Raw genomic sequence first — 53,944 nt, 5'->3', positions numbered from 1 at the left:
ACCCGGCCCTTCAGCTTCGCGCTGTACGTCGCCTCGTCCACGGAGAGGTCGCCGTTGCGGATCTCCATGGGGGAGTCGTCCGCGGTGATCTGCTGCCGGCCCATCGCGAGCCGCAGACGTGCCTCGACCTCGGCGGGGCCCGCCGTGTCGAGGAGTACGTCGTCGATGCCCCAGTCCGCGGTGACGGCCGCGAGGCCGCCCTCCGTCACGACCAGGACCAGCGGACAGCCGGGCCCCGTGGAGCGGAGCAGCTGGCAGAGGCTGCGCACCTGCGGGAGATCGCGGCGTCCGTCGATGAGGATGACGTCGGCACCGGGGGTGTCGACGAGAGCGGGGCCCTCCGCGGGGGCGACGCGCACGTTGTGAAGGAGCAGGCCGAGAGCGGGGAGCACCTCCGTCGACGGCTGGAGGGCATTGGTGAGGAGCAGCAGAGAGCTCATCGCACCCCACCTGCCCGGGTCGTCCGACTGTCGTGCACGTTTCGCTCGCCCATAACGTCTGGTTCCTCCTCGGTCCCTGCGGAGGGGGTCCCCCCTGCTCATTTAGAGCTTGGGGGCGTTTACGGCACTGCTTCGTACGGTGCTTTCGGGACCCGCGCCCGGAGCCCTGAAAGCACAAAAGGACCCGGGGGCTGCGCTGCCCGGATCCTCTGCCGAGCAGAATAGCCCACATGAGTTCCGGTCCGGCAGGTCAAGCGGCGCGATCTTCTGTGCCTCCGATCACTCGGCGTCAGGGTCGCGTTAAGCAGCGCGCCACGCTTCGTACACATGACGGAGTGGCCATCGAGGCCGCCTACGACCCCGGGCCCGACCCCGCGGGAGAGCTCGCGATCGTCGTCGCGCACGGCTTCTCCGGGGAGCTTTCGCGGCCCCACGTGCGCCGCGTCGCGGGGGTCTTCGCCCAGCGTGCGGCCGTGATCACGTTCTCCTTCCGCGGGCACGGCGGCTCCGGAGGGCGCACCACCGTCGGTGACCGCGAGGTGCTCGACCTGGCCGCGGCGGTGGAGTGGGCGCGCGCGCTCGGGCACGCGCGCGTGGCGACCGTCGGCTTCTCGATGGGCGGCTCCGTCGCCCTCCGTCACGCCGCGTTGCACAGGGGGCGCACGGAAGCGCGGACCGATGCCGTGGTGTCGGTCAGCGCCCCGGCGCGCTGGTTCTACCGGGGGACCGCGCCGATGCGGCGGCTGCACTGGGTGGTCACGCGTCCCGCGGGCCGCGCGGTCGGCCGTTTCGGCCTGAAGACGAGAATCCACCCGCACGAGTGGGACCCCGTGCCCCTTTCGCCGGTCGAGTCCGTTCCGCTCATCGCACCGACGCCCCTGCTGGTCGTGCACGGCGACCGGGATCCGTACTTCCCCGTCGACCATCCGCGGATGCTGGCGGCCGCCGCCGACGGCGGGGCCGAGCTGTGGCTGGAAGAAGGCATGGGGCACGCGGAGCACGCGGCCTCCGACGAACTCGTCGGACGGATCGCCTCCTGGGTCACGGCATCATGGACGTCGGCAACCGCCGAGGAGACATCGGCGAACGCCGACTGAAAGGGGAGTCGCATGGTGAACGGCACCATTCGTTACTGGGCCGCTGCCAAGGCGGCCGCGGGCGTCGCGGAGGAGCCGTACGCCGCGGTGACGCTCGCCGACGCGCTGGAGGCCGCCCGCGAGCGGCACCCCGGTGAGCTCGTCCGGGTCCTGCAGCGCTGCTCCTTCCTCGTCGACGGCGACCCCGTCGGCACCCGAGGGCATGAGACCGTACGGCTGGCCGAGGGCGGCACGGTCGAGGTGCTCCCGCCGTTCGCAGGAGGATGAGCGCCATGTCCAACCAGCCGTACGAGGGGTACGACCCGTATCAGCAGCCGTACCAGCAGCCCTACGCGGAGCCGCAGTACCCCGAGCAACAGCAACAGCAGCAGTACGCGCAGTCCTACCCGGAGCAGCAGTCCTACCCGGAGCAGCAGCCCTACCCCGAGCAGCAGCAGTACGCCCAGCAGCCGTACCCGCAGCAGCAACAGCCTTACTACGCCGAGCCGCAGCAGTACGGCTCGGAGCAGTACACGCAGCAGTGGCAGGGGCAGACCTGGGAGACGTCGGTGCAGCCGCCCGCTGCCGCGGTGGACGTGACGGAGACGGCGTACCTGCCGCCGCAGAGCTCGTACCAGCCGGAGCCTTCCCCCCAGCCGGAGCCGTCCCTTGAGCCCGCAGGCTCCGACGCGCCCTCCTACGGCCCAGCCACCACCACCGGCAACGCCCGCATCACCGACGCCCAGCGCGCCCGTGCCGAGGGCAGGTCGCCGATCATCGAGCCGGGGATGCAGCCCGCCGCGCTGACCGCCCTGCTCGGTCTGCTGCTCGCCGGGGGCGCCGCCGCCGGACAGTACGCGCTGCTCGTACCGCTGGTGATCCTGCAGGCCGTGACCGCCGCGGGATGGTTCAGGCTCAACGGGATGTGGCCCGCGCGCCAGGGCATCGCCCTCGCCTTCCTCGGCGGTGTCGTCGCGGACGCGGCGCTGCTCACCGTGGGCAAGGAGCACGCGCCCGCCGCCATCCTCGGCACCCTCGGCGTCTGGGTCCTGCTCGTCCTCGTCCTGCAGCTGCGCAGTCACGCCGGTGCCGACGAGCGGATGTACGGGCTCATGGCCACCGTCGCCTCCGCCGCGCTCGCGATCATCGCGGCCGGGCACCTCGCGGCCGCGTCCGACGCCGTGACCGTGGGCTGCGCCGCCGTCGCCGCCGCGATCCTCGCCCGCGCGCTGCCGCTGCCCACGCCCGCCTCCGTGGTCGTCGCGCTGCTCGCGGCCGCCGGTGCGGGCGTCGCCGTCGGCGGCATGACGGACTACGGCAGCGAGGGCGCGCTGCTCGCCCTCGGCGCCGGTGTCTGCGCGCTGATCGGGCACCGCGCCGCCTCCTACGACTACCCGTCCCGCTTCGTGCACATGACGGCGGGCGTCGCGCTGCCGCTCGCGGCCGCCGCCCCCGCGGTCTACGTCCTGGGCCGCGCCATCGGCTGACCGCCCGCGCGAGCGAACGCCACGGGCGATCGTCACAGGTGATCGACAGGTCCCCGGCCGAGCTCTTCGGCCGGGGACCTGTTCCTTTAGGCTCGCGGAACGACAGTCGAATCGGGGGACCAAGGTGGGGGAACACCGGACATGAGCAAGCGCGCCGTACGAATACTTCTGATCGTCGTCGTGATCCTCGGGGGACTCTTCGTGGCGGCCGACCGGCTCGCCGTGAGCTTCGCCGAGGGCGAGGCGGCGGACAAGCTGAAGTCCAGCGAGGGGCTGAGCGAGGCGCCCGACGTCTCCATCAAGGGCTTCCCCTTCCTGACCCAGGTCGCGGGCGGCGAGCTCGACGACGTGGAGGTCGGCATCAAGGACTACGACGCCAGGTCGGGCTCGGACTCGATCCGCATCGCCGACCTCACCGCCCACATGAAGGGCGTGAAGTTCTCCGGCGACTACAGCTCCGCGACCGCCGCCACCGCCACGGGCACGGCGCGCGTCTCGTACGACGAGCTCCTGAAGGCCAGCAAGTCCGAGCCCGTCGAGCTGCCGCTCGGCGCCACCGGCAAGGTCGTCGGCCTCTCCGACGGCGGCAACGGCAAGATCAAGGTCGAGGTCGAGGTCAGCAAGGGCGGCGTGAAGCTGCCGAAGCCGGTCCACGTGCTGAGCTCGGTGCGCGTCGAGGGCGACACCATCAAGGTCCACGCCGACCGCATCCCGAAGAAGCTGGAGGTCCTCGGCGTCGCCATCCCGCTCCCCGAGGGCATGGCCCGTGACGTGACGGACTTCGAGCAGAAGATCGACGACCTGCCGGCCGGCATCGAGCTGGAGAAGGTCGAGGCGGCCCCCGACGGCGTGGACATGTCGGTGACGGGCTCGAACGTGAGCCTGACCGGCTGATCCGGGGTTCCCACCCCCGCCTACGTCCGCAGTACGAGACGCAGGCGTCCGGCGGTCGGATGTGACGGGGACGACACCGGGCCCGGGGCCCCGCCGGGGCGGCCCCGGGCTTCAACAATTCTCGGCATGTGGATGATTGCGTCTCACTATGCGGAGCACCGGTGACACGGCCGCCCCTCCGTCCCTACGATCGGACGCATGCAACGACAGGCGGATCTCACGAAGCGGCGGGCAGTGGACCTGTGCCGCGTCGCCGCCATGCTCTGTCGCACCTTCTGACGGGGACCTCACCTCCCCGTTTCCCTCAGGCCTGTTGACGCCTTTCCGGCAGGCCGCCCCGCGCCGTACGTACGCCCGCAGTGCCTCCCCGCACCACCGGCCCGTACCGGCCGCCCCCTCGTGCACCGCAGCACAGCCGCACCGCCGCAACTGCCCCGGAGGAGAGAAGCATGAGCCGCAGCGACGTCCTGGTAGACGCCGACTGGGTCGAGGCCCACATCGAGGACCCGAAGGTCGCCATCGTCGAGGTCGACGAGGACACCTCCGCGTACGACAAGAACCACATCAAGAACGCGATCCGCATCGACTGGACCAAGGACCTGCAGGACCCGGTCCGCCGTGACTTCGTCGACCAGGAGGGCTTCGAGAAGCTCCTGTCGGCCAAGGGCATCGCGAACGACACCACCGTCGTCCTCTACGGCGGCAACAACAACTGGTTCGCCTCGTACGCCTTCTGGTACTTCAAGCTCTACGGCCACCAGGACGTGAAGCTCCTCGACGGCGGCCGCAAGAAGTGGGAGCTCGACTCCCGCGACCTGGTCGACGGCGCCGAGGTGCCGAAGCGTCCCGCCACCGAGTACAAGGCCAAGGCCCAGGACACCTCGATCCGCGCCTTCCGCGACGACGTCGTGGCCGCCATCGGCTCCAAGAACCTGGTCGACGTGCGCTCGCCCGACGAGTTCAGCGGCAAGCTGCTCGCCCCGGCCCACCTCCCGCAGGAGCAGTCGCAGCGTCCGGGCCACGTGCCCAGCGCCCGCAACATCCCGTGGTCGAAGAACGCCAACGACGACGGCACCTTCAAGTCGGACGACGAGCTCAAGGCCCTCTACGAGGACGAGCAGGTCGACCTGGCCAAGGACACCATCGCGTACTGCCGCATCGGTGAGCGTTCGGCCCTGACCTGGTTCGTCCTGCACGAGCTGCTCGGCCAGACCAACGTCAAGAACTACGACGGCTCCTGGACCGAGTACGGCTCGCTCGTCGGCGTGCCGATCGAGCTCGGCGCCAACAAGTAAGCCCCGACCTTCCTTCCCCCTAGGAGTACACATGTGTGGAGCAAAGGCCGGCGGCCCCGACGCTTCGACGATCAAGCCCGGTGAGACCACGATCCAGGGCCAGGTGACCCGCGACGGCGAGCCCGTCACCGGTTACGTGCGCCTGCTCGACTCGACCGGCGAGTTCACCGCCGAGGTCCCGACCTCGGCGACCGGCCAGTTCCGCTTCTACGCCGCCGAGGGCACGTGGACCGTCCGGGCGCTGATCCCCGGCGGCACCGCGGACCGCACGGTCGTCGCCCGGACGGGCGGCCTCGCGGAGGTCGCGATCGCGGTCTGATCCACCGCCGCACCGAGAACGGCTGAAGGGCCGCACCCCAGGGGGTTGGACGCCACTGGACGGGGTGCGGCCCTTCGGCTGTCGCCGCTACCGCTGCCTGCGCTTGCCGCTACTGCTGCCGCCTGCGCTTGCCGTCCAGCTCGTCCCACCACTCGTCGGACTTCGGGTCCCCGCTGGGGTCGTCCCACCAGCGGTCCTCGGGCCCTCGCCGGTTCGCCACCATCGCGGCCAGCGGCGGGATCACCATCGCCACGACGCACATCCCGACGGCGACGGGGACCGACCAGAGCCGTACGACCCCCCAGGCCAGGACGAAGAGACCGACGCAGGTCCCCATCATGGCGAAGTACACATGGCGCCTGCGCGCGTACATACATCCAGCGTACGTCCGGAGGGCCCTCACAGAGAGGGACGGGCGCCGCCCGACTACAGTGGGACCGGCTCTGATACCTGCCCCAACAGCTCACCGAGGAGCACCCCGTGCTTGAGGCCTTCTTCTCCGCCCTGCTGGTTCTTGTCTGCGTCGGCGTTCTCGCCTTCGCCGGGCTCACCGTGAAGAAGCTGTACCAGGGCCAGCGCTGACCACCGTCACCTCCACCACAGATCGCCTGAGCTTCCCATGATCGAGATTCCGTCCGACCTGAACCCCGACCTCGTGCCCCTCGCCTTCCTCCTCGGCAACTGGGCCGGCGCGGGCGTCACCGACTTCCCCGGCGCCGAGAAGGCGAATTTCGGCCAGGAGGTCTCCTTCACGCACGACGGGCGGGACTTCATCGAGTACCGCTCGTACACCTGGGTGCTCGACTCCGAGGGCAACAAGGTGAAGCCCCTGGAGAGCGAGTCCGGCTTCTGGCGCATCGACAAGGACCGCAAGGTCGAGGTCGTGATGGTCCGCGACGACGGCGTCGTCGAGGTCTGGTACGGCGAGCTGGCCGACCAGAAGCCGCAGATCGACCTGGTCACGGACGCCGTCGCGCGCACCGCGGCCTCCGGCCCCTACACCGGTGGCAAGCGCCTCTACGGCTATGTGAAGGGCGACCTGATGTGGGTCGGCGAGAAGCAGACCCCCGAGGTGCCGCTGCGGCCGTACATGTCGGCGCAGCTGAAGAAGGTCGTCACGCCCGAGGAGGTCGCCGACATGGCGCGGAACCTCGGTGATCTGCCGGACGACGGCATCGCCTTCTTCAAGTAGACCTAGACTCTGAGGTGTGGTGAGCACCGACTGGAAGAGCGACCTGCGGCAGCGCGGATACCGCCTGACCCCGCAGCGCCAGCTTGTCCTCGAAGCCGTCGACACCCTTGAGCACGCGACCCCCGACGACATCCTCTGCGAAGTGCGGAAGACGGCGTCGGGGGTCAACATTTCCACGGTCTACCGCACCCTGGAGCTCCTGGAGGAGCTGGGCCTGGTCTCGCACGCCCACCTCGGGCACGGCGCCCCGACGTACCACCTGGCGGACCGGCACCACCACATCCACCTCGTCTGCCGCGACTGCACGGACGTCATCGAGGCCGACACGGAGATCGCGGCGGACTTCACCGCCAAGCTGCGGAAGACCTTCGGCTTCGACACCGACCTGAAGCACTTCGCGATCTTCGGGCAGTGCGAGAAGTGCGGCGGGGAAGCCGGCGGCGGGGCGGACAAGGGCTCCCAGAAATAAAAGCGGCGCCCCGCTGGTCGTAGTCTTTGTGAACATGAAGAGCCCCCTGCTGTCCCTGCCCGGCGCCGTCCCCGCCGAGGGCGTGGACGAAGGCGTCGCCGCCCACTACGGCGAACTGTTCCGCGAGCAGCGCGCCCTCGCCGACGGCACCGGTTTCGTCGACCTCTCGCACCGCGGTGTGGTCACCGTCACCGGCTCCGACCGGCTGAGCTGGCTGCACCTGCTGCTCACCCAGCACGTCAGCGAGCTGCCCGCGAACCAGGCGACCGAAGCGCTGATCCTCTCCGCCAACGGCCACATCGAGCACCACCTCGCCCTCGTCGACGACGGCGAGACCGTCTGGGCACACGTCGAGCCCGGCACCCAGGACGCCCTCATCGCGTACCTGGAGAGCATGAAGTTCTTCTACCGCGTCGAAGTCGCCGACCGCACGGACGAGTTCGCCGTCGTCCATCTGCCCGCGGGATCCATCGCCCCGGCCCCCGAGGGCGTCGCGGTGCGCGAGACGGCCCACGGCCGCGACCTCTTCCTGCCGCGCGCCGACCTGGAGGCGTACGCCGCGGACAACGGCCCCGCGGCAGGACTCCTCGCGTACGAGGCGCTGCGGGTGGAGGCCCACAGGCCGCGGCTCGGCTTCGAGACCGACCACCGCACCATCCCGCACGAGCTGGGCTGGATCGGCACCGCGGTGCACCTGCAGAAGGGCTGCTACCGCGGGCAGGAGACCGTCGCCCGCGTCCAGAACCTGGGCAAGCCGCCGCGCCGCCTGGTCTTCCTGCACCTGGACGGCAGCGAGGTGCACCTGCCGGTCGCGGGCACCCCGGTCCACCTCGCGAGCGAGGGCACCGAGGGCCGCAAGCTGGGGTTCATCACGACCTCCGTACGCCACCACGAGCTGGGCCCGATCGCCCTCGCGCTGGTCAAGCGGAACGTGCCGGTGGACGCGGAGCTGATCGCGGGGGACACCGCGGCGGCCCAGGAGGTCGTGGTCGAGCCGTAGTACGGCGCCGCGTCACTGTTCCAGGAGCGCTGTCACCGCTCCTGGAGCGCTGTCACCGCTCCTGGAGCGCTGTCACCGCTCCTGGAGCGCTGTCACCGCTCCAGGAGCACCGTCACATCTCCAGGAGCACCGTGAACGGGCCGTCGTTGGTCAGCCCCACCCGCATCTGCGCCCCGAAGCGGCCCGTCGCCACCGTCGCGCCCAGGGAGCGCAGTTGGGCGACCACCTCGTCGACCAGGGGTTCGGCGACATCGCCGGGGGCCGCCGCGTTCCAGGTGGGGCGGCGGCCCTTACGGGCGTCTCCGTAGAGCGTGAACTGGCTGATGACCAGGAGCGGCGCGTCGATGTCGCTGCACGACCTCTCGTCGGCCAGCATCCGCAACGACCAGAGCTTGCGGGCCAGTTGGGCCGCCTTCTCCTTGGTGTCGTCGTGCGTGACGCCCACCAGGACGCACAGGCCCTCGCCGTCGATCTCGCCCACCGTCTCGCCGTCGACGGCCACGCTCGCGCCGTCCACCCTCTGCACCACTGCTCGCATACGGTCATCATGCCGTGCCGCGCGGGACGCCCGAATCGGGTCCCCCCACCCCCTCCGGATCCCCCCATCTGGGGCCGATTCCGGGCACTCATTCACATAGCGGCCACTCGGGGTGGCACGATGCTCACACGCGGTGCTCCGCGTCGGCCGGTCGAGGGGACGGGTAGAGCCACATGAGTACACCAAGTACCGGGCAGTCGCCCGGCCGTATCTCGCTGCGCCGCACGCCGGTTCCGCGTCCGCCCGCGCAGCGCACGGGCGAGCAGCGCGCCGCCGAGCGGCTGCTGCCGGACGTGCCCCGGCACGACCTGGCCGCGCTGCGCCTGCCCGAGCTGCGGGAGGTGCGCAGGGCCGCGCAGCAGGACGAGGCCGACCTCAGCTATGTACGGCGCCTTCTGCAGGGGCGCATCGACATCCTGCGGGCCGAGATCGCGCGCCGCAGTCAGCCGCATCCGCCGGCGCCCGAGCCGGAGGCGCCGCTGGTGGCCCGGCTCCCGGAGATCCTCACGGACGCCCCGGCCCGGCACCGCTCATCGGCCCGGCACGTCACGCTCGGCACCCCGCACGGCGAGGAGTACCGCCTGCTCGCCACGGAGATGCTCGCCGAGGTCGAGCTCTCCGACCTGGCGGCGCGCACGGACGATGAGTTGCACACGGCCATGGGCCGCCTCGTGCGGTACGAACAGCAGGTGTCCCGCCGCCGCCAGCTCCTTCAGCGGACCACGGACGACTGCAGCGCGGAGATCGCGCGGCGGTACCGCGAGGGCGAGGCGCAGGTCGACGACCTGCTGACGTGACGTGACGTGACGTGACGTGACGTGACGTGACCTGGCCTGTGGCGGGTGCGGGTGCGGGTGCGGAGGCGGGGCGGAAACCCATGTGCGGGACCGTGCCGCCTCTGCCTAGCGTTCGGGCATGAGCGATGTCGACGTAAGAGCCGTGTCCGACGCCGAGTTGCCCGCCTGGCAGCGGGCCGTCAACACCGGATTCCTCAGGCCCCTCGCCGCCATGTCGGACGAGGCCGTGGCCCACTTCCGGGAGCACGTCGATCTCACCCGCGTCCAGGGCGCCTTCGACCGCGGGCGCTGCGTGGGCACCTTCCGGTCCTTCCCGCAGGAGGTCACCGCGGTGGGCGGCGCCTTCGTCCCCGCGGACGCGATCTCCGGGGTCACCGTCGCCCCCACCCACCGCCGCCGCGGCATCCTGACCCGCATGATGGCCGCCGACCTCGCCGCGGCCAAGGAGCGCGGCGACGTCGTGGCCACGCTCATCTCCGCCGAGTACGCGATCTACGGCCGGTACGGCTTCGGGCCCGCGACCCGGGTCACCGAGTGGGAGGTCGACGTCGCGCGCTCGGGGCTCGACCCGCGCTGGTCGGGGCCCGAGGAGACCGGCGCCCGCATCGACCTCGTGGACGGCGCCGAGGTGCGCAAGCTGGGGCCCGAGCTGCACGAGCGGTTCCGGGCCGCGCGGCACGGCGCGATCGACCGCCCCGAGGAGTGGTGGCTGCGCAACACCGGCGAGCGGGCCAGCCCCGAATATCCGTGGCAGGAGCCCTTCTACGCCTTCTACCGCGACGCCTCGGGCCGCGTCGAAGGGCTGGTCGCGTACAGCACCACGGAGGACCGGTGGGGCGGATCGCGGCTGCCGCAGAACACCCTGACCGTGCTGGGGATGACGGCCGCGACGCCCGCCGCCGAGCGTGCTCTGTGGCACTACCTCTGCGCGATCGACAAGGTCGTCGCGGTCAGGACCGGGTGGCTCGCCCCGGACGACCTGCTCCCCGACCTCCTGCCGGACCCGCGCGCCGCCAAGGTCGTCCGGCACGCGGACTGGCTCTGGGTGCGGATCCTGGATGTCGTACGGGCCCTTGAGTCGCGTACGTACGACGGGGCGGGGTCGCTCGTCCTGGAGGTCCTCGACGGTGCGGGGCTCGCCGGCGGGCGCTATCGCCTCGACGCGTCGTCGCAGGGGGCGTCCTGCGCGCCGACCTCCGAAGCCGCCGATCTCGTCCTGGACGTAAGGGAGTTGGGCGAGCTGTGGCTGGGGGACGCGTCCGTGGCGCGGCTCGTGGCGCTGGGGAGGGTGACGGAGAGGGGTCCGGGCACCGCCGCGGCGGCCGACGCGCTGTTCCGTACGGCGCGGCGGCCGTGGTGCCCGGACCTGTTCTGAGGTGCGCGTGGCGGGCCCCGGCTCCCCCGTAGCCGGGAGCCGGGGCCCGGTTGGTGACGGCTGGCCGGACTCCCGGCTCCCCTCCGGATGGGAGCCCGGTCAGCCCGACCTGTCAGCCCGACTGGGCGAGAAGAAGGACGAGGAGGCCGGCCCCGAGGCCGCTGAGCTTGGTGTTCTTGGCCTTGATTCCGACGGTCAGCAGGACGAAGGCGACGATGCCGAGCGGTCCGTACTTCCACTGGACGAGTTGCTCGAAACCGATGGCGAGGGCGGCGACGGCAAGGGCGATGAGCGGCATGACGTTCCCTCCTTCGGGATCGGGGCGGCGGACCCCGTTGGTCGGTGGCCAACCGGTGGCGGCCAACCCCGGGAGGGTCTGACCATGTCGCCAAAGTTGGCTACCAACTTCAACTGACTTATCTCCGCTGGGAGTCGACTCATAACCACCTTTCCTGCAACTCCCCTAAGATGGCGCGAAGTTGTACTGTTTGGTTGTGAGCACCGAACATGCTGCCGTCAACGGGCGCAAGAGGTCGCAGCGGTCCCACCGCGAAGTCGCCGACGTGCTGCGCGACCGGATCAGGTCCGGTGCGCTGCGTGCGGGTCAGCGCATGCCCACGCAGGCCGAGCTGGCCGACGAGTTCGGTGTGGAGCGCGGGGCGGTGCGCGAGGCGCTGCGCATCCTGCATCGCGAGCATCTGCTGTCCAATGTGTCCAAGGGCAGCCCGGCCACGGTCGCGGAGGCCTCGGAGCGTGCCCTCGCGGGTCCCGGCGCGGTGCGTCCGCAGCCCACGATGGTCGGGCTTGCCCCGCGCATCGCGGCGGCCTTCGACTCGCCGCACGTGGAGATAGACGCGCTCTGCCTCACGTCCATCTCCCTCACCATGGCCATCGGCGAACCGCTGCGGCAGATCCACGCCGGGCAGCGGAAACCGGCCAAGGTCGACGTCCGGGTGCTGCTGCCGAGCCGCGACATAGACCTCGCCTTCCCCGCGCCGGTCGACGGCGGGGACGACGAGGGCAACCAGGTCCACCGGCGCTGGCTCGACCAGCGCAACGCACAGGGGCAGGTGCTGCGCCACAACCTCCTTGCCCTGCGGGCCTCGCACGGCATCGACGTGTCGGTGCAGTTCCGCGCGCTGCCGTTCACGCCGCCGGTGAAGCTGTACCTGATCAACGGCTCGGAGGCGCTCTTCGCGTACTACACGCTCAGCAAGCGGAACGAGGAGATCGGGCAGGCGTCCCTGGAGATGTACGACGCGCAGGGGGCGCAGTCGATGCTCTTCCCGTTCCAGCAGGGGGACGGGCTGCGGGACGCGACGTTCGTGGAGCAGTCCCACCTGTGGTTCAACGCCCTTTGGAACACGATCAGTCAGGACCTGCAGCTGGCGGCGGGCTGAGGCCCGGCCGCCGACTCGGTCAGATGGCCGGGCCCGTCACCATCAGGGCGAGGACGGCGGCGCCGACGGAACTGCACGCGGGGTTCTTCGCCTTGACGCCGATGGTCAGCAGGAGGAGGCCGATGATGCCCATAGGGCCGTACTTCCACTGCACGAGCTGTTCGACGGTGACGGCGACCACGGCGGCGAGGAGGGCTAGGGCGGGCATGGTGGTTCCTCCTTCTGCCATCTTGAGTCAGTTGGCAACCAACTCTGTTTAAGTTGTCCCCACTTGGCGTGAAGGCATAAACAACTCCGCTTCAACTTCCCTGCAACTCCCGCAAGATGGCGGTCAGTTGTATCGTCTGGTCGTGACCCAGGAGAACGTTGCAGTGAACGGCAGCAGAAAGCTCTCACCTCAGGACATCGCCGACACCCTCCGCGACCGCATCCGGGCGGGCGAACTCAAAGCGGGAGACCGTCTGCCGACCCAGGCCGAACTGGCGGAGGAGTTCGGCGTCGAACGCGGCGCCGTACGCCAGGCGATGAAGAAACTCCAGAGCGAAGGCCTCCTGACCAACGTCAGCAAGGGGAGTCCGCCGCGGGTGGCGGAGGCGGGGCCGACGCCGGTGAGCATGGGGCCCCAGCCTTCGATGGTGGCGTTGGCGCCGCGGCTGGCGTCGGCGTTCGCGGAGCAGAACGTGCGGATCGACGTGGTCTCCTTCACGGCGGAGACGCTGATGATCGCACTCGGCGAGCCGGTGCGGCTCATCCACGAGGGGCGGATCAGGCCTGAGTCGATCGAGGTGCGCATCCTGCTGCCCAGCAGCGACATCGAGCTGGCCTTTCCGGTGCCGGTCGAAGGCGACGAGGAGAACAGGGCGCGGCTCCATCAGCGCTGGCTGGCCCAGCGCAACGCCCAGGGCCAGGTGCTGCGCCACAACCTCCGTGCTCTGCGGGCCTCGCACGGCATCGACGTGTCGGTGCAGTTCAGGGCGCTGCCCTTCACCACTCCGGTCAAGCTCTACCTGTTGAACGGCCGCGAGGCACTGCTCGCCTACTACACGCTCGGTCCGCAGGAGCTGATGCTGGACGAGGCCGACGACGGTGCGGACGGGGCAGTGAGCCTCTACGACGTGGGGGGCGTCAAGGCCCCGCTCTTCTCCTTCGAGAAGCGTGGGAACCCCTCGCGCGACGCCGTGTTCGTCGAGGAGTCGCAGAAGTGGTTCGACGCACTCTGGGCAACCATCACGACTGACCTGACACTCTCTTAAATGACATCCGATTCGACGCAGTCTGATGCAACGCGAGCCGAACAAGCGGCAGATGAGATCGCTTCTCTGCGCAAAATGACCGATCGTGCTCGCTTCGTGCTCTTCGACTTCGACGGACCCATTTGCCGCCTCTTCGCCGGTCGCCCGGTGGAGCAGCTGGCGAAGAACCAGGTCGAGTGGCTGGAGGGGCGAGGGCTGCGCGGCCTCCTTACTCCTGACGAGCGTGAGGACCCCGACCCCTACGTCGTCCTGCGCGCCGTCGACCGGCGGCATCCCCACAGCGACCTCGTCGCCGAGCTGGAGGAACGCTTCACCCAGGAGGAGCTGACCGCCGTGTCCTCCGCCTGGCCCACGCCGTACGTCGACCCGCTGATCCGCACCTGGTGGGCGATCGGCGCCCGGCTCGCCGTGACGACCAACAACTCCCCGCGCGCAGTGAGCAGTTACCTCCAGTCCCGCGGCCTTCTGGGGTGCTTCACCCCGCACATCTACGGCCGTACGGAAGACCTCAGACTGCTCAAGCCCGACCCGCACTGCGTGAACCGCGCGGTGCGGGCCATGGGCGCGGACCCGCGGGTCACCCTGATGATCGGCGATGCTCCTTCGGACTTCGTGGCGGCGAGCAGGGCAGGGGTGCGTTTCCTGGGCTACGCGCGTAACCGGCGCAAGGAGCGGCTGCTGCGCACGGCGGGCGCCGAGCAGGTCGTCACCTCCTGGGAGCCCGTGCTGCGAATTCTCCAAGGCGGTTGACAGAAGCAGACGGCGGTCGGACAGCGGGCAGAACCGAAAGGGCCGTCCCCATCACGGCGAATGGCATGCTCGCACGAGCGAGCGCAGATTCGCTCATGGGGAGTTCGGAAGCTGTCACTTGAGTGACAAAGGGCATGGTGTTCCCGGCCGCACCAGTATCCTGCTCCACTCCTTCATCATCGGATCAGTCCAAGGCTGAAAGACGGGCAATGACATCCGAATCGACCTCCGCGGCCCGGGAACGTGCCGCACTGGTGAGTGGTGGTGAGCGGGCCCTTGTCGGACCCCTCAAGGGCTATCACCACGAGACCTACGTCTTTCCCCTGCCGGACGCGCCGTCAGGGGCGGGTCGGTCCCGGTGGAAGTGCCGGGAGCCGCGCAGGAATCTCCTCTGGTTCGACCGGCGCTGCTTCCGTTCCGAGGAGGATCTGGTGCGCGCCCTGTGGGGGCACATCACACGGATTCCGGAAGTCATCGATGTCGGCGAATTCGGTCTCCAGAAGTTCATCGAGGGCCGCACCCTCGGCTCGCGCTTCAAGTTCGGCGATGTCATTCCGGAACGGATGGTCGACCAGATCGTCGAGCTGTTCGAGGAACTCACCGCGGTCGACCCCGAGAAGCTGACCGTGGATCGCCGATGCGTACGGGAGGACCGGCCGCCCGACGGAGACAGCGAAGGCTTCATCGAGCGGCTGATCTGCTTCACCGAAGAGCAGGTCTACGAACGGAACAAGCAGCGATTCGGGGCGCTCTTCCACGCGCTCGGGATCGGTGAACGCTGCTTCGAGAGACTGAGAAGAAACGTCTCGGGGATGACGGAGAGACCCTTCGCGCTGCTCCACGGCGATCTGCACCGGGAGAACTTCATCGTCGACGCGGAGGGCCGGCTCTGGACGATCGACTGGGAGCTGGCCATGGTCGGCGATCCGCTGTACGACCTCGCCACCCATCTCCATCTGATGCGGTACCGCCCCGACCAGGCGGAGGAAGTGACGCGCCGCTGGCGCGAGGCCGTCGAGGACGTCAGGCCCGGCAGCTCCCGGGGGTGGGAGCGCGACCTGCCGATCCTCCTCGACTACAAGAGGGCGCAGTCGGTCTTCACCGATGTCATCCGCGCCGCCCTCACCCTCGACACGCGTCCCGGACTCTTGTGGTGGCCCCTCTTTCACGCGGGCCGGAAGATCCAGGGAGTGCTCGCGAGGGCTCGCGGTGCCCTCGGCCTGGACGAAGTGCCCACCCAATGGCAGGTCATGGAGGCCCTGAGGGGCTGGGCCCGGATGGATGCGGCCGCGGACCGGCGTGCCCGGGACGGGCGGGCGGACTAGCGGGACCGCCACCAGAAGCGGACTAGCGGGACCGCCTCCTGAACAGGACAGCCGAGAGCGCCGCCGATGTGACGAGGATCCCCGCGCACCACGTCAGCGCCACCCACGGCGTGTTCCCCACCGGACCGTTCAGGAGCAGGCCCCTCAGGGACTCGATCACCTGGGTCACCGGCTGGTGGTTCGCGTAGGGGCGGAGCCAGTCCGGCATCTTGTCCGTGGGGACGAAGGCCGTGCTCGGGTAGGGCAGGAAGCTCACGAAGAAGGTGAAGCAGCCCGCCGCTTCCGTGGACTTGGCAAGGAGGCCCACCGTCGCCGAGAGCCAGGACAGGGCGAGGATGAAGGCGATGAGCACGGCGGTCGCCGCCAGCCAGCCCGACAGGGTCGCCGTCGGACGGAAGCCGATCGCGAAGGCCAGGCCGAGGACGAGGGCCGTGGCGACGAGGTTGCGGGCCGTGGAGGCGAGGACGTGGCCCGTCAGGAACGGGACGCCGCCGATGTCCAGCGAGCGGAAGCGGTCGACGATGCCGCCCTTGAGGTCCTCCGTGACGGCGATCGCCGTGTTCGAGGACCCGAAGCCCGCGCAGAGGAGGAGCACCCCGGGGACGACGTAAGTGACGTACTCCGTACCCGTGTTGATCGCTCCGCCGAAGAAGTAGACGAAGATCAGGAGCAGCATCACCGGCAGTGCGAGCGCCGTGATCAGCGCGTCCGTGTTGCGGCGGCTCAGGCGCAGGGAGCGGCCCGTCATCGTCAGCGAGTGGAGGACTGCGGTGGCCTCAGGCATGGGTCGGCTCCTCGGTCGGGCGTGTGCTCGGCGGGCGTGTGCTCGCGGACTTGGTGAGGGTCAGGAAGACGTCGTCCAGGCTTGCCGTGTGGACCTCGAAGCTCGCGATCTCCGTGCGGTGCGGGTCGAGTTCGTCGAGGAGGGCGCGTACGTGGGGCGCGGTGCCGTCCGTCGGGATGCCCAGGGTGAGTGTCTCGGGGGCGCGGTGGACCGCCCTGTGCGTCAGGCGCAGATAGGCGTCGTGCGTGGTGAGCGTGACGTCGAGGCGATGGCCCGCCACGCGTTCCTTGAGCGCGGCCGCCGTGCCCTCCGCCACCACGCGGCCGTCGTTCAACACCGCGATGCGGTCAGCCAGTCGGTCCGCCTCCTCCAGGTGCTGCGTGGTGAGGAAGACCGTCGTGCCGCGCGCCGTGAGCTCGCGGACCACCTCCCACATCCGCCGGCGGCTGCCCGGGTCCAGGCCCGTCGTCGGCTCGTCCAGGAAGATCACCTCGGGGTCGGCGACGAGTCCCGCCGCCAGGTCCACGCGGCGCCGCATGCCCCCCGAGTACGTGGCGACCAGGCGGTCGCCCGCGTCGGCCAGGTCGAAGCGGGCCAGGAGCTCGGTGGCGCGGGCGCGTGCCGCGGGGTGGGACAGGCCCGCCAGGCGCGCCATCATCCGGAGGTTCTCCGCGCCGGTCTGCTTCTCGTCGACCGCCGCGTACTGCCCGGTGAGGCTGAGGGCGCGGCGGGCCTCGCGGCGGTGCGTGCGGATGTCGTGCCCTGCGATGCGTGCCGTGCCCGCGTCCGGCTCGGTCAGCGTGGTGAGGATCCGGACGGTCGTGGTCTTGCCCGCGCCGTTCGGGCCGAGCAGGGCGAAGACGGTTCCGGGCGGGACGTGCAGGTCTATGCCGCGCAGGACCGTGACGTCGCCGTACGACTTGGTCAGGGCTTGGGTCTCGATGGCGGGTGGCATGGGTGCTCCTCAGCTACCGCAACAGCTACTGCGTTAGGTATACGCATTACTGTGTAAGGGTTACGCAGAACTAGGATGTGCGTCAAGCGTGGCTGGGTGGCGCGGTGCGGAACGGGTCGGGAAGGGGTTCGGCGTGACGACTGGCGGTGGCGAGGGCGGTGGCACCGAGGGCTCGGGTCTGTCCGCCGGCCTCGAAACGGCCTGGGGGCTGCGGGAGCGCCCCTCCAAGGGGCCCAAGCGCGGGCTCGCTCTGGACCGCATCGTCGCCACCGGCATCGAGGTCGCCGCGGCCGAGGGGATCGGCGCGGTCTCCATGGGGCGCGTCGCCAAGGAACTCGGCGTCTCGACGATGTCCCTCTACCGGTACGTCGCCGCCAAGGGCGAGCTGTACGTCCTGATGCAGGACGCCGCCACGGGCGCGCCCCCGCGGCGGCCCGACTCCGTGGTCGGGTGGCGCGCGGGTCTCGAGTGGTGGGCGCGGGAGCAGCGCGCCGTCTTCCAGCGGAACCTGTGGCTGCTGCGCATCCCGATCAGCTCGCCGCCCGCCACGCCGCACGGCCTGGAGTGGATGGAGCGGGGGCTCGAAGTCCTCGACAGCTGCGGCCGCGACGAGGGCTGGATGATCTCCGTCCTGATGCTCGTCGGCGGCTACGTGCGCAACGAGGTCTCCCTCATGGCCGACCTCGACGCCGCGATGCGGGCGGACGGTCTCGCGCCGGACGAGGTCATGCGGCGGTACGAGCGCACCGTCGACGCGTTGACCGCCGCCGATGCCGACCGCTTTCCCGTGCTGCGGCGACTGCTCGCCGCGGGGACGTTCGGCGAGGCCGACGCCGAGGACGCGGAGTTCGAGTTCGGGCTCGGGCGGGTGCTGGACGGGGTTGCCGTGATGGTCGAGGGTGAGCGCCCGAGCCCGGGGATCTGAGTCCCTCGGGCGCTCACCGGCTCACGCGTAGCGCGCCAGGCCCGAACGCAGTTGGCCGAACGCCCTGTTCGCCGACGTCGTCGCGTCCGGCCGGACCTCGTCGGCCGTCTCGCCCGCCGCGATGCGGCGCCAGTTCTCCTCGGCCAGGATTCGCTGTACGGCGATGATCTGGCCCGCGGCCAGGCGGGCCTCCAGGGCGTTGCCTCCGTGGGCGCCCACCAGGGCGGCGGCCAGGGCCTGTTCGGAGCGGTCCTGGTAGCCGTAGAGGCGGGCGACCAGGGAGGGCGTGCCGTACAGGAGGCGGTGGAAGGCGAGGACCCCTTCGGCGTCGTTGAGGCCCGTCACGGGGTCGCGCCGCTCCAGGCCGTCGAGGAAGTGGCGCTGCAGGGCGTCGAGCGCGGTGCGCTTCGCCGGGCGGGCGGTGACCACGCGGGCCGCCTCGTCCTCGTGGTCGGCGAAGCGGTGCAGGACCAGGTCCTCCTTCGAGGCGAAGTAGCGGAACAGGGTCGGCTTGGAGACCTCGGCCGCCGCCGCCACCTCCGCCACCGAGACCTTCTCGAAGCCCCTCTCCAGGAACAGCGCGATCGCCGTCTCCGAGATCGACTCGTAGCGACGGGCCTTCTTGCGTGCGCGCAGTCCGGGGGCGGCGGGTGCGTCCGGCTCCGTGCTCGCCGGGGAGCTTGAGGGGGTGGTCATGAAGGCAGTCTAGCGCCCCACCGATACCCAGTTACAAACTTAACTCGGTTACATTATTCTGGGCGGATGACGACGACACCCGACGCGACGACAGCTGACGCGACGACGCCCGACGCCACGCCACCCGACCTCGCCCGGGAGCGCAGCTACCACGACGCCTGCCGCGCCGCCCTCACCGGCATGGTCGAAGGGGCGGAGGAGCGGGTTGTCGGAGGAGCGGACGTGTCCGCGTCCGGCGCCGACGCCGAAGTGCTCGGCTATGAGTTCCGCAGCCACGCCAAGGCCATGCGGGAGCTGCCCGAAGCGCCCCTCTTCTTCGGGCGCCTCGACTTCGCCGCCGAAGGTGCCGCGGCCGAGGACGCCGGCGACCACCGCGGGCAGCGCTACTACATCGGACGGCTCCGCGTCACCGAGCACCCCTCGGCCCCGCCCCTCGTCGTCGACTGGCGCGCCCCCGTCTCCCGCGCCTTCTACCAGGCCGGGGCCGGTGACCCCCAAGGCGTCGCCGTCCGCCGCCGGTTCGGCTGGGCGCCCGGCAGCAAGGGCGACTCCACCGACCTCACCGGCATGGAGGACGAGCCCCTGAGCGAAGGCGAGAACGCGGCCGCGCAGGCGAGCCGCATCCTCGCCGGAGAGATCGAGCGGCCCCGCGTCGGTCCCATGCGCGACATCGCCGCCACCATCCAGCCCGAGCAGGACGACCTCGTACGCGGTGAACTCGCCGCCTCCGTCTGCGTGCAGGGAGCCCCGGGCACCGGCAAGACCGCCGTAGGACTGCACCGCGCCGCCTATCTGCTCTACACCTACGAGCAGCGCGTCCAGCGCTCCGGGCTCCTCATCCTCGGCCCCAACCGCACCTTCCTGCGCTACATCGCCGAGGTGCTCCCCTCGCTCGGCGAGACCGGCGTGCGGCAGTCCACCGTGCAGGACATCGTGCAGGACGTCGGGCAGCATGTCGGGCAGGGCGCCGTGCGGGGCGGCCTGCGGGGCGGGACCGGCGGCCACCCGGTGCGCGCCGTCGACGACGAGGCCGCCGCCGTCGTCAAGCACGACGCCCGGATGGCCGAGGTGCTGCGCCGCGCGCTGTACTCCCGCGTCACGCCGCCCGCCGACTCCCTTGCCGTACCCGACGGTTCGTACCGCTGGCGCGTGTCGCTCGGCGACCTCGAGCGGATCATCGAGGACGTGCGCGAGGAGGAACCGCCGTACGCCGTCGGGCGTGAGCGCGTGCGGGTCCGGGCCGTCCGGGCCGTCCAGGAGCAGGCCGAGCGCAGGGCCGGGCCGCAGAACAACACGTGGCTGCAGAAGATCGGGAGGGCCAAGGGCGTCAGCGCCTTCGTCGACGCCGCCTGGCCACGCGTCCGGGCCGATGAGGTGCTCGCAAGCCTTCTCGGCGACGCCGACGCGCTTGCCGCCGCGGCCGACGGCATCCTCGACGCGGACGAGCAGAAGGCCGTCCTGTGGGCCAAGCCGCCGCGCTCGTACAAGTCGGCGAAGTGGAGCGCCGCCGATCTGGTCCTGATGGACGAGCTGGCGGGGCTCCTCGAACGGCCCGCGGGGTACGGGCACATCGTCGTCGACGAAGCGCAGGACCTCTCTCCCATGGAGTGCCGCGCCATCGCGCGCCGCGCCGACTTCGGTTCGCTCACCGTCCTCGGGGACCTCGCGCAGGCCACCACCCCCTGGGCCGCCCGCAGTTGGGCCGAGCTCCTCGGTCACCTCGGCAAGCCGGATGCCGTCGTGACGCCGCTGACCACCGGGTTCCGGGTGCCGCGCGCCATCGTCGGGCTCGCCAACCGGCTGCTCGCGCAGCTGGACGTGGACGTGCCGCCCGCCGAATCCATGCGTGCGGACGGTGAGTTGAGGCTCCTGGCCGCCGACGATGTGGAGGCCGCCACCGTCGACGCCGTGCGCGGCGCGCTCGGCAGGGAGGGGTCCATCGGGGTCATCGCCGCGGACCGCAGCGTCGAGCGGCTGCGCGCCGCCCTGGACGCCGCGGGCATCGAGAGCGCAGGGCCCGACGAGCTGGGCGCGCGCGTGACGCTGCTGCCCGCCACGGTCGCCAAGGGCCTGGAGTACGACCATGTCGTCGCCGTCGAACCCGCCGACATCGCCGAGGCCGAGCAGCGCGGCCCGCACCGGCTGTACGTGGTGCTGACCCGCGCCGTGTCACGGCTCGACGTGGTGCACGGCAGGGCGCTGCCCTGGGAGGCGTAGGGCTGTCCTGGGAGGCGTAGGACGCCCAGAGGTCAGCGCTCCAGGACCGCCTCCATGACCGCCTTCGCGATCGGCGCGCCCAGCTTGCCGCCCGCGATCTCCGAGCGCGCGATGTCCATGTCGGAGGGGTCGACGAAGACGGCGACCGCGACGGGGGACTCGCCGTCGCCGTTCTTGGCGTAGGAGACGAACCAGGCGTACGGCCGCTCGTCGTTGACGTCCGCGCCGTGCTGGGCCGTGCCGGTCTTGCCGCCGACCGTGACGCCGTCGATCCTCGCCTTGTTCGCGGTGCCGTTCTCGACGGTGTTCTCCATCATGTCCTGCACGGTCTTCGCGGTCTTCTCGGAGACGGCCTGGTTCAGCGGGTCGGGCGAGCCCTTCTCGATCGTCGAGAGGTCGGGGCCGCGCAACTCCTCGACCAGGTACGGCTTCATGACCTTGCCGTTGTTGGCCAGGCCCGCCGTGACCATCGCCATCTGCAGCGGCGTGCTGGTCAGACTGCCCTGGCCCATGCCGGTCAGCGCGGTCTGCGGCTGGTCGAGCTTCTCCGGATAGCTGCTGGCGACCGCGCGCACGGGGATGAACTGCTCTTCGTTGAAGCCGAACTTCTCCGCCGTCTCGCGCATCTTGTCCTTGCCGAGCTTGTGCGCGAGGTCGAGGAAGACGTTGTTGCAGGACCACTGCATGCCGGTCTTCACGGAGACCTTGTCGCAGTTGGCGTCCGGTACGTCGTTGCCGATGCGGGTGGAGCTCAGGGGCAGCTTGTACGGGGTCGGGGCGCCGGTCGGCTTGTCCACGTCCGTCACCACGCCGTGCTCCAGGGCGGCGGCCGCGGTGAGGATCTTGAAGGTGGAGCCCGGCGGGTAGATCTCGCGCAGCGCGCGGTTGTTCAGCGGCTTGTCCTTGCGCTTGCCGAGCGCCTCGAACTTCTTGCCCTCGTCGGCGGAGATGCCCGCGAAGACCGAAGGGTCGTACGAAGGAGTGCTGGCCAGGGCGAGCACCTTGCCGGTGCGGGGGTCGAGGGCGACCACCGCACCCTTGGCGTTCAGGTTCACCAGCCCGTCGTAGGCGGCCTTCTGCGCCTTCGGGTCGATGGTCGTGACGACGTCGCCGCCCTGCTGCTTCTTGCCGGTCAGCATGTCCAGGGTGCGCTTGATGAACAGGCGGTCGTCATTGCCGCTGAGGATGCCGTTGTGGACGCCCTCCAGGAAGGTGGAGCCCTGGGCCTGCGAGAAGTAGCCCGTCACCGGCGCGTACATCGGGCCTTCCTTGAAGGTCCGCTTGTACTTGAAGTCGGAGCCCGGGGTCTCCTTGGAGCCGGTGATGGACTTGCCGCCGACGATGATGTCGCCGCGCGGGTGGGAGAAGGCCTCGATCTGCACGCGGCGGTTGTTCTTGTGGTTCGACAGCTCGTCGTTCTCCGCGAACTGCACCCATGTCGCCCGCAGGAGCAGGGCGAGCGTGAGGATCCCGCAGAAGACGGCTATGTGCCGCAGTGGACGGTTCATGGAGTGGCTCCCCCCGGGCCCGGCGAATCGTTCCGGTCCATCCTCTCTGCTACCGCGGCGGCGCGGGGGTGATTCCGTCGATCTACCGCCGGGTGCCGCGCAGCACCTCGATCACGCTCGCGTAGCTGTCGCCCCCGTGGCCCGCGGCGGCCGTGCGCTCCATCGTCGACTTCAGGAGATCGGGCAGGGCGTTGTCGATGCCACGCGCCTTCGCGGCGTGGATCAGGTGGTCGATCGCCGCGATCTGTACGTCGACGGTGGCGTCGTCGCCCGGATAGCGCCCGGCGTCCACCTGGGGCGCGTACGTCGAGAGGAACCCGGAGACCGCGCCGTTCAGCCAGCGCAGCGCGACCTGGGTGAAGGCCTCGGCCGACGTCCCCTCGGAGGTCACCAGGGCGGTGCCGTGCAGCCAGCCGGTGAACGCCGCCCACATCAGGCCGAGCAGCGCGGAGTCGTAGAGCGAGGCGAGGCCCGGCTCCGTGCCGAGGTGCAGCGGGTCGCCGAGCGCGGCGAGCGTGGCGCGGTGGGCCTCGAAGACCGCCTCCGAGCCGCTGTAGAGGAACATCATCTCCGGGCTGCCGACGCCCGGCGGGGTCGTCATGATGCCGCCGTCGAGGTAGTCGGCGCCGTGCGATGCCGCCCACCGTGCCATCTCTTCGGCCTGCTCCGGCGACCCCGACGTGAGGTTGACCAGGGACTTCCCGGCGAGCCCGCCCGCCTCGGCGACGGGGGCGAGGACGGTGCGCAGGGCGTCGTAGTCGAGGACGCAGGCCAGGACGAGACCGCTCGCGGCGACGGCCTCCGCCGGGGTCGCGACCACCCGCGCCCCGCGGTCGGCCAGGGGCTTCGCCTTCTCGGGGGAGCGGTTCCAGGCGGTGGTGGGGTGGCCGCGGTCCAGGAGGGCGGCGGCGAGGGCGGAGCCCATGAGGCCCAGGCCGATGACGGTGACGGGAGTGGCGTTCGTGCCGGAAGTGCCGTTCGTGCTGGAGGCGGTGTCCGTGCCGGAAGCGGTGTCCGTGCTGGTGGTGGCGTTCATGGGGACCACGCTCGCAGCGCGCGGCCACTGCCGACAGTGACAGGGGTGACGGTGGTCACCAAATTCCTGCCAGCAGCCGCGAGGCCTCCCCGGACCCGTACGCTCGGGGAGATGAGCGCTGGTTCCGTCGCGGTCGTCGTGGCCGACGAGATCGGGGTCCCGTCCTGGGATCTGTACGAACTGAGCATCCCCCTCACGGTGTTCGGCAAGCCGCAGCCCGACCTGACCGAGTCCTGGTACGACCTGCGGCTGTGCGCCACCGGCGAACGGGACACGAGCGGCGGCGACTTCGGCTTCGGGCTGCGCACGCCCTACGGCCTCGAAGGGCTGGTCGGCGCCGACACCGTCGTCGTGACCTCGGTGCCGGACGCCTGTGTCGAGGAGGGCGCGCCGCTGCCGCCCGGCCTCACCGACGCCCTGCGCCGGGCGTACGAGGCGGGCGCCCGCATGGTCTCGCTGTGCACCGGCGCCTTCGCGCTCGCCGAAGCGGGCCTCCTCGACGGGCGCAGGGCCACCGCCCACTGGATGCACACCGCCCAACTCGCCGCCCGGTACCCGGAGGTGGACGTCGACGACTCGGTCCTCTACGTGGACGACGGCTCCGTCCTGACCAGCGCCGGGCTCACCGCGGGCCTCGACCTCTGCCTCCACATGGTCCGCCGCGACCTCGGCGCGCACGTCGCCAACCAGCTGGCGCGGCGCATGGTGGTGCCCGCCCACCGCCCCGGCGGCCAGGCCCAGTTCATCGACCTGTCCGTGCCCGAGACGGACGACGCGGGCCTCGGCCCCGTACTGGAGTGGGCCCGCGCCCACCTGGACCGGCCGCTCACCGTCGACGACCTGGCGCGCCGCGCGGCGATGAGCCCGCGCACCTTCTACCGCCGCCTTCAGGCGGCCACCGGCACGACCCCGCTCCAATGGCTCCTGGGCCAGCGCCTCGCGCGGGCGCAGAGCCTCCTGGAGTCGACGGACCTGCCGGTCGAGAAGGTGGGCGAGCTCAGTGGACTCGGGACGGCGAACAACCTCAGGCACCACTTCCTGAAGCAGGTCGGGGTGTCGCCCGGGGACTACCGGCGCTCGTTCTTCGGCCGATCGGCCGCCTGAGGCCGCGGACGGCCGCTCGATCAGCCGCCCAGCTGCTTGACCATGTCCATGATCGCTGTGATCTGCCTGCCGCTCTTGTCGGCGTAGTGGGTGTCGCCGCCGTAGCCCCACCAGTTCCAGCAGCCGCGCGGGTTGTCGAGCGAGGTGGTGGCCTGCGGGTACAGGACGATCATGCGGTTGGTGTCGGCGTACTCGTTCAAGTAGGCCTGGCGCATGAACGTGTCGCCGATCTGGCCGTACGTCTGCTGACAGCCGTGCAGGGCGACCATCAGGCGGCACGGCCCGCCCGACCCGGCCGCGCAGGCCTTCGGGACGTACGCGAAGCCGTCCTTGCCCATGCTGATCGCGGCCGCGTTGCCGCCCGGGGCGTGGCGGTTCTGGTCGAAGCGGACGAGGGTGCCGTCCGGCGAGGCGGTGGTGGCGGGGTTCACGGGGGCGCCGAACAGGTGGGAGAGCATGGCGCGTTCGGGGTCGGTACCGCAGTTGTTGAGGTAGGGCGAGGCCGTGCTCGTGCAGGAGACCCGGCCGAGCGGGGAGACCCAGGCGTGGCCCGCCGCGGAGGACGTGTCGTAGGCGACGTTCGCGCCGAAGTCCCGGTGGTAGGCGGCCAGATCGTCGTTCACCGGGCGGTCGATGGTCCTGTCGTTCCCGCCGTGGTACAGCCAGACCGGGTCGCCCGACAGGTTCGCCACCGGGTCGACTCGGCCCGCCGCCGCGCGCTCCCTGGTGAGTTGCTCCAGCTGGGCCGGGGTCCTGCGCGGCATGTAGGTGTCCATGCACGCGTACAGGGCGGTGTTGACGCTGCCCTGCGCGCACTCGTAGGCACCGGCACTGAAGATGCCGGCGCCCTTGATGACCGAGGAGTGGGCCACGTGCAGCTGGTCGGCGAGGTATCCGCCGGACGAGACGCCTGACACGTACGTCGACTCGATCTCGTGGGGTCGCAGCTCGCCGGGGGTGGGGGAGGGGACGGCTGCGGCGGCGCCGGTCGCGGCGCCGCCGACGGCGAGGAGGAAGGCGGCGGCCACGGGCAGAAGGGGCTTCCCGAGGGACTTCCCGAGGGACTTCCCGAGGGACTTTCTGTACGCCATGAGTGCCTCCGGTCGGGGTGTGGGGGCCGTCATTCTGGGCGCTCCCCGCGGGGCGGACGAGGTGGGCGGGGGCTACAGCGCGGGGGCGGGGGGTGTGGCGTGGTGCCACCGGGGCGGGGTCACCGTGGAAGCCATCTGGGGACATCGCGCGGGCCCTTCAGAGCTGCCATCAGCGGACCATCAGCGGCTCCGAAGCGCTGCCGAGCACAGTCGTTCCTGTCAGCGGGACTCAGCGGGATTCAGCAGGGCTCAGCAGGACTCCGCAGCCACATCGCACTCCAAGGAGCACGCCATGAACGCCACCACCAAGGCCTCCGTCGCCACGATCCCCACCACCCCCACCACTCCCACTATCCCCACCACCCCCACCGTCACCACCTCCCCCCTCCTCCACCCCACCCGCCTCGGTGACCTCCCCCTCCCCAACCGTCTCGTCATGGCCCCCATGACACGCAACCGTGCCTCCGCGGACGGCGTCCCGCAGCCGGTCATGGCCACGTACTACGCCCAGCGCGCCTCCGCGGGCCTGATCATCGCCGAGGCCTCCACGCCCAACGCGGTCGGCCAGACCTACGCCAACATCACCGCTATCCACGACGACGCCCACGTCACCGGCTGGCGGCAGGTCACCGACGCCGTGCGCGAGGCGGGCGGCCGGATGTTCCTGCAGCTGCAGCACGGCGGCCGCGTCGGGCACCCGGACAACAGCGGCCTGACGCCGGTCGCGCCCTCGCCGGTGCCGCTGCCGGACACCATCCACACGCCCGGCGGTCACCAACCCGCCGTCGAACCACGGGAGATGACCGCCGAGGACATGGAGGAGACGGTCGCCGACTTCGCGGCCGCCGCCCGCCGCGCCGTCGACGCGGGCTTCGAAGGAGTCGAGGTGCACGCCGCCAACGGCTACCTCCTGCACCAGTTCCTCGCGAAGAACACCAACCACCGCACCGACGCCTACGGCGGCCCCGTCGCCCACCGCATCCGCTTCGTCGTCGAGGTCGTCCGTGCCGTCGCCGACGCGATCGGCGCCGAGCGCGTCGGCGTACGCATCGCGCCCGGCATCACCGTCAACGGCATCGAGGAGGGCGACACCGAGGACATCTACCCGGAGCTGGTCGACGCCCTCACGGAGATCGGCCCACTCGCCTACCTCCACGTCGTCTTCGCCGACCCCGACGACGCACTCTTCCAGCGGATCCGCAAGAGCTGGCAGGGCACCCTCGTCGCCAACCCGGTGCTCGGCTGGGGCGGACCGCTGCCCGCCGACGGCGGCAGGCACGCCGGGGAGCGGCTGCTCGCCGCCGGGGCCGACCTGATCTCGCTGGGCCGCGCGTTCCTCGCCAACCCCGACCTGGTCGAGCGCATGCGTCTCGGGGCGCCGCTCAACGCTCTGCGGGACAAGGGCCTGATGTACGTGGGCGGGGCGGCCGGCTACACCGACTACCCCGCCCTGCGCGACACCGACCGAGGATGAGGCCGCAGGCTCGGACCCGGCACGGGCACGGGCACGGGCACGGGCGCGGGCACGGGCACGGGCGCGGGCACGGGAAAGGGCGAGGGAAAGGGCGAGGGAAAGGGCGAGGGAAAGGGCAAGGGCAACCCTCAGCGGCGGCCGAGGAGTTCCACGATGCGGGTCGCTCCGTCGTTGCCGTGGTCCTCGTCGATGACGCGGCGGACCAGGCCCTCGGCGGCGCGCATCACGCCCGCGTCGATGCCGTGGGACTCGGAGGTGTGGATGACGTGGGACATCGTCGAGGCCGTGGACGTGATCGGGTTGTCCTCGCCGGAGTAGGTGCCGTTGTCCACCTCCGCCGCGGACGCCTCGAAGATGGCGGGGAGAATCGCGCCGATGCCCGCCGCGAACGGAGCCAGCTCCTGCGCGGAGATGCCCTCTGCCTTCGCGATGGCCAGGGCGTGCATGTAGCCGGTCATGGCGGTCCAGAAGATGTCGAGCAGCGAGACGTCGTACGCCGCCGCCCTGCCGGTGTCCTCGCCGAGGTGGGTGTGGGTGCCGCCGAGCGCGTCGAGGACGGGGCGGTGCTCTTCGTAGAGGTCGGCGGGGCCGCTGTGGAGGAACACCCCGTGGGGCGTGCCGATGGTCGCGACCGGCGTCATGATGGCGCCGTCCAGGTACCGGACACCGTGCTCCTGAGCCCACCGCGCGGTGTCCCTGGCCCGGTCGGGGGTGTCGGCGCTGAGGTTCGCGACCGTGCGGCCCTTGAGGGCGTCCGTCACGGCGTCGCGGCGCAGGACGGCGTCCGACGCGTCGTAGTTGACGACGCAGACCACCGTCAACGGGCTTGCGGACACCGCTTCTTCGGCCGATGCGGCACTGATCGCGCCCTGCTCGACCAGCTCCTTGTCCCGGCCGGGCGTCCGGTTCCAGACGGTGGTCCGCACGCCGGCGGCGAGGAACGCGGAGACGAGGGCTCGGCCCATCGGGCCGAGACCGAGGACGGTGACGGCAGACTGTTCGGTGTGTGTGGGCATGATTGAACTCCCGTGCAAGTACTGGTAAATGGCGTTAAAAGGGGATGAAAATGACGCGCAGCCGTGCTCAGGACCCGAACGTGTGCGGCGTGACCGCAGCCATCGCCGTGATCGACGGCAAGTGGAAGACGGCGCTGCTCTGGCCGCTGGAGAGCGGCCCGCACCGTCCGGGCGAGATACTCAGGCTGCTGCCGGGCCTCACGGAGAAAGTGCTGACCCAGGCGCTGCGCGAGATGGAGGCGGACGGCCTCGTGCACCGGGAGGTGTACGACGTACGTCCGTTGAAGACCGTCTACTCCCTGACGGAGTTCGGCCGCGACCTCTGCGAGGCGCTGGGCCCGCTGTCGGACTGGGGCCACCGCCGCCTGGGCCGACTGGCGCAGTCCCAGCCGGACTCCACGGAACTCCACGCGTCCTGACGCATCGTCACTCCGCTCCTCCCCGGGCCTCGGCGTCCCCACCAGGTTGGCCGTTGGCGGGCGCTACGCCAAGTACCCACAAAAAAGTGGCCATCCAGCGGCGCCCCGGCCGCGCCCCGGCCGCGACCCGCCGCGACCCGGGCGGCATGACCCATCGGCTCAGGCGCCGAGTTCCGGTTCTCGTACGTCGGCGACCACGCAGCTGATGTTGTCGGGTCCCCCGAGGTGGTTGGCCCGCTCGACGAGCGGGCGTACGGCCCGCTCGGGCTCGGCGACCTCCGTGAGGACCCGCCGTACCTCGTCGGAGGGGACGACGGCGGAGAGCCCGTCGGAGCAGAGCAGGTAGCGGTCGCCGGGGCGCGCGTCGTGCAGCCGCATGTCGACGTCGGCGACCGGACCGACGCCCAAAGCGCGTGCGAGCAGCGCCCGTTGGGGATGGGCGGACGCCTCATCGGGGGTGAGGCGCCCGTCGTCGACCATGGACTGGACCATGGTGTGGTCGTGGGTGATCTGGAAGAACTCGCCGTCGCGCAGGAGGTAGGCGCGGGAGTCCCCGATGTGGACGAGGGCCAGCTGCGACCCGGTCCAGAGCATCGCGGTGAGCGTGGTCCCGCCCTCGTCCTCCTGTTCCTGCGAGGCGCTCCGTGAGGTACCCCGCGAGGCGCTGTGCACGGCGCGGGCGGCCTCCTCGACGGCGTCTTCGAGGACATTGAGGAGACTGCCCGCGGGGATGCCGTCGGTCTCGTGCTCCAGGCGCTTGAGGGTGTCGACGGCGGCGGCGCTCGCGGGCGCGCCCTCCCTGCCGTAGCCGTCGGCGACGGCGAGGAGACGGGCGCCGGCGTAGGCGGTGTCCTGGTTGCTCTCGCGGACCAGACCGGCGTCGGTCAGGGCGGCGTAACGAATGGTCAGGCGGCGGGCGGCAGAAGCCACGGCGGTGTCCTTCCACGAAAGATGGCTGACGAGGAAGGTGGCCAGGTCCCGCCGCGCGGCGGTCTCGGCCTCGACCTCGGCCCAGTAGGCGCGCACCTCCTGTGCCGCCGCCCCGTCCTCCAGCGTGCGGACGTGCCGGATGCGGGCGAGCGGCATGCCGAGCCTGCGGAGCCAGGCGACCAGGCGGGCCTGGTCCAACTGGTCCGGGGCGTAGAGGCGGTAGCCGGTCACCGGGTCGACGCGGGCGGGGGTCAGCAGACCGAGCTCGTCGTAGAGACGCAGCGCTTTCGGCGACAGGCGCGAGGCCTTCGCGAACGCCCCGATGGTCAGCAACCCCATGCTCATTCCTCCCTCGTGCCGGGCATCGGGCCCGGCCCAACCGATGCTGTGGCTTCCCCCAAGGTGAAGGTCAACAGACACCTCGTCGCAGCCGCGCTCCTCGTCCGGTGAGCACGAGAAGCGTGATACATTTGATCTTGTGCTCGTCGCCGAACTTCCGGTGACAGTCCATGCGTTGGTGGTCCAAGGAAAGACGCCCCGCTTCCTGCGGGGAAATGCAGGTGCAAGGCCTGCCCGGCGCTCCAGACGAGAGTCCCATCCCGTGAACACGGGGTGGGACTCTTTGCGTTGGGGCTTACGCCGCGCCGCGGCTCGCCTTGTGGCATGGCGCACTTTTGCAAGCGGGCGCTTGCAAAAGTTAGCAGCGGTGCTGCACCATCGACGTATGGCATCACTCAACGTCGGCAATCTCGGTGAGTACCTGCGCGAGCAGCGGCGCAACGCGCAACTGTCGCTCCGGCAGCTCGCCGACGCCGCCGGGGTGTCCAACCCGTATCTGAGCCAGATCGAGCGCGGCCTGCGCAAGCCGAGCGCCGAGGTCCTGCAGCAGGTCGCCAAGGCCCTGCGGATCTCCGCCGAGACGCTGTACGTAAGGGCCGGGATCCTCGACGAGAAGGAGCGGGACGAGCTGGAGACGCGCGCCGTCATCCTCGCCGACCCCTCCATCAACGAGCGCCAGAAACAAGTGCTGTTGCAGATCTACGAGTCGTTTCGCAAGGAGAACGGCTTCGAGACCTCGTCGTACGCGGAGTCGGCCGCGGATGAGGACACCACCGTCGAAGGCCCCCGCACGGCCGACGCCGGTGATGCCGACCAGAAGCAGAACCCCTCAAGCTGACCAAGCTGACGCGAACCGGGAGGACCATCCTCATGGCCATCACCGATGACCTGCGCAAGACCCTCACCAACCCCACCCCCGCGTACTTCGTCGCCGGGTCCGCGGATCTCGCCTTCCAGCAGGCGAAGAAGGTGCCCGGCCTCGTCGAGCAGCTGATCGCCGAGGCGCCGTCCCGCTTCGACGCGGTGCGCAACACCGACCCCAAGGCCGTCCAGGACAAGGCCGCCACTCGCGCCAAGGAGGCGCAGGAGACCGTCCAGGCCAAGGTCACCGAGGTGATCGGCACGCTCGACACCGACCTGAAGAAGCTCGGCGAGACCGCCCAGGACTTCGCGCTGCGCGGCGTCGGCATCGCCGCCGAGCTCGCCGTCAAGGCCCGTGAGAAGTACGACGAGGTGGCCGAGCACGGCGAGCAGACCGTGAAGGCCTGGCGCGGCGAGGCCGCCGAGGAGATCTTCGAGATCGCCGAGACGGTCGAGCCGGACGCGGAGGAGTCGTCCTCGGAGGCCGGGGGCGCGTCGGCGACCGACAAGTCCGCGACCGCCGGGCCCAAGAGCGCCGCCGCCCCGGCGAAGAAGCCGGCCGCGAAGAAGACCACGACCCGCAAGACGACGGCGAAGAAGACCACGCCGCCCGCGAAGTAGGCCGACCGGCCTTTTGCGTACGGGGTGGGCACTCACGGCGTGCCCGCCCCGTTGACGGGGTAGCGGGTACCGTGGCCGGGTAATCGATGAGCCGAGACTGGTGGTGGACGTTGTGCTGATGCAAGGGTTCGCGAACTTCATGTGGCTGCTGTCGCTGGCCCTGATCGTGTTCAGCGGATTCGCGCTCATCGACGCCGCGGTCCGGCGCGAGGACGCCTATCGCGCCGCGGACAAGAAGACCAAGCCGTTCTGGCTGATCATCCTCGGGCTCGCGTTCATCGTGAACCTGCTGTTCCCGATCCTGTCGTTCCTGCCGATCATCGGGCTCGTCGCGACCATCGTGTACATGGTCGACGTACGCCCCGCGATCCGTCAGATCACCGGTGGCGGCGGCCGTCGCGGCGGCTCGAGCAGCGACGGTCCGTACGGGCCCTACAACGGCGGCCGGTAGCCCCCCTCCGGGGGCAGCCCGTCACCGCCCGCCAGGCGCCCGGTCGAGCAGCAGCACCGCCACGTCGTCCGTCAGGTCCCCGCCGTTGAGGTCGCGCACCTCGTTGACCGCGGCCTCCAGGAGCTCGTCGCCCTGCAGCCCCGCGGCGATCTGGCGGCGGACCATCTCCACCATGCCTTCCTGCCCCAGGCGCTGGTTGCCCCGGCCGATGCGGCCCTCGATCAGGCCGTCCGTGTAGAGCATCAGGCTCCACTTCCCGCCGAGCTCCACCTGCTTGCGCGGCCAGCGCGCCCGCGGCAGCAGACCGAGGGCCGGTCCGCTGCTCTCGTACGGAAGAAGTTCCGCGGGGCGGCCCTCGCGGGCGATCAGCGGCGAGGGGTGTCCTGCCAGGCAGAGTCCGGCCCTGCGGCCGTCCGGGGCGATGTCGACGGTGCAGAGCGTCGCGAAGATCTCGTCGTCCGCGCGCTCGTGCTCCAGGACCTTCTGCAGCGTGGACAGCAGCTCGTCGCCGCACAGCCCCGCGAAGGTCAGCGCGCGCCAGGCGATCCGCAGCTCCACGCCGAGCGCCGCCTCGTCGGGGCCGTGGCCGCAGACGTCGCCGATCATGACGTGCACGGAGCCGTCGGGGGTGCGCACGGTGTCGTAGAAGTCGCCGCCGAGCAGCGCGCGGGAGCGGCCCGGCCGGTAGCGCGCGGCGAACCGCAGCGGGGAGCCCTCCAGAAGCGGCGTCGGGAGCAGGCCGCGCTCCAGGCGGGCGTTCTCCTGGGCGCGAAGGCGTGACTCGGTCAGCTGGCGCTGGGCGGCGTCGGCCCGCTTGCGCTCCACCGCGTACCGGATCGCGCGGCTCAGGAGCCGCCCGTCCAGCTCGTCGCGGAAGAGATAGTCCTGCGCGCCGACCCGCACGGCCTCCGCGCCGCGCTCGGCGTCGCCGTCCGCGGTGAGCGCGAGGACGGCGTGCCGGGGCGCGAGGCGCAGCACGTGCTTGAGGGCGACCAGCTCGTCCTCGTCCGCGGCGGTGGCGCCGGGCCCCGCCAGGGCGAGGTCGAGCAGGATGCAGTGCACGTCGTCGGTGAGGAGCCGCTCGGCCTCGGTGAGGTTGCGGGCGGTGCGGATGCGGATGGGCTTGCCCGCGGAGTCGAGCAGCTCGGGTACGGGCAGGGAGCCCGCCGGGTCGTCCTCGATCACCAGGAGGCTGAGTCCGGAGCCGTTGCCGTTGCCGCTGCCTTGGGCGGTCGTGTCATGGGCGGGCGCCGCCGCGTCGTGCCGGGGCGCCGCGTGAGCCTGACCGCCTTCCGCGGCCAGAACTGCTCTCTGCCGCGGTATGGGTACGGGCATCGCTTGGTTCCTTCCCTCCCCCCGAGGGCATGGCGCCACGCAGGTCGTCGCAGCACCGACGGGGACCTTAGCGGTAGCCGCGCCTCCATTGGAATGCCGCACGGAAATCGGCCACCGTCATATGCCGCATCCAGGAACGCAATTGGGCACGGCGCGGTCCCGTCCGGAATGACGAACATCACGTCGCGGGGGTTGAGCGGGGGAGCGGGGCGTGTGCTGGGTCACACGCCCTCGGCCTCGCGCTACTTGTCGGGCCGCACGACCCCGAGGATCTTCATCGAGCCCGCGCCCGCGATCGTCACGTCACGGCCCGGCCGCGGGGCGTGCACGATGGCGCCGTCACCCACGTACAACCCGACGTGGCTCGCGTCCGAGTGGTAAATGATCAGGTCACCGGGGCGCATGTTCTTGATGTCTATGCGCGGCAGCTGCTTCCACTGCTCCTGCGAGGTGCGCGGAATGCCGCGCCCGGCCGCCGCCCAGGCCTTCGAGGTCAGCCCCGAGCAGTCGTACGACCCCGGGCCCTCGGCGCCCCATACGTACGGCTTGCCGATCTGGGCCGTGGCGAACTCGATGGCCCTCTTGCCCTGCGGTGTGGCCTTGCCGCTGATGTCCTTCAGGACGCCCGAACTCACCCACGCCGACTGCTTCTTGAGGGCGGCCGCCTCCTCCAGCTTGCGCAGCCGCTCCCGCTCCTTCTTCTCCAGGCGCGACTCGAGCTTCTCGGCGTCCGCGATCTTCTTCTTTATCTCCTTCTTCGACGCGGCCTTCGCCTTGCGGTTGGCTTCCAGCTTCTTCCAGCGGGCGGTCGCGTCCTTGGCGTAGATCCGGAGGTCCTCCTGGGTCCGCTCCAGTTCGGTCAGCATGCCCTTGGTGGCCTTCTCGCCCTGCCGCACGCGCCCGGCGCCGTCCAGGAACTGGCCCGGGTCGTCGCTGAGCATCAGCCGGGCCTCGGCCGGCATGCCGCCGCCGCGGTACTGCGCGCGGGCCGCGGCGCCCGCGCGGGCCTTCAGCTTCTCCAGCTTCGCCTGGCCCTTGGCGATGTCCTTGGCCAGCTTCACGATCTGCTCGGACTGCTTCTCGGCCTTCTCCTCGGCGGCGTTGTACGCATCCGTGGCCACGCCCGCGTCGTGGTAGAGCTTCTCGATCTCCTTGCGGACCTGCTCAAGGGACTTGTCCGACCGGGGAGTCGGGTCGGTCGGCTGCCGTGCCGGGCTCGCGGGGGCACTCGCCGGGCTCGCGAAGGCCGTCCCCGGTGCGGTCAGCACCGTCGCCGCGCAGATCAGCGCCACGGCCGTCGCCGTCGAGTATCGCTTGCCAGTCACGCTCCGCCACCCCCAAAGCTGATTTACCGTCAGTAACTTCCGGTCGCCTTCGGGATGGTGCCATGTCGGCGCTCAATGCGACAGAGCTCGACAGCAACTCCGATCCCCCCTACCCGTCCCATGTGACGAACGGCGCCAGGAGATCGTTCCCCGCAGGTCACAGCGATGCGTTCCACGCGAGGGGCGGGGAATCACGGTGCGTGGCGGCGTACATGTGTTCAACGCCCGTGTGGAGCAGGGGAGTCGAGCGGAGGGTGAGCCCCGGCGGCCGGAGGGCGGCCGGAGGGCGGCCGGGGGGCGGTCGGAGGATGCCCGGCGGTTGACCGGTGGTTGCCCGGCGGTTGACCGGTGGTTGTCCAGCGGTTGTCCGGAAGGCTCAGCGCACCTTCGGTGCCAACGCCTCCCACCGCACGGTCACTTCGCCCTGCCGCCACCGCGAAGTCCCGTCGACCACGGGCCAGTCGGCGGTCAGATCCCGCACCGCCCTGATCCAGCGCTGCCGTGCCCCGTACGAGGCGTACGGCGCCGCGGCCGCCCAGGCCCGGTCGAAGTCCCGCAGGAACGCGTGCACCGGCTCGCCGGGGATGTTCCGGTGGATCAGCGCCTTCGGCAGCCGTTCCGCGAGGTCGGAGGGCTGCTCCAGGGAGCCGAGCCGCGTCGCGAAGGTCACCGTGCGCGGCCCCTCGGGTCCGAGAGCGACCCACACGTGCCGCCGCCCGATCTCGTCGCAGGTGCCCTCGACGAGCAGGCCGCCGGGTGCGAGGCGGGCGCGGAGCCGCTCCCAGACGGCGGCGACCTGCTCCTCGTCGTACTGCCGCAGGACGTTCGCGGCCCGGATCAGGGCCGGGCCGCCCGTCAGCGGCACCTCGAAGCCGCCGTGGCGGAAGGAGAGGCCCTCGCGCTCGTACGGCTTCGCGGCCGCGACCCGCGCCGGGTCGATCTCGATGCCGACCACGCGCGCGCGTGGAGCGACGGTGCGCAGCCTCAGGAGCAGTTCGACGGCGGTCCAGGGGGACGCGCCGTAGCCGAGGTCGACGGCGACGGGGTGCTCGGAGCGGCGCAGCGCGGCGCCGTGGACGGCGGCGATCCAGCGGTCCATGCGGCGCAGCCGGTTCGGATTGGTGGTCCCGCGCGTCACCGTCCCTACGGGGCGGGAAGCGGTGCGTGGGGCCATGGGGAAAGGGTATGCGGGAACGACGGTCGAGGGGCGCCGGGTAACGCTTTGGCAAAAAGGGTCGGTGAGGAGAGGCAGCGGAAATGGAGGCGAGTCTTCCGGTGTTCCCCCCTCTGGAGGACCCGTACGCCCTCCCCGTAGTCATGCCCGTACGCAAGGAGGACCGCCACGTGAGCCAGTACGTGTCCAGGCTCGGGCGTCGCTCCCCGGCGGCACCCTCACGGCTCCGTATCCCTGGTATTCCCGGCCCCCACCGGCGCCCGCGCCGTGTGGCCATGCTCAGCGTGCACACCTCGCCGCTGCACCAGCCCGGCACGGGCGACGCGGGCGGCATGAACGTCTACATCGTCGAGCTGGCCAAGCGCCTCGCCGCGATCAACGTAGAGGTCGAGATCTTCACGCGCGCCACCACCGGCGCGCTCCCGCCCACCGTCGAGCTGGCTCCCGGCGTCCTCGTGCGCCACGTGGACGCGGGGCCCTACGAAGGCCTCGCCAAGGAAGAGCTCCCCGCCCAGCTGTGCGCCTTCACGCACGGCGTGATGCAGGCCTGGGCGGGCCACCGCCCCGGCTACTACGACCTGGTCCACTCCCACTACTGGCTCTCCGGCCACGTCGGCTGGCTCGCGGCCGAACGCTGGGGCGTCCCCCTCGTCCACGCCATGCACACCATGGCCAAGGTCAAGAACGCGGCGCTCGCCGAGGGCGACACCCCCGAGCCCGCGGCCCGCGTCATCGGCGAGACGCAGATCGTGCGGGCCGCCGACCGGCTCATCGCCAACACCGCCGAAGAGGCCGACGAACTCGTACGTCACTACGAAGCCGACCCGGGCAAGGTCGCCGTCGTCCACCCGGGCGTGAACCTCGACCGCTTCCGCCCGGCGGACGGGCGCGCCGCGGCCCGGCACCGCCTCGGCCTGCCGCAGGACGCGCTGATCCCGCTCTTCGCGGGCCGCATCCAGCCGCTGAAGGCCCCGGACGTGCTGCTTCGCGCGGTCGCCGTCCTCCTCGACGAGCGGCCCGCGCTGCGCTCGAACATCGTCGTCCCCATAGTCGGCGGCCCGAGCGGCAGCGGCCTCGCGAAGCCGGAGGGTCTGCAGAAGCTGGCCGCGAAGCTGGGCATCGCGGACGTGGTGCGCTTCCAGCCGCCGGTGGGCCAGGAGCAGCTGGCGGACTGGTTCAGGGCGGCGTCGGTCCTGGTGATGCCGTCCTACAGCGAGTCGTTCGGCCTGGTGGCCATAGAGGCGCAGGCGGCGGGCACGCCGGTCCTCGCGGCGTCCGTGGGCGGCCTGCCCGTCGCCGTACGCGACGAGGTGACCGGCTTCCTGATCTCCGGCCATGAACCGGCCCACTACGCGCGCGTGCTGCGCGATTTCGCCGACCGTCCCCACCTGGCGGACCACATGGGGGCGGCGGCGGCCCGGCACGCGCAGTCCTTCGGCTGGGACACGGCGGCGTCCGCGACGGCGGACGTCTACACCGCGGCGGTGCACGATTTCCGCGCCGCTCACCGTCACGTACGCTCGCACCATGGCTGAGCAGGCAGGTACGGGTGCGAGTACGAGCACTGCGGCGATCGTCGAGCGAACGCTGGAGGACGCCGAACTGGAGTGGGAGTCCCCGGAGCCGGGCGCGTACGTGGTCAAGCTCCCGGGCACGCGCAAGCTCTCCACGACCCTCTCGCTGAAGCTCGGCAACCACTCCCTCTCCCTGAACGCCTTCGTGATCCGTCACCCCGACGAGAACCACGAGGCGGTGCACCGCTGGCTCCTGGAGCGGAACCTCCGCCTCTACGGCGTGAGTTACGCGATCGACTCCCTCGGCGACATCTACCTCGCCGGCAAGCTCCCGCTCGCCGCGGTGACCCCCGAGGAACTGGACCGCCTCCTCGGCTCGGTCCTCTCGGCCTCGGACGACTCCTTCAACACGCTCCTGGAACTGGGCTTCGCGTCGGCGATCCGCAAGGAGTACGAGTGGAGGGTCTCGCGGGGCGAGCCCACACGAAACCTGGACGCGTTCACCCACCTGACCCAGCCGCGAGGCTAGGCTTCGGAACCCCGGCACCCTTCCGCGCGGCGCCGCGTCATGCCATGCTCCACGCCATCGCTCACATGAACTCCGTTCACATCCATGCACAGTGGAAGGCGGCGGCACCATGGACCAGCACAGCGGGAGCCCCACCGGGAGCCCCAACGGAAGCCCGAGCGGAAGCCCGAGCAGACGCGGCGTGCTCGGCGGCGCGATAGCCGCAGCCGCTGCAGCCGCCGTACCCGGCATCAGCACCGCCACCGCCCACGCCACCACCCCCCGCGGCCAAACCCCCGCCCTCTGGCACGAGTTCACCGCCGCCCCCTACGCCCACCCCCACATCCCCTACATAGGCCACGCGGGCGCACACCCCCACAAGCCCCGCACCCGCACCCCCCAACTCCACCTCGAAGCCCACGACTTCGGCGCCCGCCCCCACCGCGCCTCCGACGCCGCCCCCGCGATCAACCACGCCCTCGCCGAAGCCGGTCGCAAGGGCGGCGGCACCGTCCACCTCCGCCCCGGCACCTACCGCGTCGACGACGTCATCCGCATCGCCCACGACAACGTCACCCTGCGCGGCGCCGGCAGCGCCCGTACCACCCTCCTCGCCACGAAGAGCCTCACCGAACTGATCGGCCCCTACGGCTCCCGCTACGGCGGCGACAAGTCCAGCTGGTCCTGGGCCGGCGGCCTCATCTGGCTCTGCCCGCAGGCCCGTTGGGCATCGCTCACCGCCGCCATCAAGGCCAAGGACTGGCCCTTCGAAGGCTGGACCGGCAACAAGCGCGACGAGTGGCGGACCCTCACCACCGTCGCCCCCGCCCCCCGAGGCGCATGGACGATCGAGGTCACCGACACCTCCCGCCTCCACCGGGGCGCCCTCGTCCTCCTCCGCCTCGCCGACGACGCGGACCACACGCTCCTCCAGCACATGGCGGGCGACGGCCCGGGCCCCGAGGCGTACACCTGGGACGACAAGACGAAGCTCACCTCGTACGTCCCCTACGAGTGGCCCGTACGGATCACCGCGGTGGACCCCGGCCACCGCACGGTCACCCTCGAACGCCCCCTCCCCCTGGACGTGCGCCCCGAGTGGAACCCCTGCCTCACCACCCACGCAAGGGAGTTGACCGGCTCAGGCGTCGAGGCCCTCACCCTGGAGGCGATCGAGACCCCGCAGTCCCCGCACCTCCTCGACAAGGGCTACAACGGCGTCACCTTCCAGTGTGCGTACGACTGTTGGGCCGACGACATCGTCGTACGCCACGTCGACAACGGCTTCGGACTCGTCGCCGCCTCCGCCTGCACCCTGCGCCGCACGCGCGTGGCGGGCCGCGGCTCCCACCACCCGTACTTCTGCCGCGAGGGTTCGCACGACAACCTCGTCGAGCACTTCACGATCGAGGCGAGAACCACCCCCGCCCCCTCCACCACCCAGCTGCACGGCATCAACGTAGAAGGCCTCTCCTCCTACAACGTCTGGTCACGCGGCCACATGGACATGGGCACCTTCGACAGCCACCGCGGCATGCCCTTCGCGAACGTCCGCACCGACATCACGGTGAACAACAACGGCCGCCACGGCGGCGACGCGAGCGCGGGCCCCCTCTTCGGAGCCCGCTTCACCCACTGGAACATCCGCGTCACCAACGAACGCGCCGGCCTGATGAAGATCGACGGCCTGGCGCCCTACAGCGCCACGGTCGGCCTCGACACGGTCCGCGAGTTCGACCAGACCGACGTCCCCGACTTCACCGGCGACCTGCACACGCGCCTCGAGCTGTACGGCACTACGGACGAGGTGCGGCCGCGGAATCTGTACGAGGCGCAGCGGGCCCTGCGGCACTGACCCCGCCGGACCCGGCGGGGGAGTCCTCCGACAGTTTCCGCACAGCTTCGTCGTCCCCCGACAGTTTCCGCACAGCTTCGTCGTCCTCCGGCAGCTCCCGCATCAACGCCCAGTACCCCACCGCGGCCACCGTCCCCAGCACCGCACACGCCCCCCACAGCCACTCCGCCCCGAACCGGTCGATCGTGAACCCGGACATCAGGGGCGCCACCAGGGACGCCACCGCCCACGACAACGTGTACATGCCCTGATAACGCCCGCGGCCATGAACCGGGGACAGCCGCACGACAAGCCCGGTCTGAGTCGGCGCATTGACGATCTCGGCGAGCGTCCACACGCACACCGTCAGCGCGAACACCCCGACCGACCCGGCGAACGCGGTGAGCCCGAAGCCGTACCCCGCGACAACCGAGGAGATCACCAACAGCCGCTGCGGATCCCGGTGTTCGATGAACCGCGTGACCGGGATCTGCAGGGCCACGATCATCACGCCGTTCACGGCGATGGCGAGGCCGTAGTCGGCGGGAGTGAACCCCGCCGCGCCCATGGCCACCGGCAGCCCCACGGACCCTTGCTGGAAGATCAGCGCGACAAGGAAGGACAGCCCCACCACACCCATGAACCGCCCGTCCCGCAGCACGGTCCCGAGCCCGACCACAGGCTCGGCCTCTTTCCCCGATGCCGTTCGCACGGGCCGCGACTCCGGCAGCTTCACGAAGACGACGATCGCGCAGACCATCGTCATGGCGGCCTCGATCAGGAAGCCCGCGAGATAGCTGTACGAGGCGATGAACCCGGCACCCGCGGACGAGATCGCGAACCCCAGGTTGATCGCCCAGTAGTTGAGCGAGAAGGCCCGCACGCGGTCCTCGGGCCGCACGATGTCCGCCATCATCGCCTGCACGGCGGGCCGGGACGCGTTGCTCGCCATACCCACGAAGAAGGCGACGCCCGCGATGGCGATCGGGTGCTCCATGAACCCGAGCACCGCCACCGAGACGGCGGTCGAGGCCTGCGCGATCAGCAGGGTGGGCCGCCGCCCGAGCCGGTCGGTCATCACGCCCGCGCCGATGGAGGAGACGACACCGCCGAGCCCGTGCAAGGCGGCCACAAGCCCCGCGTACGAGGCCGAGTAGCCCCTGTCCAAGGTCAGGTACAAGGCCATGAAAGTAGCGACGAAGGCCCCGAGCCGGTTGACCAGAGTGCTCGTCCACAGCCACCAGAAGGCCTTCGGCAGTCCGGAGACGGACTCCGTGACGGCACGTCTGAGCGAGGCGACTGACATGGGTGCATCCCCCGAGTGAAATGTAAGCGGCGCAATGGGCCTACGTAACTTACGCTGCACGCCTCGGCGGCGGCCACCGAATTGACGGTGAGCGTCAATCCGCAGGGGTCGATTAGGCTCGGACTCATGGCCGACGCACCGTACAAGCTGATCCTCCTCCGCCACGGCGAGAGCGAATGGAACGCGAAGAACCTGTTCACCGGCTGGGTGGACGTCAACCTCAACGAGAAGGGCGAGAAGGAGGCGGTCCGCGGCGGTGAGCTGCTGAAGGACGCCGGCCTGCTCCCCGACGTGGTCCACACGTCGCTCCAGAAGCGCGCGATCCGCACGGCTCAGCTCGCCCTGGAGTCCGCGGACCGCCACTGGATCCCGGTCCACCGCTCCTGGCGCCTGAACGAGCGCCACTACGGCGCGCTCCAGGGCAAGGACAAGGCCCAGACCCTGGCCGAGTTCGGCGAGGAGCAGTTCATGCTCTGGCGCCGCTCGTACGACACCCCGCCGCCGGCGCTGGACCGCGACGCGGAGTACTCCCAGTTCTCCGACCCGCGATACGCCACGCTCCCGCCCGAGCTGCGCCCCCAGACGGAGTGCCTGAAGGACGTCGTCGTCCGCATGCTCCCGTACTGGTTCGACGGCATCGTCCCGGACCTCCTGACCGGCAAGACGGTCCTGGTGGCGGCCCACGGCAATTCGCTCCGCGCCCTGGTCAAGCACCTGGACGGCATCTCGGACGCGGACATCGCGGGCCTGAACATCCCGACGGGCATCCCGCTCTCGTACGAACTGGACGCCGACTTCAAGCCGCTGAACCCGGGCGGCACCTACCTCGACCCGGAGGCCGCGAAGGCGGCGATCGAGGCGGTCAAGAACCAGGGCAAGAAGAAGTAAGCCCCGCGCTTCAGCGCCGGAGCCCTCCGTCCGCGGACCTCGCTGCGGGCGGAGGGCTTTTCGGTGCTCAGAGGGTGGCCGGGAGTGGGGCTCAAGGGCTGCCCGAGTCCGAGATTCCCTGGGCCAGGTTGCCCACGACGTTCTGGATGCCTTGGCCGAAGTCGGTCGGGGCGACCAGGATGCCGAAGACCAGCACCACCGCCATGGTGAGGCCGGTGTCGAGGCGGCTTCGGGCCTGGACGCGTCTGCGCCACAGGAAGAAGATGACGACGGCCAGCAGGACCGCGACGTCGATCGACAGCATCACTCCGGCCACCCCTCCCGCCAGGACCGCCAGGACCGCGAGGTCCGTCAGGTCCGTCGAGACCGTCAGTACCGTCAGGCACCTACGCCCGGACACTTCTGTGTAGCCCGGCGCGGGCGGTCCGGTGGGGCAGTTAGCTGTAGTTGGCAGCAAAGGGCGCATCCGAGGCCGGATCGGTTCGGCCACGCGCGCGTGCGCCGTTGATGCGCCCCTTCACCCTGGGCATGGAATGGGCAACAGGCAGTACGCCGGTACGCCTGCGAGGAGGAGACCATGGCCGAGTCCCCTACACCCGAACCCGTCCCCGAGCAGTCGGTCGATACGCCGGGCCTGCCCGCGCTCGTCCTTCTGGGCGCGTGCGGCTGCGGATCGGGCTGCGGCTGCGGCTGCCAGTCCGGCGGCCCGTGCCAGTGCGGAGGCTGCTGCGGCTGACGGACAGCAGCGGTGACAACACCTGTGCCCCGCACGACCGTTGCCGTGCGGGGCACACGTGCGCAGGGCACACGTGCGCAGGGCACACACATGCGCCCACACGTGCAAGGCACACCCGCGTAGAGCCCGCCCTCGAAGGGCTACGCCCCCTCCACCGGCGCCGCCGTCGGCTGGATCTCGTCCGCGTGCTCGCCCGTGACCAGGTACACGACCCGCTTCGCCACCGACACCGCGTGGTCCGCAAAGCGCTCGTAGTAGCGGCCGAGGAGCGTCACGTCGACGGCCGTCTCGATGCCGTGCTTCCAGCGGTCGTCCATCAGGTGCTGGAAGAGCGTGCGGTGCAGCTGGTCCATCTCGTCGTCGTCCTGCTCCAGTTGGAGCGCCAGGTCGACGTCCTTGGTGATGATGACCTCCGCCGCCTTCGCCATCAGGCGCTGCGCGAGCTGGCCCATCTCCAGGATCGTGGCGTGCAGGTCACGCGGCACCGCGGAGTCGGGGAAGCGGAGCCTCGCCAGCTTCGCGACGTGCTGGGCCAGGTCGCCCGAGCGCTCCAGATCGGCGCTCATCCGCAGCGAGGTGACGACGATGCGCAGATCCGTGGCGACCGGCTGCTGGCGGGCGAGGAGGGCTATCGCGCGCGCCTCCAGGTCGTGCTGCAGATCGTCGACCTTCTGGTCTGCGGCGATCACGCTCTCCGCCATCTTCAGGTCGGCGTCGAGCATGGCCGTCGTGGCGCGCCCGATCGCGGACCCGACCAGGCGGGCCATCTCGACCAGGCCCTCGCCGATCGAGTCAAGTTCCTCGTGGTACGCGTCCCGCATGTGGCTGTCCCTCTCTAGTACGTCTCAGGGGGCTGGCCCCTACGCTCCCACGGTGTGGCCCGGACGCGTCCGTTTCCGGCACCCCAAATGAACCACCCCCGTCATCAAGGTGAACTGTGGGCGACGGAGGGCGACGCCCACGACCGGCCTCGCTCAGGCCCGGTCGGGACAAGTGAACCCGCACCGTCTCCTCGGTGAACTCTGGGCGACGAGTGTTCGAGCCGGCACCCGTATGGCTGTGAGCGGCGCTTACCCGGCGCATAACCTGGATGCATGGACGTGAACGCGGCGGTCGCCGCAGCGGCAGCGATCGCCGGGGTGTGCACCGGCGTCATCGCCATGCTGGCGTTCCGCTGGAGCGAGCGCGACCAGAAACGCCCCACCCGGACCTCCCTGCACACCGACCCCGTACTGCCGCCCGGCGTGGACACGGTCCTCTCCGTGCTGCGCTCCTCCGCGGTCGTCCTCGACGAGGCCGACAGCGTGGTCAAGGCCAGTTCGGCGGCGTACGCACTCGGTCTCGTCCGCGGCGGGAAGCTCGCCGTCGAGCCGATGCTGCAGATGGCCCGCGACACCCGCCGCGACGGGGAGATACGCCAGGTCGAGCTGGACCTCCCCCGCCGCGGCACCGGCCGCGGCGAGGCGCTCGCGGTCTCCGCGCGCGTGGCCCCGCTCGGCTCCCGGCTCGTGCTGCTCCTGGTCGAGGACCTCACCGAGGCCCGCCGCATCGAGGCGGTGCGCCGCGACTTCGTGGCGAACGTGAGCCACGAGCTGAAGACCCCGGTGGGGGCGCTCTCCCTCCTCTCCGAGGCCGTCATGGACGCCTCGGACGACCCCGAGGCCGTCGAGCGCTTCGCGGGCCGCATGCAGATCGAGGCGACCCGCCTGACCAACCTGGTCCAGGAGCTCATCGACCTCTCCCGGGTGCAGAACGACGACCCCCTGGAGGACGCCGAACCCGTCCGTGTCGACGAACTGGTGGCGGAGGCGATCGACCGCAGCCGTCACCAGGCCTCCCACAAGCAGATCACCATGGCCGCGGGAGGCACCGCCGACCTGCAGATCTGGGGCAACCGCGGCCAGCTCGCCGCGGCGCTCGGCAACCTCGTCGAGAACGCCGTGAACTACAGCCCCAACCGCACCCGCGTGGGCATAGCCGCCCGCCGGGTCGCCGCACCCGGCGGAGACCTCATCGAGGTCGCGGTCACCGACCAGGGCATCGGCATCTCCGACAAGGACAAGGAGCGCATCTTCGAGCGCTTCTACCGCGTCGACCCGGCCCGCTCCCGGGCCACCGGCGGTACCGGCCTCGGTCTCGCCATCGTCAAGCACGTGGCCGCCTCGCACGGCGGGGAGGTCACCGTGTGGAGCTCCGAGGGACAGGGCTCCACGTTCACCCTGCGGCTGCCCGAGGCGGCCGCGAACCGCGACCGCGGATCAGGTCACGGCGGCGGACTCGACGACGAGACCACCCCGCCCGACGAGACCACTACGTACGAACCCATTCCTGCCCCGGAGGTCCTTCCGTGACCCGAGTGCTCGTCGTCGAGGACGAGGAATCCTTCAGCGACGCTCTGTCCTACATGCTCCGCAAGGAGGGCTTCGAAGTCGCCATCGCGGCGACAGGCCCGGACGGACTCGACGAATTCGAGCGCAACGGCGCCGACCTCGTCCTGCTCGACCTGATGCTGCCCGGCCTGCCCGGCACCGAGGTCTGCCGCCAGCTGCGCAGCCGCTCCAACGTCCCGGTGATCATGGTCACCGCCAAGGACAGCGAGATCGACAAGGTGGTCGGCCTCGAAATAGGAGCCGACGACTACGTGACCAAGCCCTTCTCCTCGCGGGAGCTGGTCGCCCGCATCCGCGCGGTCCTGCGCCGCCGCGGCGAGCCGGAGGAGGTCACCCCGCAGGCCCTGGAGGCCGGTCCGGTCCGCATGGACGTCGACCGCCACGTGGTCACGGTCTCCGGCTCCAAGGTCGACCTGCCGCTCAAGGAGTTCGACCTCCTGGAGATGCTCCTGCGCAACGCGGGCCGCGTCCTGACCCGCATGCAACTCATCGACCGCGTCTGGGGCGCCGACTACGTGGGCGACACCAAGACCCTCGACGTCCACGTGAAGCGCCTCCGCGCCAAGATCGAGCCGGATCCGGGTGCGCCGCGTTACCTGGTCACGGTCCGTGGGCTCGGCTACAAGTTCGAGCCGTAAGCCATCAGTCATACGCCGTAGCGCGCGGTGACTGAAGCGTGAAGGGCGGTACCCCGGCCGGGGTACCGCCCTTCCATGCTTCGTACGTACGTCGATCAGTGCTCGGCGCCGGTGCCGGTGCCCGCGCTGTGCGACGCGCTGCCGGACGGGTCCGTGCTCGCGCCGTCGGCCGCCTCGCCCGAGGGGTCGGTGGACGCGCCGTCGGACGGCTTGCCCGACGGGTCGGTGGAGGCGCCGCCGGACGGCTTGCCCGGCTTCGAGGGCTTGCCGTCGGGCGACTTCGGCAGCTCGCTCGGGCCCCACTTGCTGAAGTAGCTCTCGGCGGGAACGACGAACGCCTGCAGCTTCACGTCGCCGGTCTTGCTGAAGGCGAAGGTGATCTTCTGCGCGTTGCCGTCCTTGATGGCCTCGCGGCTGCTGGGCAGGACGGCGGAGGCGTTGTTCTCGCCGCCGATGACGACGGAGCCGCCGGCCGGAATGGTCAGCGGACCGTTCGGCTTGGAGTCCTTGTCGTCCTTGCCCGGCGAGAGCTTGGCCTTCTTGTCGGTGCCGTTGACCGTGATCGCGTCCAGGGTCTGGGCGGTCCTGCCGGTGTTGAAGATCGTGGCGGAGACCACGGCCGGACCCTTGGAGTCCAGGTCCGGCTGCGTGATGACCATGGCGTTCTGGATCTTGATGTCACCGACGGAGGTCGCGGCGTTGTCCGGCTTGACCTCCATCGTCTGAGCGTTGTTGCCGGCGCCGCACGCGGCGAGCGAGGCAAGCGAGAACGCGATGGCGGTGGCGGCGATGGCGCCGCGTCGAAGGCTGCGGCTCACGGCGGCGGCAACTCCTTGAACGTGGGCGGTACGGGAGGGGCGGGCGGCCGTAAAGCCGTCCTAAGGGTGTGTCAGCGGCCTTAGGTTACCGAGCCCTTCGCGCGCCACCGCACCCGACCCGCCCCTTGGGCACGCGAGCCTCCCCGGCCCCTCTGCGGCACACCCGCCCCATTGCCCTCTCGTCCACCATTCACATAAGTGCCGTCAAGAGCTTCCGCGCCCCGTCTTGCGGATTTCCGGTAAGGAATGCATGGGGGTCCGGAGAATTGATCATCGGGCGGCTTGATCAATTCCGGAATCGCGTCGGACATCACTCCGTACGCCTCTCCGATCACCGAACGGAGTATCGAGAGTTCACCGCTTGGAACCGCGCAAACCGGGACGTTCGACCTCTTGGGGCGCCCTTGAGGGGTGTGTAACGTGCGCGTTTCTGCCTCCCCGGAGAGCGGCTCCCACCTGCGAATACCCCGTTCCGGCAGCCCTCCGCAGCACGTTCCTGTTGCTGTTGTCAAGCCCCGAGATATGCCCTGACCTGCGAAAACGCCATTCAGAAGAGGCGGTTCTCGTGTTAGGATGGATAGCCACGGAAGGGGTACCTGTCACATGACGTTCAAGGTTGGCGACACCGTGGTCTATCCCCATCACGGGGCCGCGCTGATCGAGGCCATCGAAACTCGCCAGATCAAAGGCGTGGACAAGACCTACTTGGTGCTGAAGGTCGCCCAGGGCGACCTGACGGTGCGTGTGCCAGCGGACAATGCGGAGTTCGTCGGCGTGCGTGATGTGGTCGGTCAGGACGGACTGGACCGGGTCTTCGAGGTACTGCGCGCGCCGTACGCCGAAGAGCCCACGAACTGGTCGCGTCGCTACAAGGCAAATCTCGAGAAGCTCGCGTCCGGCGATGTCATCAAGGTCGCGGAGGTCGTGCGTGACCTGTGGCGTCGGGAGCGCGAGCGCGGACTGTCCGCCGGTGAGAAGCGCATGCTCGCCAAGGCTCGGCAGATCCTGGTGAGCGAGCTCGCCCTCGCGGAGAACACGAACGAGGACAAGGCCGAGGCCCTGCTGGACGAGGTCCTCGCGTCCTGACGCGGACGGCCTGAGGCGCATGCCTTCGCCGTCGCGCGCTGTCTAGGCGCAGTAATGCCGCGGTGCCCGCTGACCCTTCATGGAGTCGCCGGGCGCTGCGGCATGTTCGTACCCAGATATTTCTCGTCCCCAGGCAGACATGTGAGCGGCCCCCCAGGGAGCCGTGTTTGGCGTGCCGGGCTCGGGCAGCTGGCTCGACCAGATGTCACGGAAGGGTCCGGTCAAGGCGTCGCGCCCGGCACGGTGTGGCCATACCCATGTCGGCCGAGCACACAAACCTGAACGGAACCGATGACTAGCGAATCCCGTACCGCGGTGGTCATTCCGGCGGCAGGGCGGGGCGTACGCCTCGGCCCTGGCGCCCCCAAAGCGCTCCGCGCGCTGAACGGCACCCCGATGCTCATCCACGCCGTGCGCGCCATGGCGGAATCCCGTGCCGTCTCCCTCGTCGTCGTGGTGGCACCGCCGGACGGCGCCCCCGAGGTCAAGACCCTCCTCGACGACCACGCGCTGCCCGAGCGGACCGACTACCTCGTCGTGCCCGGCGGCGAGAGCCGCCAGGAGTCCGTGCGGGCCGGCCTGGACGCGCTGCCGCCCGGCTTCGACATCGTGCTCGTGCACGACGCGGCCCGCCCGCTGGTGCCCGTCGACACCGTCGACGGCGTCATCGAGGCCGTACGGGACGGGGCCCCCGCCGTGGTCCCCGCGCTGCCGCTCGCCGACACCGTCAAGCAGGTCGAACCGCGCGAGGCCGGAGAGCCGGAGCCCGTCGTGGCCACGCCCGAGCGGGCCAGGCTGCGCGCCGTGCAGACCCCGCAGGGCTTCGACCGCGCCACGCTGGTGCGCGCCCACGAGAGCGTCACCGACAACGTCACCGACGACGCCAGCATGGTCGAGCAGCTGGGCCTGCCGGTCGTGGTCGTGCCGGGCCACGAGGAGGCCTTCAAGGTGACGCGGCCCCTGGACCTCGTCCTCGCCGAAGCCGTACTCGCACGCCGGAGGGCCAACGATGGCTTCTGACATCCCCCGGGTCCCGCTGCCGCAGGTCGGCATCGGCACCGACATCCACGCCTTCGAAGAGGGCCGCGAGCTGTGGTGCGCGGGCCTGAAGTGGGAGGGCGAGGGGCCCGGGCTCGCCGGGCACTCCGACGCCGACGTCGTCGCGCACGCCGCCTGCAACGCGCTGTTCTCCGCCGCGGGCCTCGGCGACCTCGGCGCGCACTTCGGCACCGGGCGCCCGGAGTGGTCCGGCGCCTCAGGGCTGACCCTGCTCACCGAGGCCGCCCGGATCGTGCGGGACGCCGGCTTCACCGTCGGCAATGTCGCCGTGCAGGTCATCGGCCCCCGGCCGAAGATCGGCAAGCGTCGCGAGGAGGCGCAGAAGGTCCTCTCCGAAGCGGTGGGCGCCCCTGTCTCGGTCTCCGGGGCCACCACCGACGGCCTCGGCTTCCCGGGGCGCGGCGAGGGGCTGCAGGCGATTGCGACCGCGTTGGTCGTCCGTACGGCGGCCTGAGGCTGATATTCGGGGTAGTGGTACGCCACGTACCGGCGTACCACTCGTACAGCCAGTAGCCGCCCACGAAGGAGTGAGGTCCATGTCCGCCGCACTGTCCGACGATCTCAAGCAGCTTCTCGACACCCCCGTCTTCATCACCGTCGCCACCATCCAGCCCGACGGGAGCCCCCAGCTTTCGCCGGTCTGGGTGAAGCGGGACGGCGACGACGTGCTGTTCTCGACGACCATCGGCCGTCAGAAGGAGAAGAACCTGCGGCGCGACCCGCGCGTGACGGTGCTGTTCCAGCCCTTCGACGCCCCGTACACGTACGCGGAGATCCGCGGCACCGCGGAGATGACGACGGAGGGCGGCCAGGAGCTCATCGACGAGCTGTCGGTGAAGTACACGGGGAAGAAGTACGCCGAGTTCAATCCGGCCTCCAAGGACGATGCCCAGCGTGTGGTCGTGCGGGTGAGTGCCCGCAAGGTCGTCGGCAGGGTCTGAGGCGAGCGCCCGAGGCGCCGCAACGTCACAGTTCCGTGCCCCGTTGCCCCATGGGGCGCGGGGCACTGTCCTGCGCCCACTACCCTGGAGTGGTGACGATTCGCCTGTACGACACCAGCGCCCGGCAGATCCGTGACTTCAGCCCGCTCATCAGCGGTTGTGTCTCGATCTACCTGTGTGGTGCCACCGTGCAGGCGGCCCCGCACATCGGGCACATCAGGTCGGGCCTGAACTTCGACATCATGCGCCGCTGGTTCGCCTACCGCGGCTACGACGTGACGTTCATCCGCAACGTGACCGACATCGACGACAAGATCATCAAGAAGTCTGCCGAGCAGGACCGCCCCTGGTGGTCGATCGGGTACGAGAACGAGCGCGCCTTCAACAACGGCTACGACGTCCTCGGCTGCCTCCCGCCCACGTACGAGCCGCGTGCCACCGGCCACATCACCGAGATGGTCGAGATGATGCGCGGCCTCATCGAGCGCGGGCACGCCTACGAGGCCGACGGGAACGTCTACTTCGACGTGCGCTCCTTCCCGGAGTACCTGGAGCTGTCCAACCAGGAGCTGGACAACCTCCTCCAGCCCGAGGGCGAGGGCGAGACCGGCAAGCGCGACCCGCGCGACTTCGCCATGTGGAAGGCGGCGAAGCCCGGCGAGCCGAGCTGGGAGACGCCCTGGGGGCGGGGTCGGCCGGGGTGGCACCTGGAGTGCTCCGCCATGGCCCACAAGTACCTGGGCACCGCCTTCGACATCCACGGCGGCGGGATCGACCTGATCTTCCCGCACCACGAGAACGAGATCGCCCAGGCCAAGGCCTTCGGTGACGAGTTCGCGAAGTACTGGGTGCACAACGCCTGGGTGACCATCGCCGGCGAGAAGATGGCGAAGTCCCTCGGGAACTCGGTCCTCGTCTCCGAGATGGTCAAGCAGTGGCGCCCCATCGTGCTGCGCTACTACCTCGGCACCCCGCACTACCGCTCGATGATCGAGTACAGCCCCGAGGCCCTGCGCGAGGCCGAGTCCGCGTTCGCCCGCATCGAGGGCTTCGTGCAGCGCGTGGTGGAGAAGGCCGGCGGTGTCGTCGACCCCGCCGCCGAGGTGCCGCCCGCGTTCGCCGACGCGATGGACGACGACATGGGCGTCCCGCAGGCGCTCGCCATCGTGCACACCACGGTCCGGCAGGGGAACTCCGCCCTCGCCGCCGACGACAAGGAAGCCGCCGTGGCGCGCCTCGCCGAGGTGCGGGCCATGCTCGGCGTCCTCGGCCTCGACCCGCTCGACCCGCACTGGGCCGGCGGCGAGAGCGACCGGGGCGAGGACCTGCACGGCGTCGTCGACACCCTGGTGCGCCTGGTCCTGGACCAGCGCGAAGCCGCCCGCGGCCGCAAGGACTGGGGCACCGCCGACGCCATCCGTGACTCGCTCAACCAGTCGGGCCTCGTCATCGAGGACAGCCCGAGCGGTCCGCGCTGGACGCTCGGCCCGCGCTAGGCACCCGCTGATGTGCCGCCCGGCCTTCCGGGCGGCACACTTCATAGACGTACACCTCGTGCGCGTACGTACGTATGCGCACACGCATCACGACAGACAGGTAGGTCATGGCCGCTAACAACCGCCGCATGTCCGGCAAGAAGGGCGCGCAGGTCGGCAGCGGCGGCAATCGGCGCCGCGGCCTCGAGGGCAAGGGTCCGACGCCGCCCGCCGAGATGCGCAAGGGGCATGTGAAGAACCGCATCGCCAACGCCAAGGCCAAGAAGGCGGCAGGACGCCGTCCCGCGCCCAAGCGTGGTGGCAAGTCGTCCTCCGAGATGGTCGTCGGGCGCAACCCGGTCTTCGAGGCGCTGCGCGACGGCGTGCCCGCCTCCACGCTCTACGTCCAGCAGTTCATCGACAACGACGAGCGGGTGCGCGAGGCGCTGCAGCTCGCGGCCGAGCGCGGCGGCATCCACCTGATGGAGGCGCCGCGGCCCGAGCTGGACCGCATGACGAACGGCCTCAACCACCAGGGGCTCGTCCTCCAGGTCCCCCCGTACGAGTACGCGCACCCCGAGGACCTCGTCGCCGCCGCGTTCGACGAGGGCCAGGACCCGCTGATCGTCGCGCTCGACGGTGTGACGGACCCGCGCAACCTCGGTGCGGTCGTGCGCTCCGTGTCCGCGTTCGGCGGCCACGGCGTGGTCGTGCCCGAGCGGCGTGCGGCCGGGATGACGGCCGGTGCGTGGAAGACGTCCGCCGGTACCGCCGCGCGGACGCCGGTCGCCCGTGCCACGAACCTGACGCGCGCCCTGGAGCAGTACAAGAAGGCGGGCGTCGCCGTCGTCGGCCTCGCCGCGGACGGTGAGCACGAGGTCGGTGACCTGGAGGCGCTCGGCGGTCCGGTCGTCATCGTCGTCGGCAGCGAGGGCAAGGGCCTCTCGCGCCTCGTCAGCGAGACCTGTGACTTCCGGGTGCGGATTCCGATGCCGGGTGGGGCGGAGTCGTTGAACGCGGGCGTGGCCGCCGGGGTCGTGCTGTACGAGGCCTCGCGGCGCCGCAGCTGAGTGTTCCGCGGGGTACCGCGATCGCGTCCGCGGGTGCGCCGTGGCCGATCGCGCCCGCGCGGCGGAGCCGAACATGTCACAGCCCCGCGCTCCTTCGGGGCACGGCTGCCGGGCCGCAGTGATCTCTTGACGCGGCCCGGACATTTCTGCGTGGTCAAGGCAGTGTCCTAAACACACATCACTCGGTTAGATGAGTGTGGACACCAGAACACCCCGCACACCCACGGGGGGAAGCTCGTCAGGATTCGACGATGCTCCCGCGCTGAGCATGGTGAAGGTGCCGAGCGACCCGGCGCAGGTCATCGTCAATCACGCGAGCTTCCGCGTGCAGCTCCCCGCCGCTGGGCGCACTCAATCCCCGCGTATCTCACGGCACTTGGGCGCCACCGACGAGACGGTGCGCATTCCCGTCGTCGGCACGGCGACCAAGCGCCGCGCGCCCGTCGTCTGGAGCGGGAAGTCCGAACCGGGCGACCCCGGCGCGACCGGACTGCTGCAGGCCGTGCGCGGCACCGGCGTACGCCGAACGGCCGAGGGCCCCTTCGACGACGGGGGCGCCACGCAGGTCATCCCGCGCGTCGACCTCGACGACGGCCCCGAGACCACCGAGACGCCCGGCGTCATCGGGCCGCGCACCCCCGAATCCGAGACCAGGCTGCTGCCGCAGATGCGGATGCCCAGCAGCGACTACGACGAGCAACTCGCCGCCGCGGGCGACCAGTTCGACGAGTACGACGACGAGGGCGAGGACGACGGGGAGGAGCGGGCCCGGCGGCACGGGGCCGACCCCGTCCGGCACGCCTACTACCCCGGGCGCCGGATGAACCTCGGCGTCGTGCTGCTCCCGCTGCGCGTCTTCCTCGGCTTCATCTCCATCTACGCCGGCATGGGCAAGCTCTGCGACCCCGTCTACTTCGACGGCGGCGAGCGCGGCTCCATGGTCAAGTGGCTCAACTCGCTGCACCCCTGGGCGCTTGCCGAGCCGCTGCGTGACTTCGCCCTCCAGCACCCGGTGGGCGCCGGACTCTGCATCGCCTTCTTCCAGGTCATCGTCGGTGTGCTGACGGTCCTCGGGCTCTGGCAGCGGGTCGCCGCCTCCGTCGGCGTGCTGCTCTCGGCCGCGCTCATCGTCACGGTCAGCTGGAAGACCGTCCCCGCCTATGACGCGCCGGACATCATCTACCTCGCTGCCTGGTCGCCGCTGATCATCGCGGGCGCCCCCGTCTACTCCGTCGACGGCCGCCTCGCCGGTGAGGCCTGGCGCACGCTCGGGCCGCGCGCCGACATCTGGGAGCTGCGGCGGCGCGTGCTGCGCAGGGGCGGGCTCGTCGGTGCCGTCGTGGTCGGTCTGACGCTGCTCATCGGGTCGCTGCTCGGCGGCGCGGTGCGGGACGCGGACCGGGTCACCGTGCCAGGCCCCGGCGAGGCCCCGCGCAACGAACTGCCGGGCTCCCCGCTCCCCGAGGACCCCGCGAAGAAGAAGGAGCGGCGGCAGTCGCAGAGCCCGTCCGCGTCCTCAGGCTCCCCGACGCAGGGCAGCTCCGCGAGCCCCTCGCAGGGCGCGACGACGCCGGGTACGGCCCGCGAGACCGGCACCGTCGGCTCCGGCGCCGACAGCAGGCCCAGCCAGACGCAGGGCAGCAGCACGGCGGGGCAGGCCCCGCCGCAGCAGTCGGCGCCGCAGCAGCAGCCGCCGACCACGAGCGCGGGCCCGTCCGTGATCACCGACATCTACGGCGAGGCGGTCGACGCGAAGATCATGTATCCGGCGGAGTACGGCTCGCCGGACATGGTGACCGACGGCTGGTAC

58 protein-coding genes (1 of these 58 cut by a window edge) are annotated in these 53,944 nt (G+C 70.7%); 38 read left to right on the top strand and 20 right to left on the bottom strand.

Annotated features, from left to right (window positions below; all coding sequences use genetic code 11):
* Positions 1–440: the 5' portion of a response regulator transcription factor gene (locus AB0B50_RS41880; RefSeq protein WP_362342428.1), read on the bottom strand. 373 nt of this gene lie to the left of the window's left edge; 440 of the gene's 813 nt are visible here — the first part of the coding sequence; the start codon lies at positions 438–440; its stop codon lies beyond the left edge, outside the window.
* 230 nt (positions 441–670) lie between these two features.
* Here AB0B50_RS41880 and AB0B50_RS41875 point away from each other — a divergent pair, with 230 nt between their 5' ends.
* From AB0B50_RS41875 to AB0B50_RS41845, 7 genes are all read left to right on the top strand, one after another.
* Positions 671–1,537, top strand: a complete 867-nt coding sequence (locus AB0B50_RS41875) for an alpha/beta fold hydrolase (RefSeq protein ID WP_362342425.1) — start codon at positions 671–673, stop codon at positions 1,535–1,537.
* 12 nt (positions 1,538–1,549) lie between these two features.
* A complete protein-coding gene (locus tag AB0B50_RS41870) occupies positions 1,550–1,804 on the top strand; it encodes a MoaD/ThiS family protein (protein ID WP_055700327.1) in 255 nt (84 codons plus the stop codon).
* 5 nt (positions 1,805–1,809) lie between these two features.
* Positions 1,810–3,003, top strand: coding sequence for a hypothetical protein (locus AB0B50_RS41865; RefSeq protein WP_362342422.1), 1,194 nt, complete (start codon positions 1,810–1,812; stop codon positions 3,001–3,003).
* A gap of 141 nt (positions 3,004–3,144) precedes the next feature.
* Positions 3,145–3,897, top strand: a complete 753-nt coding sequence (locus AB0B50_RS41860) for a DUF2993 domain-containing protein (protein ID WP_362342419.1) — start codon at positions 3,145–3,147, stop codon at positions 3,895–3,897.
* Between the two features lie 198 nt (positions 3,898–4,095).
* The gene (locus AB0B50_RS41855; protein ID WP_351007875.1) at positions 4,096–4,176 is read left to right on the top strand and encodes a putative leader peptide; all 81 of its coding nucleotides are present in this window, start codon (positions 4,096–4,098) and stop codon (positions 4,174–4,176) included.
* A gap of 170 nt (positions 4,177–4,346) precedes the next feature.
* Entirely contained in the window at positions 4,347–5,192 is an 846-nt protein-coding gene (locus tag AB0B50_RS41850; RefSeq protein WP_362342417.1) for a sulfurtransferase, read from the top strand.
* A gap of 31 nt (positions 5,193–5,223) precedes the next feature.
* On the top strand, positions 5,224–5,511 hold the full coding sequence (locus AB0B50_RS41845) for a DUF1416 domain-containing protein (protein WP_062773190.1): 288 nt from the start codon (positions 5,224–5,226) through the stop codon (positions 5,509–5,511).
* A 109-nt stretch (positions 5,512–5,620) separates the two neighbouring features.
* Here AB0B50_RS41845 and AB0B50_RS41840 read toward each other — a convergent pair whose 3' ends face one another.
* Complete coding sequence (locus AB0B50_RS41840) at positions 5,621–5,884, bottom strand: DUF3099 domain-containing protein (protein ID WP_362342414.1); 264 nt, start codon at positions 5,882–5,884, stop codon at positions 5,621–5,623.
* Between the two features lie 246 nt (positions 5,885–6,130).
* Between AB0B50_RS41840 and AB0B50_RS41835 the strand changes: the two genes are divergently transcribed.
* Genes AB0B50_RS41835 through AB0B50_RS41825 form a run of 3 tightly spaced genes read left to right on the top strand, consistent with a single transcriptional unit; the run spans position 6,131 to position 8,172 of the window.
* On the top strand, positions 6,131–6,703 hold the full coding sequence (locus tag AB0B50_RS41835; RefSeq protein ID WP_362342411.1) for an FABP family protein: 573 nt from the start codon (positions 6,131–6,133) through the stop codon (positions 6,701–6,703).
* Positions 6,704–6,719: 16 nt separating this feature from the next.
* Positions 6,720–7,172, top strand: a complete 453-nt coding sequence (locus AB0B50_RS41830) for a transcriptional repressor (RefSeq protein WP_362342409.1) — start codon at positions 6,720–6,722, stop codon at positions 7,170–7,172.
* A gap of 34 nt (positions 7,173–7,206) precedes the next feature.
* Positions 7,207–8,172 carry a folate-binding protein gene (locus AB0B50_RS41825; protein ID WP_362342406.1) on the top strand — a complete coding sequence of 322 codons (966 nt, stop codon included), beginning with the start codon at positions 7,207–7,209 and terminating at the stop codon, positions 8,170–8,172.
* A 112-nt stretch (positions 8,173–8,284) separates the two neighbouring features.
* Here the strand turns inward: AB0B50_RS41825 and dtd are convergent, their stop codons facing one another.
* Positions 8,285–8,710, bottom strand: coding sequence for a D-aminoacyl-tRNA deacylase (gene dtd / locus AB0B50_RS41820; RefSeq protein WP_362342403.1), 426 nt, complete (start codon positions 8,708–8,710; stop codon positions 8,285–8,287).
* Positions 8,711–8,883: 173 nt separating this feature from the next.
* On the opposite strand from dtd, the gene AB0B50_RS41815 reads away from it, so the two are divergent.
* Positions 8,884–9,507, top strand: coding sequence for a hypothetical protein (locus AB0B50_RS41815; protein ID WP_362342401.1), 624 nt, complete (start codon positions 8,884–8,886; stop codon positions 9,505–9,507).
* 118 nt (positions 9,508–9,625) lie between these two features.
* The gene (locus AB0B50_RS41810; RefSeq protein ID WP_362342398.1) at positions 9,626–10,882 is read left to right on the top strand and encodes a GNAT family N-acetyltransferase; all 1,257 of its coding nucleotides are present in this window, start codon (positions 9,626–9,628) and stop codon (positions 10,880–10,882) included.
* A gap of 112 nt (positions 10,883–10,994) precedes the next feature.
* On the opposite strand, the gene AB0B50_RS41805 is transcribed toward AB0B50_RS41810, so the two are convergent.
* A complete protein-coding gene (locus AB0B50_RS41805) occupies positions 10,995–11,180 on the bottom strand; it encodes a hypothetical protein (protein ID WP_362342395.1) in 186 nt (61 codons plus the stop codon).
* A gap of 190 nt (positions 11,181–11,370) precedes the next feature.
* Here AB0B50_RS41805 and AB0B50_RS41800 point away from each other — a divergent pair, with 190 nt between their 5' ends.
* Positions 11,371–12,282, top strand: a complete 912-nt coding sequence (locus AB0B50_RS41800; protein WP_362342392.1) for a GntR family transcriptional regulator — start codon at positions 11,371–11,373, stop codon at positions 12,280–12,282.
* 19 nt (positions 12,283–12,301) lie between these two features.
* On the opposite strand, the gene AB0B50_RS41795 is transcribed toward AB0B50_RS41800, so the two are convergent.
* Complete coding sequence (locus AB0B50_RS41795) at positions 12,302–12,490, bottom strand: hypothetical protein (protein ID WP_362342389.1); 189 nt, start codon at positions 12,488–12,490, stop codon at positions 12,302–12,304.
* Between the two features lie 136 nt (positions 12,491–12,626).
* Here AB0B50_RS41795 and AB0B50_RS41790 point away from each other — a divergent pair, with 136 nt between their 5' ends.
* From AB0B50_RS41790 to AB0B50_RS41780, 3 genes are all read left to right on the top strand, one after another.
* Positions 12,627–13,535, top strand: a complete 909-nt coding sequence (locus AB0B50_RS41790) for a GntR family transcriptional regulator (protein ID WP_362342516.1) — start codon at positions 12,627–12,629, stop codon at positions 13,533–13,535.
* A 75-nt stretch (positions 13,536–13,610) separates the two neighbouring features.
* Positions 13,611–14,285 (top strand): HAD family hydrolase, encoded by a 675-nt coding sequence (locus tag AB0B50_RS41785; protein WP_362342386.1) that lies wholly within the window; start codon positions 13,611–13,613, stop codon positions 14,283–14,285.
* A gap of 209 nt (positions 14,286–14,494) precedes the next feature.
* Entirely contained in the window at positions 14,495–15,610 is a 1,116-nt protein-coding gene (locus AB0B50_RS41780) for a phosphotransferase (protein WP_362342383.1), read from the top strand.
* Between the two features lie 22 nt (positions 15,611–15,632).
* Here the strand turns inward: AB0B50_RS41780 and AB0B50_RS41775 are convergent, their stop codons facing one another.
* Positions 15,633–16,394, bottom strand: a complete 762-nt coding sequence (locus AB0B50_RS41775; protein WP_362342380.1) for an ABC transporter permease — start codon at positions 16,392–16,394, stop codon at positions 15,633–15,635.
* Positions 16,387–17,349 carry an ATP-binding cassette domain-containing protein gene (locus AB0B50_RS41770; RefSeq protein WP_362342377.1) on the bottom strand — a complete coding sequence of 321 codons (963 nt, stop codon included), beginning with the start codon at positions 17,347–17,349 and terminating at the stop codon, positions 16,387–16,389. Before AB0B50_RS41770 ends, AB0B50_RS41775 begins: the two co-directional genes overlap by 8 nt.
* A gap of 133 nt (positions 17,350–17,482) precedes the next feature.
* Between AB0B50_RS41770 and AB0B50_RS41765 the strand changes: the two genes are divergently transcribed.
* Positions 17,483–18,274 (top strand): TetR/AcrR family transcriptional regulator, encoded by a 792-nt coding sequence (locus AB0B50_RS41765; protein ID WP_362342374.1) that lies wholly within the window; start codon positions 17,483–17,485, stop codon positions 18,272–18,274.
* 21 nt (positions 18,275–18,295) lie between these two features.
* Here AB0B50_RS41765 and AB0B50_RS41760 read toward each other — a convergent pair whose 3' ends face one another.
* A complete protein-coding gene (locus AB0B50_RS41760) occupies positions 18,296–18,970 on the bottom strand; it encodes a TetR family transcriptional regulator (protein WP_362342371.1) in 675 nt (224 codons plus the stop codon).
* A gap of 66 nt (positions 18,971–19,036) precedes the next feature.
* Between AB0B50_RS41760 and AB0B50_RS41755 the strand changes: the two genes are divergently transcribed.
* The gene (locus AB0B50_RS41755; RefSeq protein WP_362342368.1) at positions 19,037–21,187 is read left to right on the top strand and encodes an AAA family ATPase; all 2,151 of its coding nucleotides are present in this window, start codon (positions 19,037–19,039) and stop codon (positions 21,185–21,187) included.
* A gap of 32 nt (positions 21,188–21,219) precedes the next feature.
* On the opposite strand, the gene AB0B50_RS41750 is transcribed toward AB0B50_RS41755, so the two are convergent.
* Positions 21,220–22,695: a penicillin-binding protein 2 gene (locus AB0B50_RS41750; protein ID WP_362342365.1), complete on the bottom strand. Its 1,476-nt coding sequence runs from the start codon at positions 22,693–22,695 to the stop codon at positions 21,220–21,222.
* Positions 22,696–22,777: 82 nt separating this feature from the next.
* Positions 22,778–23,731: an NAD(P)-dependent oxidoreductase gene (locus AB0B50_RS41745; protein WP_362342362.1), complete on the bottom strand. Its 954-nt coding sequence runs from the start codon at positions 23,729–23,731 to the stop codon at positions 22,778–22,780.
* A gap of 111 nt (positions 23,732–23,842) precedes the next feature.
* Here AB0B50_RS41745 and AB0B50_RS41740 point away from each other — a divergent pair, with 111 nt between their 5' ends.
* Entirely contained in the window at positions 23,843–24,835 is a 993-nt protein-coding gene (locus AB0B50_RS41740; protein ID WP_362342359.1) for a helix-turn-helix domain-containing protein, read from the top strand.
* Positions 24,836–24,855: 20 nt separating this feature from the next.
* Here the strand turns inward: AB0B50_RS41740 and AB0B50_RS41735 are convergent, their stop codons facing one another.
* Positions 24,856–25,926: a PHB depolymerase family esterase gene (locus tag AB0B50_RS41735; protein ID WP_362342356.1), complete on the bottom strand. Its 1,071-nt coding sequence runs from the start codon at positions 25,924–25,926 to the stop codon at positions 24,856–24,858.
* A 292-nt stretch (positions 25,927–26,218) separates the two neighbouring features.
* Here AB0B50_RS41735 and AB0B50_RS41730 point away from each other — a divergent pair, with 292 nt between their 5' ends.
* Positions 26,219–27,400 carry an alkene reductase gene (locus AB0B50_RS41730; protein WP_362342353.1) on the top strand — a complete coding sequence of 394 codons (1,182 nt, stop codon included), beginning with the start codon at positions 26,219–26,221 and terminating at the stop codon, positions 27,398–27,400.
* Between the two features lie 128 nt (positions 27,401–27,528).
* Here AB0B50_RS41730 and AB0B50_RS41725 read toward each other — a convergent pair whose 3' ends face one another.
* Complete coding sequence (locus AB0B50_RS41725; RefSeq protein WP_362342350.1) at positions 27,529–28,416, bottom strand: NAD(P)-binding domain-containing protein; 888 nt, start codon at positions 28,414–28,416, stop codon at positions 27,529–27,531.
* Positions 28,417–28,466: 50 nt separating this feature from the next.
* Here AB0B50_RS41725 and AB0B50_RS41720 point away from each other — a divergent pair, with 50 nt between their 5' ends.
* The gene (locus tag AB0B50_RS41720; RefSeq protein ID WP_362342347.1) at positions 28,467–28,835 is read left to right on the top strand and encodes a helix-turn-helix domain-containing protein; all 369 of its coding nucleotides are present in this window, start codon (positions 28,467–28,469) and stop codon (positions 28,833–28,835) included.
* A 159-nt stretch (positions 28,836–28,994) separates the two neighbouring features.
* Here AB0B50_RS41720 and AB0B50_RS41715 read toward each other — a convergent pair whose 3' ends face one another.
* Positions 28,995–30,104, bottom strand: coding sequence for a protein phosphatase 2C domain-containing protein (locus tag AB0B50_RS41715; RefSeq protein ID WP_362342344.1), 1,110 nt, complete (start codon positions 30,102–30,104; stop codon positions 28,995–28,997).
* 385 nt (positions 30,105–30,489) lie between these two features.
* Here AB0B50_RS41715 and AB0B50_RS41710 point away from each other — a divergent pair, with 385 nt between their 5' ends.
* The 3 genes from AB0B50_RS41710 to AB0B50_RS41700 all read left to right on the top strand — a co-directional run bounded on the left by AB0B50_RS41710 (position 30,490) and on the right by AB0B50_RS41700 (position 32,037).
* Positions 30,490–30,942: a helix-turn-helix transcriptional regulator gene (locus tag AB0B50_RS41710; protein WP_362342341.1), complete on the top strand. Its 453-nt coding sequence runs from the start codon at positions 30,490–30,492 to the stop codon at positions 30,940–30,942.
* A gap of 32 nt (positions 30,943–30,974) precedes the next feature.
* A complete protein-coding gene (locus AB0B50_RS41705; protein WP_362342338.1) occupies positions 30,975–31,586 on the top strand; it encodes a hypothetical protein in 612 nt (203 codons plus the stop codon).
* Between the two features lie 118 nt (positions 31,587–31,704).
* On the top strand, positions 31,705–32,037 hold the full coding sequence (locus AB0B50_RS41700) for a DUF2516 family protein (protein ID WP_362342335.1): 333 nt from the start codon (positions 31,705–31,707) through the stop codon (positions 32,035–32,037).
* A gap of 21 nt (positions 32,038–32,058) precedes the next feature.
* Here AB0B50_RS41700 and AB0B50_RS41695 read toward each other — a convergent pair whose 3' ends face one another.
* From AB0B50_RS41695 to AB0B50_RS41685, 3 genes are all read right to left on the bottom strand, one after another.
* Positions 32,059–33,372, bottom strand: a complete 1,314-nt coding sequence (locus AB0B50_RS41695) for a SpoIIE family protein phosphatase (RefSeq protein WP_362342333.1) — start codon at positions 33,370–33,372, stop codon at positions 32,059–32,061.
* 242 nt (positions 33,373–33,614) lie between these two features.
* Positions 33,615–34,697 carry an NlpC/P60 family protein gene (locus tag AB0B50_RS41690; RefSeq protein WP_362342330.1) on the bottom strand — a complete coding sequence of 361 codons (1,083 nt, stop codon included), beginning with the start codon at positions 34,695–34,697 and terminating at the stop codon, positions 33,615–33,617.
* 376 nt (positions 34,698–35,073) lie between these two features.
* Positions 35,074–35,871, bottom strand: coding sequence for a class I SAM-dependent methyltransferase (locus AB0B50_RS41685; RefSeq protein WP_362342327.1), 798 nt, complete (start codon positions 35,869–35,871; stop codon positions 35,074–35,076).
* 170 nt (positions 35,872–36,041) lie between these two features.
* Between AB0B50_RS41685 and mshA the strand changes: the two genes are divergently transcribed.
* From mshA to AB0B50_RS41670, 3 genes are all read left to right on the top strand, one after another.
* Positions 36,042–37,406 carry a D-inositol-3-phosphate glycosyltransferase gene (mshA, locus tag AB0B50_RS41680; RefSeq protein WP_362342324.1) on the top strand — a complete coding sequence of 455 codons (1,365 nt, stop codon included), beginning with the start codon at positions 36,042–36,044 and terminating at the stop codon, positions 37,404–37,406.
* Positions 37,399–37,914 carry a YbjN domain-containing protein gene (locus AB0B50_RS41675; RefSeq protein WP_362342323.1) on the top strand — a complete coding sequence of 172 codons (516 nt, stop codon included), beginning with the start codon at positions 37,399–37,401 and terminating at the stop codon, positions 37,912–37,914. Before mshA ends, AB0B50_RS41675 begins: the two co-directional genes overlap by 8 nt.
* Before the next feature lie 109 nt (positions 37,915–38,023).
* Complete coding sequence (locus AB0B50_RS41670; RefSeq protein ID WP_362342322.1) at positions 38,024–39,748, top strand: glycosyl hydrolase family 28-related protein; 1,725 nt, start codon at positions 38,024–38,026, stop codon at positions 39,746–39,748.
* Here the strand turns inward: AB0B50_RS41670 and AB0B50_RS41665 are convergent.
* Positions 39,690–41,033, bottom strand: coding sequence for an MFS transporter (locus tag AB0B50_RS41665; protein WP_362342319.1), 1,344 nt, complete (start codon positions 41,031–41,033; stop codon positions 39,690–39,692). The two genes, AB0B50_RS41670 and AB0B50_RS41665, sit on opposite strands and share 59 nt — an antisense overlap.
* A gap of 126 nt (positions 41,034–41,159) precedes the next feature.
* Here AB0B50_RS41665 and AB0B50_RS41660 point away from each other — a divergent pair, with 126 nt between their 5' ends.
* Positions 41,160–41,921 carry a phosphoglyceromutase gene (locus tag AB0B50_RS41660; RefSeq protein WP_150184817.1) on the top strand — a complete coding sequence of 254 codons (762 nt, stop codon included), beginning with the start codon at positions 41,160–41,162 and terminating at the stop codon, positions 41,919–41,921.
* 91 nt (positions 41,922–42,012) lie between these two features.
* On the opposite strand, the gene AB0B50_RS41655 is transcribed toward AB0B50_RS41660, so the two are convergent.
* Entirely contained in the window at positions 42,013–42,321 is a 309-nt protein-coding gene (locus AB0B50_RS41655; RefSeq protein ID WP_362342316.1) for a hypothetical protein, read from the bottom strand.
* A gap of 177 nt (positions 42,322–42,498) precedes the next feature.
* Between AB0B50_RS41655 and AB0B50_RS41650 the strand changes: the two genes are divergently transcribed.
* On the top strand, positions 42,499–42,657 hold the full coding sequence (locus AB0B50_RS41650; protein ID WP_362342313.1) for a hypothetical protein: 159 nt from the start codon (positions 42,499–42,501) through the stop codon (positions 42,655–42,657).
* Between the two features lie 140 nt (positions 42,658–42,797).
* Here the strand turns inward: AB0B50_RS41650 and phoU are convergent, their stop codons facing one another.
* Complete coding sequence (gene phoU, locus AB0B50_RS41645; RefSeq protein ID WP_362342310.1) at positions 42,798–43,478, bottom strand: phosphate signaling complex protein PhoU; 681 nt, start codon at positions 43,476–43,478, stop codon at positions 42,798–42,800.
* Positions 43,479–43,751: 273 nt separating this feature from the next.
* Here phoU and AB0B50_RS41640 point away from each other — a divergent pair, with 273 nt between their 5' ends.
* Both AB0B50_RS41640 and AB0B50_RS41635 read left to right on the top strand, forming a co-directional pair.
* Entirely contained in the window at positions 43,752–45,008 is a 1,257-nt protein-coding gene (locus tag AB0B50_RS41640) for an ATP-binding protein (protein WP_362342307.1), read from the top strand.
* Positions 45,005–45,685, top strand: a complete 681-nt coding sequence (locus tag AB0B50_RS41635; protein WP_030682312.1) for a response regulator transcription factor — start codon at positions 45,005–45,007, stop codon at positions 45,683–45,685. Before AB0B50_RS41640 ends, AB0B50_RS41635 begins: the two co-directional genes overlap by 4 nt.
* A 95-nt stretch (positions 45,686–45,780) precedes the next feature.
* Here the strand turns inward: AB0B50_RS41635 and AB0B50_RS41630 are convergent, their stop codons facing one another.
* A complete protein-coding gene (locus tag AB0B50_RS41630; RefSeq protein WP_362342303.1) occupies positions 45,781–46,503 on the bottom strand; it encodes a DUF461 domain-containing protein in 723 nt (240 codons plus the stop codon).
* 603 nt (positions 46,504–47,106) lie between these two features.
* On the opposite strand from AB0B50_RS41630, the gene AB0B50_RS41625 reads away from it, so the two are divergent.
* From AB0B50_RS41625 to AB0B50_RS41595, 7 genes are all read left to right on the top strand, one after another.
* Entirely contained in the window at positions 47,107–47,589 is a 483-nt protein-coding gene (locus tag AB0B50_RS41625) for a CarD family transcriptional regulator (protein ID WP_003953493.1), read from the top strand.
* A gap of 291 nt (positions 47,590–47,880) precedes the next feature.
* Positions 47,881–48,609, top strand: coding sequence for a 2-C-methyl-D-erythritol 4-phosphate cytidylyltransferase (ispD, locus tag AB0B50_RS41620; RefSeq protein WP_362342300.1), 729 nt, complete (start codon positions 47,881–47,883; stop codon positions 48,607–48,609).
* Complete coding sequence (gene ispF / locus AB0B50_RS41615; RefSeq protein WP_362342297.1) at positions 48,599–49,102, top strand: 2-C-methyl-D-erythritol 2,4-cyclodiphosphate synthase; 504 nt, start codon at positions 48,599–48,601, stop codon at positions 49,100–49,102. The genes ispD and ispF overlap by 11 nt, the downstream gene beginning before the upstream one ends.
* Positions 49,103–49,184: 82 nt before the next feature.
* Positions 49,185–49,589 carry a PPOX class F420-dependent oxidoreductase gene (locus AB0B50_RS41610; RefSeq protein WP_362342294.1) on the top strand — a complete coding sequence of 135 codons (405 nt, stop codon included), beginning with the start codon at positions 49,185–49,187 and terminating at the stop codon, positions 49,587–49,589.
* A 92-nt stretch (positions 49,590–49,681) separates the two neighbouring features.
* A complete protein-coding gene (gene cysS / locus AB0B50_RS41605; protein ID WP_362342291.1) occupies positions 49,682–51,085 on the top strand; it encodes a cysteine--tRNA ligase in 1,404 nt (467 codons plus the stop codon).
* Between the two features lie 107 nt (positions 51,086–51,192).
* Positions 51,193–52,134 (top strand): 23S rRNA (guanosine(2251)-2'-O)-methyltransferase RlmB, encoded by a 942-nt coding sequence (gene rlmB, locus AB0B50_RS41600; protein ID WP_362342288.1) that lies wholly within the window; start codon positions 51,193–51,195, stop codon positions 52,132–52,134.
* Positions 52,135–52,324: 190 nt separating this feature from the next.
* On the top strand, positions 52,325–53,944 hold a 1,620-nt coding region (locus AB0B50_RS41595; RefSeq protein ID WP_362342285.1), incomplete at its 3' end, for a DoxX family protein.

The sequence above is a fragment of the Streptomyces sp. NPDC041068 genome, from assembly GCF_040647455.1.
GTDB lineage: Bacteria > Actinomycetota > Actinomycetes > Streptomycetales > Streptomycetaceae > Streptomyces.
The sequence above is the reverse complement of the archived record's forward strand: the minus strand, read 5'-3'. Positions and strand labels throughout refer to the sequence as shown.

Coding starts and splice junctions, on each gene's coding strand:
- AB0B50_RS41875 (WP_362342425.1), top strand. CDS start 671: ATGAGTTCCGGTCCGGCAGGTCAAGCGGCGCGATCTTCTGTGCCTCCG.
- AB0B50_RS41870 (WP_055700327.1), top strand. CDS start 1,550: ATGGTGAACGGCACCATTCGTTACTGGGCCGCTGCCAAGGCGGCCGCG.
- AB0B50_RS41865 (WP_362342422.1), top strand. CDS start 1,810: ATGTCCAACCAGCCGTACGAGGGGTACGACCCGTATCAGCAGCCGTAC.
- AB0B50_RS41860 (WP_362342419.1), top strand. CDS start 3,145: ATGAGCAAGCGCGCCGTACGAATACTTCTGATCGTCGTCGTGATCCTC.
- AB0B50_RS41855 (WP_351007875.1), top strand. CDS start 4,096: ATGCAACGACAGGCGGATCTCACGAAGCGGCGGGCAGTGGACCTGTGC.
- AB0B50_RS41850 (WP_362342417.1), top strand. CDS start 4,347: ATGAGCCGCAGCGACGTCCTGGTAGACGCCGACTGGGTCGAGGCCCAC.
- AB0B50_RS41845 (WP_062773190.1), top strand. CDS start 5,224: ATGTGTGGAGCAAAGGCCGGCGGCCCCGACGCTTCGACGATCAAGCCC.
- AB0B50_RS41840 (WP_362342414.1), bottom strand. CDS start 5,884: ATGTACGCGCGCAGGCGCCATGTGTACTTCGCCATGATGGGGACCTGC.
- AB0B50_RS41835 (WP_362342411.1), top strand. CDS start 6,131: ATGATCGAGATTCCGTCCGACCTGAACCCCGACCTCGTGCCCCTCGCC.
- AB0B50_RS41825 (WP_362342406.1), top strand. CDS start 7,207: ATGAAGAGCCCCCTGCTGTCCCTGCCCGGCGCCGTCCCCGCCGAGGGC.
- dtd (WP_362342403.1), bottom strand. CDS start 8,710: ATGCGAGCAGTGGTGCAGAGGGTGGACGGCGCGAGCGTGGCCGTCGAC.
- AB0B50_RS41815 (WP_362342401.1), top strand. CDS start 8,884: ATGAGTACACCAAGTACCGGGCAGTCGCCCGGCCGTATCTCGCTGCGC.
- AB0B50_RS41810 (WP_362342398.1), top strand. CDS start 9,626: ATGAGCGATGTCGACGTAAGAGCCGTGTCCGACGCCGAGTTGCCCGCC.
- AB0B50_RS41805 (WP_362342395.1), bottom strand. CDS start 11,180: ATGCCGCTCATCGCCCTTGCCGTCGCCGCCCTCGCCATCGGTTTCGAG.
- AB0B50_RS41795 (WP_362342389.1), bottom strand. CDS start 12,490: ATGCCCGCCCTAGCCCTCCTCGCCGCCGTGGTCGCCGTCACCGTCGAA.
- AB0B50_RS41785 (WP_362342386.1), top strand. CDS start 13,611: ATGACCGATCGTGCTCGCTTCGTGCTCTTCGACTTCGACGGACCCATT.
- AB0B50_RS41780 (WP_362342383.1), top strand. CDS start 14,495: ATGACATCCGAATCGACCTCCGCGGCCCGGGAACGTGCCGCACTGGTG.
- AB0B50_RS41775 (WP_362342380.1), bottom strand. CDS start 16,394: ATGCCTGAGGCCACCGCAGTCCTCCACTCGCTGACGATGACGGGCCGC.
- AB0B50_RS41770 (WP_362342377.1), bottom strand. CDS start 17,349: ATGCCACCCGCCATCGAGACCCAAGCCCTGACCAAGTCGTACGGCGAC.
- AB0B50_RS41760 (WP_362342371.1), bottom strand. CDS start 18,970: ATGACCACCCCCTCAAGCTCCCCGGCGAGCACGGAGCCGGACGCACCC.
- AB0B50_RS41755 (WP_362342368.1), top strand. CDS start 19,037: ATGACGACGACACCCGACGCGACGACAGCTGACGCGACGACGCCCGAC.
- AB0B50_RS41750 (WP_362342365.1), bottom strand. CDS start 22,695: ATGAACCGTCCACTGCGGCACATAGCCGTCTTCTGCGGGATCCTCACG.
- AB0B50_RS41745 (WP_362342362.1), bottom strand. CDS start 23,731: ATGAACGCCACCACCAGCACGGACACCGCTTCCGGCACGGACACCGCC.
- AB0B50_RS41740 (WP_362342359.1), top strand. CDS start 23,843: ATGAGCGCTGGTTCCGTCGCGGTCGTCGTGGCCGACGAGATCGGGGTC.
- AB0B50_RS41735 (WP_362342356.1), bottom strand. CDS start 25,926: ATGGCGTACAGAAAGTCCCTCGGGAAGTCCCTCGGGAAGTCCCTCGGG.
- AB0B50_RS41730 (WP_362342353.1), top strand. CDS start 26,219: ATGAACGCCACCACCAAGGCCTCCGTCGCCACGATCCCCACCACCCCC.
- AB0B50_RS41725 (WP_362342350.1), bottom strand. CDS start 28,416: ATGCCCACACACACCGAACAGTCTGCCGTCACCGTCCTCGGTCTCGGC.
- AB0B50_RS41720 (WP_362342347.1), top strand. CDS start 28,467: ATGACGCGCAGCCGTGCTCAGGACCCGAACGTGTGCGGCGTGACCGCA.
- AB0B50_RS41715 (WP_362342344.1), bottom strand. CDS start 30,104: ATGGGGTTGCTGACCATCGGGGCGTTCGCGAAGGCCTCGCGCCTGTCG.
- AB0B50_RS41710 (WP_362342341.1), top strand. CDS start 30,490: ATGGCATCACTCAACGTCGGCAATCTCGGTGAGTACCTGCGCGAGCAG.
- AB0B50_RS41705 (WP_362342338.1), top strand. CDS start 30,975: ATGGCCATCACCGATGACCTGCGCAAGACCCTCACCAACCCCACCCCC.
- AB0B50_RS41700 (WP_362342335.1), top strand. CDS start 31,705: ATGCAAGGGTTCGCGAACTTCATGTGGCTGCTGTCGCTGGCCCTGATC.
- AB0B50_RS41695 (WP_362342333.1), bottom strand. CDS start 33,372: ATGCCCGTACCCATACCGCGGCAGAGAGCAGTTCTGGCCGCGGAAGGC.
- AB0B50_RS41685 (WP_362342327.1), bottom strand. CDS start 35,871: ATGGCCCCACGCACCGCTTCCCGCCCCGTAGGGACGGTGACGCGCGGG.
- AB0B50_RS41675 (WP_362342323.1), top strand. CDS start 37,399: ATGGCTGAGCAGGCAGGTACGGGTGCGAGTACGAGCACTGCGGCGATC.
- AB0B50_RS41670 (WP_362342322.1), top strand. CDS start 38,024: ATGGACCAGCACAGCGGGAGCCCCACCGGGAGCCCCAACGGAAGCCCG.
- AB0B50_RS41665 (WP_362342319.1), bottom strand. CDS start 41,033: ATGTCAGTCGCCTCGCTCAGACGTGCCGTCACGGAGTCCGTCTCCGGA.
- AB0B50_RS41660 (WP_150184817.1), top strand. CDS start 41,160: ATGGCCGACGCACCGTACAAGCTGATCCTCCTCCGCCACGGCGAGAGC.
- AB0B50_RS41650 (WP_362342313.1), top strand. CDS start 42,499: ATGGCCGAGTCCCCTACACCCGAACCCGTCCCCGAGCAGTCGGTCGAT.
- phoU (WP_362342310.1), bottom strand. CDS start 43,478: ATGCGGGACGCGTACCACGAGGAACTTGACTCGATCGGCGAGGGCCTG.
- AB0B50_RS41640 (WP_362342307.1), top strand. CDS start 43,752: ATGGACGTGAACGCGGCGGTCGCCGCAGCGGCAGCGATCGCCGGGGTG.
- AB0B50_RS41625 (WP_003953493.1), top strand. CDS start 47,107: ATGACGTTCAAGGTTGGCGACACCGTGGTCTATCCCCATCACGGGGCC.
- ispD (WP_362342300.1), top strand. CDS start 47,881: ATGACTAGCGAATCCCGTACCGCGGTGGTCATTCCGGCGGCAGGGCGG.
- ispF (WP_362342297.1), top strand. CDS start 48,599: ATGGCTTCTGACATCCCCCGGGTCCCGCTGCCGCAGGTCGGCATCGGC.
- AB0B50_RS41610 (WP_362342294.1), top strand. CDS start 49,185: ATGTCCGCCGCACTGTCCGACGATCTCAAGCAGCTTCTCGACACCCCC.
- rlmB (WP_362342288.1), top strand. CDS start 51,193: ATGGCCGCTAACAACCGCCGCATGTCCGGCAAGAAGGGCGCGCAGGTC.